We start from the raw sequence: 57,671 nt of genomic DNA, 5'->3' as shown, positions 1-57,671 counted from the left end.
ATATTCATATTGCCAAAAATTCATGGACATGTCGTAAGGATCCATTTTCTAATTTTAGACCTGGATTCGAGATAAGGACTTATAGAAGATGCCATCGAATTTTAATGTTTCATTGTTTTGATGCTGAAGAATTACCTCATTCTCCATACCTCACAAAATCGCTTGAAGTTTTTTACAATCATGATTTAAAACTTCTGGGAAATAATAGTTCTGTTAATGGTTTTTCATTTTTAGTGAAGGCAAGACAAAACGGTCATTTATGGGATGCTGTTAATAATTGTTATAAAACAAAATTTTTGCCCGAAATAGAAATCAATTATCAGAATCATGCATGGAACACTGAAATAAAAAGTGTCTCAAATAAAAATATAAAAAATGCACCTTCCGGTCTGGCTGATAAAAGTTATTTATGGATTGACTTATACAGCGAAGGTATTTCTGGTATATTAACTGAAAAAGCAGGTGGCTGGTTCTATAAATCGAATTTAGGAAATGGTGCTTTTTCTAATGCGAAATCAATTGTTTCAAAGCCATCATTTTCCGGTTTAAATTCAGGTAAAATTGCTATTCAGGAATTAGAGGGAAACGGCATTAAATATTTGGTAGCACTTGAAAATGAACCAAAGGGATTCTTTAAACTCACAGAAGAGGAAGATTGGGAACCCATGAAAAATTTTGATAATTTGCCCAATGTAAACTTTTTTGATCCAAACACTCGTCCGATAGATTTAAATGGAGACGGATTAACAGATTTGTTGTTTACCGAAGAGGATAAGTTTCGCTGCTATCCGGGTTTGGGTGAAAAAGGGTTTAAAACTTCGCAGACAATTTTTAAAGAAATTGATGAAGAAAAAGGGCCGGCAATTGTTTTTTCAGACAAAGAACAATGCATTTTTCTGGCTGATATGAGCGGAGATGGCCTAACCGATATTGTGAGAATCAGAAATAAAGAAATTTGTTATTGGCCCAATCTTGGTTATGGATATTTTGGAGGAAAAGTAATTATGGATAATGCGCCTCTTCTTGACTATTCAGATTCTTTTAATCCAAGTTATCTGCGACTTGCTGATATTGATGGTTCCGGGACTACAGATTTGATTTATCTTGGAAAGAACGATTTTCGTGTTTGGATGAATCTTAACGGAAATGAATGGACACAAAGCCCCCAGATTATTCAATCTTTTCCTGAAATACATGATTTATCAGATGTTTCGATTCTTGATTTTCTAGGTTCAGGTACAGCTTGTATTGTATATTCATCGCCAATAAACAATCAGCCTTTACAATATATAGATTTAATGCAAAGTAAAAAGCCGGGACTTTTTATCGGTTACCATAATAATTGCGGAAAAGAATCTTATATAGAATATAAATCTTCAACTTTCTTTTATTTAGAAGACAAAAAAGCCGGCAATAAATGGATTACCAAATTGCCATTTCCTGTTCATTGTATTTCAAAAGTCCGCACAGAGGATAAGATTCGGGAAACTGTTTTTGTTTCATCCTATAAATATCGTCATGGTTATTTTGATTATGAAGAGAGAGAATTTAGGGGTTTTGCAAGAGTAGAACAGTTGGATACCGAAGATTTTTCTCAATTTAAACTTAACGATGCCAAAAATGTAGTGGATGAAGTTTTACATCAGCCTCCGGTAAGAACCGTTTCATGGTTTCATACTGGTGCTTTAGTAAGAAACAAAAAAATCCTGCACCAGTGCGAAAGCGAATATTTTAAAAATGATCTTTTTGATGAATATGATATTCCGGAACCACAAATGCCGGATGGACTTTCTAATGAAGAATTAAAAGAAGCATATCGTGCCTGCAAGGGGATGCCATTGCGGAATGAAGTTTATGGTGATGACAATACAAATAAAAGTTTATTTCCATACACCGCTTCACAATCTACTCTCGAAATAAGATTAATTCAGCCAAAAGGAGAGAATAAATATGCCTGTTTTTTGATAGTTCCCTCAGAAACAATTTCTTATACTTATGATCGAAATCCTGCTGACCCACGTGTTTCACAATCATTTGTGTTAGAAACAGATGAACTTGGAAATCTAAAAAAATCCTGCTCCGTTATTCATCCCAGGGTTGCAAGACCTACAGGTACTGATGCAATTGTGGATAAAGTTTGGGAAGAACAAAATAAAAGACATATTTCTTATGAAGAATCATTTTTTACTAATGATATTTTTGAGGAAGATGTTTACAGGATTCGTGTCGGTTATGAATCCAAAGAATATGAAATTAACGGAATCAATCTTCCAATTAATTTTTTCTACACTAAGGCTTTCATAAAAACTGAAATTGCCGCCACAACCGAAATTTTGTTTGAAGAAGATTTTACTGCCATTCCGCAAAAAAGATTATGTGGCCATAGTCGTGCTTATTTTTATAAGGACGATTTGACAGGATCTCTTCCTTTAGGCAAATTATCAAAATTAGGAATTTCATATAAATCTAACCAGCTTGTTTTTACTAAAAATTTAGTATCAAAATATTATGGAACTAAAGTCATCAATCAAATGCTTTTGGACGCCAAATATGTTCACAGCGAAGGCGATGATCATTGGTGGTCACAGCAGGGAGATGTGATTTTTCCTCCAAATCCAAAAGATAAATTTTACATAGCTATTGGCGCCAGGGATATTTATGGGAATGAAAGTTTTGTTGAATATGATAAATATCTTTTTTTGATAATCAAAAGTACAGATGCGATTTTAAACAGCATTATGGCAAAAAATGATTATCGAACGCTTTCTACGATTTTAATGACAGATTCAAATTTGAATAGATCTGCGGTTGAAACAGATGAATTGGGCATAGTAATAAAATCGGCAATAATGGGAAAAGCAGGCAGTACTGACGGAGATACCCTTGAAGACCCAACCACAAGAATGGAATATAATTTTTTTAATTGGAAAAATAATAAAAAACCTAATTATATTCATGCTTTTGCTCGAGAAAAACACGGACCTACCAATACTAAATGGCAGGAAAGTTATGCTTATTTTGATGCAGAAGGTTCTATTATTATGTCTAAAAGACAAGCTAAGCCAGGTAAAGCCAAACTATGGAATCCCACTACAAAAAGCACAGATGAAGTTGATGCAGATCCCCGATGGATTGCTAATGGCAGAACTATTTGTAATAATAAAGGCAAGCCTGTAAAACAATATGATCCTTATTTTAGTACCACTTTTGAGTATGAAAGTGAAGATGCTTTGGTAGAAACTGGCGTGAGTCCAATTGTATATTACGATGCTGTGGGAAGAAATTTAAAAACCGAATTTCCTAATGGAACCTTTGTTAAAGCCGAATTTAATGCATGGTTTTCGAAAACGTATGATGTAAATGATACCATAAAAGATAGCCAGTGGTATATAGACAGAGGAAGTCCTGATCCACTATTGATTACTGAACCAACAAATCCTGAAACAAGAGCAGCTTGGCTGGCAGCAAAACATCATGACACACCAAGTATTGTTTTTGCAGATTCTGTAGGCGGAACTACTTATGCAATTATGGATAATGGCAACGGAAGAAAAACATCCATTTTTACTGAAACAGATTCAGGTGGAAGATTTTCAAAAATCTATGACCAATTAGACAGGTGTGTTACCGAAAGTTATATGAATATCTCAGGCGAGGCAGTTTACACAAAAACTGCAGAAAAAGGGGAACGATGGGTTTTTACCGATGTTATGGGAAGAACAGTAAAAGCCTGGGAGAATAATCTTGAATTATATTCGACTTATGATAAGATACACAGAACAGTTTCTTCATTTATAAAAGATGGCTCAAATGAAACATTGTTTGGACATGTAGTCTATGGAGATTCATTTCCTGATGCTGACGCAAAAGCACAAAACCTAAAGGGACAAATGTATCAGATGTATGATCAGGGTGGTGTTATAACTATTAAAGATATCGATTTCAAAGGAAATGCAAGTCGGGCAGATCGAAAATTAACTAAAGAATACAAGCAAAATATTAATTGGAAAATACTGGATGGATTAAATAACATTACGGATATTGAAAATGCAGCAGCTCCTTGTTTAGAAGATGAAATTTTTATTTCTCTGGCGGAAGTTGATGCTCTTAATCGCCCAATTACAACCACTTTACCCGATAAAACTATAATAGAACCCAAATATGATATTGGTAATTCGTTAGAATCATTAAAAGTAAAAATAAGAGGAAAAGGCAGTTTTGTAACTTTTTTGGATAGCCAGGAATATGATGCCAAAGGACAGCGAAAATTTGTGAAATACGGCAATGGGACTATTACTAATTATTTTTATGATCCAAAAAACTTTCAACTCATAAATTTAATTACAAAATTAAGCAATACAGTAAATGATAGTCAAAGTATTCAAAACCTGAAATATACTTTTGACCCGATTGGCAACATGGTACAACTGCGAGACGATGCACAACAAACTCATTTTTTTAAAAATGCAGTAGTTAATCCTGAAAGTAAATATGAGTATGATGCGCTTTATCAGTTAATAAAAGCTGGCGGAAGAGAACACGCAGGTATTGGAGGAGATAATCAGCGAAATGATATTGATTTACCAGTTGTCAAGCAATTACCACATCAAAATAATATAACAGCTGTTCGTAACTATAATGAAGAATATGAATATGATGATTGCGGAAATATAAAATTATTAAAACATACGGCTTTGGGAGCAAATTGGTCTACGCGTTATAAATATCAATATGAAGATGATCCTAATAATCGAACCAATAGATTAAAAGGAACCAATTTACCAGGAGATGTCAGCGGAATTTTTTCTGCAACATATAAGTATGATTCTAATGGCAATATGACTTCGATGCCCCATTTATCTATTGATGATAGTATGAAGTGGAATTTCATGGAACAATTAAAAGAAGTAAATCTTGGCGGAGGAGGTAAAGCTTATTACAGTTACAGCATGTCAGGTGATCGCATTAGGAAAGTAATAGAACGCCCTGGAGGAAAAAAGTTAGAACGTATTTATTTAGGACTTGTTGAAATTTACCGGGAAAGACAAAACAATGCCGATCCTGATTTAGAACGTTATACATTGCATATTTCGGATAATACGGCTAAAATAGCACAAGTAGATACTAAAACGATAGATAAAAATAATCAGGATTCCTTTAATTCATTAAACGAAAATGTCATTAGATACCAGTATACGAACCATTTAGGATCCGCCAGCTTAGAAACTGATGAAAAAGCAAACATAATTTCGTATGAAGAATACCATCCCTATGGAACTTCGGCTTACAGGATTTGTAAATCATCTGCAAATTTCAGTTTAAAAAGATATCGATTTACTGGGAAGGAACGTGATGACGAAACAGGATTTTATTATTTTGGAGCAAGATATTATGCTGCATGGCTAGGAAGATGGACAAGTAGCGACCCGGGTGGTTTTGTAAGTGGATTTAATTTATACAGATATTGCTCAAATAGTCCAATAATACGAATTGATTCCGATGGAATGCAAGACCATAGTGGTTGTACTTTTGGCATACCAATGTCAGACGGATCAATGATTTTAGGTTGGGACTGTAGAGAAAGAGTTCCTGGTCCGGTACAATCACCACCACCACCACCGTCACCACCACCTCCAACCCCGACACCACCAAGACCAAGGTCTCGACCGAGACCAAGAGCAACAGCTCCAGCACCAGCAGCTGAAGCATCACCGGCGGCTCCACCTGTAGAGGCAGCAGCACCAACACCAGCAGCACCAGCAGAAACCACTACTTCCCCGGGAAGCATTGCTGATTCTAATGGAGGAGCATTAATTCGTAATAATCCTCAAGGAGAAACACTTGCTGTACCTGACACTATAGATACTGCCAAAATCGCCAGAATAAGAGAAGGAGTAAGACAAGGACAAGTAGGAAGAAATACAGGTCCTGCAAATCCTACACGAGCCAGAAGATCTGCTCAGGTTCAGGTAGAGGCATTAAGAGAATTTAGATTGAGACGACCAATGCCAAGCCCCGGAATGGCAGCAGGTCACAGAATTGATATGCAGTATGATCTAACCAACAGAATGGGAAATCACTGGAGAGATTATATCTGGGAAAACGGTGCAGGAAATACAAGTGACGGTTTTGCAGGATGGAATAGATTACGAAGATATCCTCAAGGGGTACCAGTTGGAGGAGTAGCAAGACAAAGTCAGATAGGACGTTTTACCAATAGTCCGGGATTTAGAACAGCAATGCGTGGTGCGGGTGCTGGATTTGCAGCATTAGGTACCGGACTTTCAGTTTATGGCTTATATAATGATATTCAGGAAGGAGATGTACCAATGGGTATTGGAGATACTTTTGGGATAGCAGGAGGGGGACTTGAACTTTATGCGTTTGGGGCATCGAGTACTCTTTTTGGTGCAGCTCCTACAGCAACTGTTGGAAGCGTAACTGTTGGAAGTGTAGGAGGTATGAGTGTAGCTGCTCTACCATTAGGAATTGCTCTTAGCGGAGTTGCAGTTGGTGTTACTTCAGGGGTCAGCGGTTACAGAGCTTATCAAAGACACGATACTCCGGGAACTGTGGCAGGAGCTGTAGGAGTTGTAGCGGGAACTTCACTTGCAGCAGGCGGGACAATTGCTTTATTAAGTGCAGGAGGTGTAGCAATGGCTCCGGCTTTAGTTGCCGCAGCACCAGTATTAATTGCAGTTGGAGCAGTTTTAGCAATAGGTGTAGGAGTATTCCATGCGGGAAGATACTTTAACTGCTGGTAAATAATTTTTAAATTAAAGTATCTGAAAACAATAAAAAAAATAAATAATAAATGATCCCATAAAACGAAGTTTAACAATTAAACAATAATATCATGCCAGTATTTAAATTACCTCAAGATTTTAAAGCAGATAGCAAAACGCATATTGCTAACTTGCATACGGTGTTAAATAAACTTAAAATACCTGTAGCTGAAACTGCAGTTGCCGAAAAGAAAATGGACTCGACGACAATTGATGCCATTAAAAAAATTCAAAAGGAGTTTAAACTTCCTGCTAATGGTAAACTGGATGAGAAAACTTTATCAACGGTAAATTTAAAACTGCATGATACCTATATCACTGATAATAAATACCGTACAGCGAACCTGCATTTAATTTTTGATAAACTTAATATTGAAGTAAATCCGGAAGAAAAACAAAAACGGATTTCAGGAGAAACAACCCGAAATGCTATTAAGGCTTTTCAAAAAAAGGAAGGATTACCTGTTGACGGAAGATTATCTGAAGAGGTAATTACAAAAATGCAGGATCGGGTTGTCGCCAATAAATTTTATTCTCCTGCAAAAAATCAAAGAGGTGTTTTGCACAAAATGCTTCTAAAAGTCAATGATATTTCTAAACTTGATATTCAGATTGATGAGAAGGAAATCAGAAGCAAAGAGTTAGGTGATACTTCCGTTAAGGTAATCAGGGCTTTTCAGGAAAAATACAGGCTTCATCCAACCGGAATCGTAGATAAAGCAACACTTGATAAAATGCAGAGTGTAACGACAAGCAGAGGTGTCTTTGTAAAAAAAATAAAAGCTGCACCAGTTGATCAGCTTAAGACGGTTACTAAAGAATTGCGTCTTAACACTACATCTGCAAAAGTTGCTGAACTTCAAAAAAACCTTTCCTTCCTTGGATTCAAAATTGCCGAAAAAGAATTTAAAACACAATTGTTTGGAAAAACGACCACCAGAGCCCTTAAATCATTACAAAAAGAAAAAGGGATTGCAATTACCGGACATTATGATAAGGCAACAATTAAAATTATAAATGACAAGGTTCTTGCAGCCAATCCAAAGGCTGTTTCAACACACAGGTACCGCATTAAAGGATCTGTACGAAATTCGCTTTGGGATCGTAAAAATGACATGGTCATTAAAGTTTTTGAGCTCCAACTTGATGTTGAAAGCGCTAAGCCAATAGCTGCCAAAAAGGTTTTCCTGAACGGTTTTTTTGATATTGTTTATGATGCGCCAATCAATACAATAAATGGAAAGACAGATAATTTTCATATTGTAGTAAAATTATATACCAACGCAGATCAGGTGAATCCTGTTGGTATCCAAAAACATTATAATGTAAACGTAATTCACTGGGTAAATTTTACTGAAAGTATTGACGAAAACGGAAAATCAAATTATAACGGAAAATATTTAGGAATCTCTGCTTATGAAGCAACTGCAGCATTTTTGACCAAAGCGATTCAGGGAAAACCAATTAGTATCTTAAAAGAAACGGATTCTGATAAAATGATTTCACAAATTAGTCGGCAAACGGGTATAAATACAGATGAAATTATGCGTCAGGTTTTGTCTAATCTGGTAGCTGAATCAGTAAACATCCCGGAGCTTTCTGCAGAACTTTTTTATACCTTCATCGCACAAAATCTCCCTCCTGATCTGCCTGGCGATTTACTAAGAGGATCCAGTAACTGGGAAACGATTGCACAATTAACAGAACTTACGGCATCCGGAATTGCTTTTCTGGATGATTCGGTACAAATTCAGGCTATAGAAAATGCTGTTTTGCAAAATCTGGTTACCCAACAAATAAAACTCAAAAAAGATCAAATCATTGAATCTTTAGAAAAACTGAAAATCCATTTTACCCTTGAAAAACCTATTTTGATTGGTAACGGAAATTTAAAAACCCTGCTTCAAACTTCAACTATTGCAGCTAAAAATTATGATCTGGTTGCTAAAACATTTGTCAATAACAAAGGGATAAACAATGATTTCTGGACTGAAATAAAAATGTTCGATACCCAAATTGGTGCAACAGCAATCAATGATTTTGTGACTACTGTAGAAGCGGCTAATATTTCTAAAAACCATACACCAACATTTCAATTTTTAAAGGAAAATACTGGGTCAGGAAAAAAATTCAATCAGATAAGCGATGTCGCCAAATTAGATCAAAACGGTATTATTTCCTTAATAAACGATAATGGAAAAAAAATTCCGGATAACATGCCTGGCGATACTGTAAAAGAAAAAATTGAAAATTTTGCTGCTGCTATAAAATCCCGAAGTGAATTTTTGTATCCTGCAGTATCATTACTAGCAACTACAAAAAGGCTAAATCAAAATGCAATTCCGAATATTGACCAAGTTGAAAAATTTATAGATGAACAAAAAGAACTGGATTTTACGGGTCAGAATTTAGATAAATATATTAATGATAAAGGACTCTCAATAGATAAGATTACCAGGGATTCTATTAAGGTTGTGCAGCGTATTCATAAATTAACAAATAATTCAGCAGCAGGATCTGTTTTAATTGATCAAAAGTTACATAGTTCGATGCAAATTTATTTTATGGGTAAAGAGCGCATCACCAATATGATGTCTGCAAAAGGAGTTGATGATAAACAAATTTTTCGTTTATATGAAGCATCCAAAATGCAGTACATGACAATTTTGGCCCGCATTACAGATTTCAGAAAAGAATTTTACAAAGATTTACCTGCGGCTATTATTCCGCATACTTACACTGCACCTGAAATTCAGGCCGCATTAGGTATTCCTGATCTTGAAATTTTGTTTGGATCACTTGATTTTTGCGAATGTGATCATTGTAAATCACTTTATGGTCCGGCAGCATACTTAACGGATATGCTGAGGTTTTTAAAAGAACATTCGGCTACAAATCCTTCAAAAACAGTAAAAGATATTTTATTTGACCGAAGACCTGATTTGGGTAATATCAAACTTAATTGCGCCAATACAGATACACCGCTTCCTTATATAGATTTGGTGAATGAAATTTTAGAAAATAATTTAATCGGAAATAAAAATTTTATTTATCAAACGACGCTTTCTCAGAAAGAGTTAAGAGCTACGCCTGAGAATATCCAGATTGGTGCTTACAAAAAAATTGCCGGAGAAGATTTTCCAATGACAAATTCGTTTAATCTATGGCAGGAAGAAGCAAGAACTTACCTGAATTATTTACGGGTGCCACGTTTTGAATTAATGGAAGTCACTCAAAATAAAGTGAATCCTGCAGCTAAAAATCCAGATGATACGGCTATAGCAGCTGAATTTTTTAATTTGTCCTGGAATGATAAAGACATAATCACTACTACAAGAGCAACTGCTGCTAAACAAAATAAATATTGGGGATTAGATACCAGCCAAAGCAAAGTAAATGTTTCGTTATTTATGAAACGAAGCAAACTGAGCTATTATGAGGTTTTAGAATTACTAATGGTTCGGTTTGTTAATAATCCCGGAGCAAGTAAAAGCACCATAGAAAGAACCTTGGATACCTGTGATACCGCGCAGCAAACCATCAACAAAATGACACTGGCCAAATTTGATTTAATGAACCGGTTTATTCGTTTATGGAGAAAATCAGGATGGAAAATGTGGGAGCTGGATTTGTTTTTGCGTAATGCAAAAATTGGTAAAAGTAAAATTGATGACGCTGCACTTGTTCAACTGAAATTAGTCAAGCAATTACAGGATAAACTAAAATTAAATACAGAAACTATTCTGGCCTTTTATGGAGATATTAATAGAGAAATCAGAATTACACCAGAAAAGCAGGATGTGATTATTCAGCCACAATATAATACTCTTTTTCAAAATATTGCCGTAACAAATCCTATAGATATAAAGTTTAAGGCAATAGGTAATTTAACAGATAAAATGCAGCCTGTTGATGCTTCACTGCCGTTTAATTTCATAAATCTGGATAATAGTATATTGTTTATTTCACCTGTTCCAGCACCTTATACACCTGTACCAACAATACTTTCGGCATTAGCCTTAAATCAAAAAGATTTTGATGCGATAGTATCCAAAACAAATAATAAACTTTCTATCGCTTCTCTGTCAGTTTTATTTCGATATGTTTATCTCGCTAAAGGATTAAAAATATCCGTAAGTGATTTGGTTTCATTCTTAGGAATTACGAATGTTACCGATCCTTTTCTTGATCCGGAAACTACAATGGCCAGTATAGATAATCTTATGAAAATAAAATCTTCTGGGCTTTCATTATTGGAATTGGATTATATACTGAATTACAAACCAGATTCATCCGTAGGATTAAGAGAGGAATCCACCGCTCAGCTAATAGACGGCCTAAGAAGGATTTTAGAAGACAGCCGTATTAAAATCAGTTTTTTAAATACTTTAAAAGCTTTTAATGCTGATGATTTGGCGCCTTTAAATGGTATCCCTTTTATGAATTTATTTTCACCAATTCAAAGTTTACTCATAGGTTCGAAAGTAGATTTATCAGGAAATAATAGTAGTCCTGATGAAATTAAATTTATTACTGACTTTAGCAAATCAAAGTTGCTACTTCCTGACGCAACTCCAAATCCTGATGCTGCTGCTAATAAAACAGCTTTGATTGCCAATATTAAAAAAGCACAATTAAGTGCAACTGAACTTTTGGCGAATGCTATCATACAAAAACAAAATCAGATTAAGTCGCATATTGCGTCTTCTTTTAGCATTACCACAGAACAGGCAAATGTACTGCTGACAAACATAAAAATTGATGCTTCGGCAAATTTAATTAGTAAGTTAGAAAATGAAAATTTGATTGCATTAAGCGGATCCGGTACTTATGAAGATATTACCAGAGTAAATTTTGAAGAACATTTTAAAATTTACACATTGCTGCATAAGTCCGCAATATTGGTTTCCAAACTAAAATTGGATACAGAAAATTTAAACTATTTTATTACTAATTATGCTGCGCTAAAAACCATTAACTTCTCCATTTTACCAGTAAGTGCAGTTGTTGCACCAAATCAATTTAATGAATGGTTGAATCTCTATTTGTTTTTAAATTTTAAATCTAAGTTTCCTGAACCGGAAAATATTTCAATCAGAAGTATTTTAAATCTTGCAAAAGATCCAACAAAATCGAATGCATTAATCAAAAAAGAAATTTCAGGTCTTACAAAATGGGATGATGGTGATCCGGAAACTAAAAACCTAAGCAGTTTTGAAACTGGATTAGGGATTAGACATACTGCAGCAAATTTAGATTATACTAATGCTTTAACTTATAATCGATTAAGTGAATGTTTTCATCAGATGAAGCTAATTGGAACTGATGCTAAAACGATGTTAAGCTGGAGAATTATTGGAGACAACACTGTTTCCGATGCTCTTGTTGCAGAACAAACCCGAAAAGCAATCAAATCTAAATATGAACAAGATGACTGGTTAAGTAAAATAACCCCATTGCATGATGATATTAGAGAGAAGAGACGAAAAGCACTAGTCGATTATCACATTGAATATTCGCAGCGTACAAGCGGAAACTTAACTTTTGGATCTGCAACAATGATAAATCCTAATTGGGAAGATTCTAATTCATTGTTTAAATATTTTTTGATTGATGTTGAAATGACATCCTGCCAACTCACTTCGAGAATTAAGCAGGCACTTAGCTCCGTACAATTTTTTGTACAGCGCTGTTTTCTTAATTTGGAGAATAAGTATGTCATCGTAACTCAAAATGAAAAAGAGGATGTTTCGTCTCCAAATGCCTGGTCACAATGGAAATGGATGAAAAACTACAGACTTTGGGAAGCCAATCGCAAGATTTTCTTTTATCCTGAAAACTGGCTTGAACCCGAATTACGAGATGATAAATCCCCATTTTTTAAGGATCTTGAAAACGATCTGATGCAAAATGAGGCTACAAAAGAAAATGTTGAAAATGCATTTTTGAATTATCTGCATAAAGTAGATGAAGTTTCGCATCTCGAAGTTTGTGGTCTATACCATCAAATGGAAGATTTAAATCCTGATGAGGTGGGTTATGAAACCAACATTGTTCATGTTATTGGCCGTACAAAAGCAATGCCCGGTATGTATTATTACCGTACTTATGATATGAATTACAGTACCTGGTCTTCCTGGGATAAAATTGAAGTTGATATTACCGGTGATCATGTTGTACCAGTAGTGTATAACAGGAGATTGCATTTATTCTGGCTCCAGTTTATGGATAAACCGATGAAAGTCAAAAAAGTTCCCGCTGCGCAGCCTTCAAACGGACCAACAGATACTCCTGAACCACTGAAAGTATTAGAAATACAATTAGGATGGTGTATTAAAAAAACAGGAGGCTGGACTACTAAAAAAATATCAAAACAAAAGTTAATCCATCCATGGGAACGTCCACATTTTTCATATAATTTAAAACCCTATTATCTTTCTAAATTTAATGAATTATATCTTGATATTTATTTATCAACTTCAAAAGAGTTTAATAATACGGCATTTTACGATCCAAATAAATCGTATAATCCTACATCCGATTCACCTACAACATTAAATCCGACCCGTCTCACTAAAAATGATTTTAATGAAACTTTAATGCCCTGGCACTCTTCTTCTTTTATTTTTAATGGAGAAATAAAAGATATAAAGCTAAAAGGTTTATTGGGTTCATATACTGATGCTTCCGGAAAATTAATTGCAGGTATTGATTCTTACGATTATGTAAATCAAAATTTTAGTTCTGAAGGTAATGCTATAAAAGAGCTGGAACCACTTGAATTTGGTCCACGTCTGCATTTGCCAACCGGTATGCGTTTTAATAATAATGTGTTAACAAATAATTCTACAAATAATTCTAATTTAGGGATACTTGAAGCAGCCCAACCAATAAACTTACTTACAAAAGCATCAAGTCCTTTTCAGTTGGTTATCTCACAACAGGATTTGCAGCTAGATATGATGTACCAAAATCATCCTGTTTTCTATCAGGATAATCAAAGAGCTTTTTTTGTTAAGCCAGAGTGGGAAACACGGTTAAATAGCTATGGACATATTGTTTCTAAAAACCGAAAATATCGTTTCCTGCCTTTTTACCATCCCTACACAATGTTATTTATCCGTGAGTTTAATCGGGGTGGAATTGACGGATTATTAAATAGAAAAATCCAAACACAGCCACAAAATTTCTCTCCAAAAAACACTTTTAATTTTAGCAGTTACGGACCGGGAAGTTCAACTTTAACAGATTCTTCAGCTCAGACAGATAAAGTTGATTTTTCTTTTGGTGGTGCCTATTCCGTTTACAACTGGGAGCTATTTTTTCATGCTCCTTTAATGGTAGCCTGCAAATTAATGCAAAACCAGAAGTTTGAAGAAGCAATGAGTTGGTTTCACTATATATTTAATCCAACTAATATTGAAGGTACGGCTTCACCACAGCGTTACTGGATCACGAAACCTTTTCATGAATATAATTCGGCTGAATACCGCAAACAACGAATTGAATCAATTTTATCCAATTTAAATCTTAATGAAAATAGTGAACAGTTAAAAGCATGGCGAAACAATCCGTTTAGTCCTCATGTTATTGCACGCTACAGACCAGTTGCCTATCAAAAAAATGTGGTGATGAAATATTTGGATAATTTGATTGCCTGGGGAGATATGCTATTTAAAAGAGATACGATTGAAAGTATTAATGAAGCATCCTTGCTATACATGCTGGCTTATGAAATTTTAGGAGATCGTCCGCAAAAAGTGCCTACGGTAAAACATCAGGAATTTACTTTTAATGAGTTAGAAGGCAAACTGGATGAATATGGAAATGCCCGTGTTGATGTAATAATTGAAGATACCTTATTGCCGATAAAAGTAGTACAGTCACAGTCCGGATCACCATCAATACCAAAAATTGATATGTTCTATTTCTGTATTCCCAACAATGAATTTATTACAAAATATTGGGATCTTGTTGAAGATCGTTTATATAAAATAAGACATTGCATGAATATTTCAGGTATTGTGAGACAACTGCCTCTTTTTGAACCGCCTATTGATCCCGCTATATTGGTAAAAGCTGCCGCAGCAGGAATAGATTTAAATAGTGTTTTGAATGATTTAGTGGCGCCAACACCTTACTATCGTTTTAGGGTTGTAGTGCAAAAGGCTATTGATATTTGTAATGATGTACGAATTCTTGGTGAAAAATTATTAGTTGTATTAGAGAAAAAAGATTCTGAAGAACTTTCATTAATACGATCTCAACAGGAAATCCAGTTGTTGGAATCAGTAACGGAAATTCGTAAAAAGCAAATTGATGAAGCTGTTGAAAGCATTGGAAGTTTGAATAAATCGAAAGAATCTTCAGAACAAAAGAAAATCTATTATGAGTCAATTCCAAGAATGAATGATTGGGAAACCGGTGGTGTTATTGCTCATGGAGTAGGAATAGTAGCTGAAGTTGTTTCTACAGTTTCGCATGCAATTGCTGCCGGAGCATCTGCAGTACCTCAATTTAAGGCAGGTGCTTCAGGATTTGGAGGTTCTCCTACTATGACTCTGGAAGTTGGAGGTGAGCAGGTAAGCAATGTAGCTGCACAAATTGCAGCAATTTCAAGTGGTATTGGCACAATTAGTCATTCGATAGGAAGTTTGCTTGAAGCTCAGGGAGGATATACCCGAAGGGATCAGGAAAATAAGCAGCAAGCATTACTGTCTGAAAAAGAAATTGATCAAATTCAATTTCAAATTAATTCTGCAGAAATCAGACAGGAAATTGCAGAAAAAGAACTCGAAAACCATGAAATTCAAATCGACAATTCAAAAGTAATTGACGATTATATGCGCAATAAATATACTAACCAACAATTGTATAATTGGACAGTTACCCAAATTTCAACTGTTTATTTTCAGGCCTATCAATTGGCTTTCGATATGGCAAAAAAAGCAGAAAAATGTTTTGCTTACGAATTAGGTATTACAGATTCTAATATTGTTCAGTTTGGTTATTGGGACAGTCTTAAAAAAGGACTTTTGTCAGGAGATAAATTAATTAATGATTTACGAAGACTGGAAGCAGAATATATCAATCAAAACAAACGTGAATTTGAGATAACCAAACACATTTCCCTGGCACAAATTGCTCCTTTGGCACTTTTAACCTTGAAGCAAACAGGTATATGCACGGTTATATTGCCAGAATGGATTTTTGATATGGATTATCCAGGACACTATATGCGTCGAATTAAGAACGTTTCAATTAGTCTTCCATGCATTGTAGGACCCTATACAAGCGTCAATTGTACCTTATCCTTATTACGTAACGAAACCCGTATGGATGCCACAAATGGAGGAACTTATGCAAAAGTCGATGAGAATGATCTCCGGTTCAAAACAATGTTTGGCTCAATTTCTTCTATTGCCACCAGTCATGCGCAAAATGATAATGGTATGTTTGAACTGAATTTTAATGATGATCGATATTTGCCTTTTGAAGGAGCAGGAGTTATTAGCGACTGGCAGATAAGTTTGCCAAAAGAAAATAATTATTTTGATTTTGATTCTCTTTCCGATGCTATTATCCATATTAATTATACTTCGAGAAATGGTGGAGGACAACTTGCTGCCGGAGCGAATGCAGATTTACAAGACCGGCTTCCGAATGAAACGGCTAAATTGTTTAGTTTGAAACATGAATTTGCAACGGAATGGTACAAATTCCTGAATCCTTTGAATGGTGCCGACCAGGAACTTATTTTTACCTTAAAGCCGGAACATTTTCCGTTTTTTATTCGCAATAAACTGAATACAATTCAGATAAAGAAAATAGATATTTTTGTAGCAACTAAAGATGAAAGTATTACAAATTATGTAAGTAATATAAAAGTTACAAGTGGTGCAGTAATAAATACTATTCCGATTGATCCGGATTTAAATTTCGACGGAATTCCGCACACATCACGAAATTTAAGTGTAAATGCTTTAGGGAATGTTTCATTGAAAATAAAAACGGTTGCAGCAACGGATTTTAAAAATTTGACAGAAGACGAAATAGACGATGTTTATGTTGTCTTTAAATTAGGTATATAAGATGAAGATTCAAAATACTATAGATAAAATTATTGCGTATGCAATTTATGTTACGGAGCCGGAAGAAATTATTCTTTTTGGCTCCATGGCAAATGATACTGCTAATGTTTACAGTGATGTTGATATGCTAATTATTTCGGATAGTGATAAAAAGGAATGTGTTTCTAAAATAAGAAATTTTGTGTTTCAGCTTTCATTAAAAACAGATGTATTAATTTTTTCAAGAGAAGAGTTTGAAAAACAAATAAGCTTACCAGTTTCGTTCTTAAAAGCAGTCCAAAAGTCCGGAAAAATTGTCTATAAAAAAAATAATAAAAAAAGTCAATAAAAATTTGTTTAATTGATTAACATTTAGTACTTTAACTACTCGGAGTTACTTAAGGGTGAATTATTGATGTAAAATAGTTGAAAGACAAATTAAGGTACATTATAAAAAGGACATCGAGTTTAAAGTTGAGCAAGCCATCGGAGTGAACTTCGCGGGCTTTTTCTTTTTTATATAACTTCCAATTCTATTCTTAGAAGTATTTTTTGATAATTACAGAAGATTAAATTGCTAATTTTAAATTAGTTATAACCATTCTTTCGCATCTGCAATAACTTTTATCTGACTATAATACCTCCAAAATCAATATTTAATCCCTTCTTGATTATTACTATTATGTTGCTGATATTGATTTTTTGAAATTACAATCTTATTTCCTATTTTCGTTTTACTAAATATCAGACTTCTGCTTTAAAATAACCTGAAGTTAAGCTAGTTATCAATCTTAATCTGGCCATTGCTTTAATATCAGAAAATAATAAAATGAAAAATGTACCAACACTTTACGAATGGGCAGGTGAAATGAATACTTTTGAAAATCTGTTTAGAAATTTTTATCACAAGGTTTTAAAAGATGATTTATTAGCAGATGTTTTTAAAGATATGTCACCTGAACATGTTAAACATGTTGCTCATTTTGTAGCAGAAGTATTTGGCGGTGAAAAGCTCTACACTACTGAAAATAATGGCAGCCATTCTTTAATGATTGGTAAACATATTGGTAAAATGCTAACAGAAGAAAAGCGCCAGCGTTGGGTACAGCTGTTGATTCAGACAGCAGATGAGATAGGCTTAAAAAGCGATCCGGAATTTCGTTCTGCATTTGTTGGCTATATTGAATGGGGTACACGACTTGCAGTTATAAATTCACAATTAACAGAAAATCCAATGCATACAAATGAACCAATGCCTAAATGGGGTTGGGGTGAAACCGGAGGACCGTATAACCCAAACGAAAAATTAAATTGAAGTATTACAATTTAACCTCATGCTGTAGTGCTGTTTTTTGTATTTGCAATAAATAAACCCTCAAAAAAGGCAAATACTATTATTCATATTGAAAATATCTTCGATTTGAATCCTACGATGACCTGCTTAGTTTTTTTTGTTCCTGTAAAAAAAAACTGACCTATCCATTTTAATCAGTTCCTATAACTACTTTGAAGAAAAAGGTGTAAAGGCAAATTCATGAACTTTTACTAACCTATACATATGCCCGGAATTATTATGGAGGACATGAGTCTTTGACCAATTACAGTTCAAAGATTTGATTTATTTCTGTTGTAGTTATGATATGCCTACTTAAATAAAATTCCAAACAGGTCAACAGTAATATAGTAAATCTGTATAAAAAAAGTTAAGATTCTGTTTAGTTTTATTAATATTGTTTTATATAGGATTAAATAAGAATCAATTATAAATTTGATTTTAAAATAAAGTTGGTTAAATGTCAGAATGTAAATGAAAAATATCAAATATATACTTCTATGCTGCTTTGGGCTAATAAATTGTTTGTTTTCTCAGGATAAATTTGAAAACTACCAATTTAGAAGCATACAGGAAACAACTTCAAAAAGAGCTATTTCTTCTATTATTCAGGATAACAATGGTTTTATCTGGATAGGTACAAATGGTGCAGGTCTATATCGATATGATGGAGTAAATTATTTTGGATATAAGCATGATAAAAAACCAGAGTCAGTAAACAGTAACTTTATCTATACAACTTTTATTGATTCTGGAAATAACTTGTGGGTTGGTACAGATGAAGGTTTGTGTTTATACAATAGGGATTTGGATAATTTTACGAGAATCAATATCCAGGATGCAATTGTAAAAGGTTATGAGCAGCCCATCACTGTAAAAACAATTATTGAAGATAATAATGGCAACCTCATATTAGGGGCTTATGGTTTTGGGATGTTTAAACTTAAGATAAAAACCTTAAAAGCTACATTAGTTCATTCAAAGATCCTGGAAAAACCCAATTTTTTAATAAAATGTTCGGTAAAGAATAAACAGGGAATTATTTATTTAGGAACTAGTTACGGCCTTTTAGAAATTGATCTGAGTGGAAAAGTGAAGCAGGTTTATAAAGACAAGTTTAAAAGATTGCCTTTGTTAGATGATATAGAAAACCTTGTTATTGATAAATTTGGATATTTATGGCTGGGAACTACTGAAAACGGACTGATAAAAATTAAACCTGAAACGGATAACTATCAATTTGAGAATTTTTTTATTACTAAAAATAAAATTTTATCCATTATACAAAGCAGTAAGGATTATATACTTTGTGGTACTGAAAATGATGGACTGTTAGTTGTAAATTATAAGGGAGAAGTACTGCAAAAATATTTACACAGTAAGTACAATAATTTCAGTTTAAAATCTAATTCCGTTTGGTCGTTATACGAAGACAAGGAAAAAAGACTGTGGTTAGGCTATTTCAACAAAGGACTTGGTGTATTTGATAAACCGGCTAACAAATTTAATTCACTTGAGTCACTTGTGAATAATGATAATTCTTTGCAGACCAGTTATGTAACTTCAGTTATAAAAGATAAAAAAGGCAATCTGTTAATAAGTAATGAAGGAGGAGGACTTGATATTTATAATCTTTCAGATAAAAGTTATATCCATGTTAACAAAAATAACCAAAACTATTACTCAGGACTTGACGCAGTTGATATCCAGACTATATTTATAGACAGTAAGCAAAATATCTGGATAGGCAGCTGGGATCGTGGCATATACTTTTTGAAAAATGGGACTACCAGATTCATAAACTACAATACGACAAATGCATCAGGATTAAAATCGAATCGGATATTTAGTTTTTCTGAAGATTCAAAAGGCCGAATCTGGATTGGAACTTTCATAAAAGGGCTTCACTATTTTGACTATATGAACAACACATTTGTTCATTGTAACACTCAGCCGTTTGTGGAAAACGCCTTAGATGAAGCTTTTATCCGTAAAGTTTTTGTAGATTCTGATAATATTTTATGGGTAGGAACTATCTTAGGATTATATCAGGTAAGCCTAAATACCGACTCTCGTTTTAAAGTGATAAATATGAGGAATGAAATGTTCAGTGATAAGACGAAGTATAACAGTATCCAGACTATTTTATCAATTTATGAATCAAATGATAAAAAAATATGGATAGGGACAGATGGTGAAGGACTATTTAGTTACAATAAAAAAAATAAGGTTTTTTCTAATTACGATGATTTTCCGGGTTTTGAAGAAAAATCAATCCGGGCGATAATTTCTGATAATAATGGATCTTTATGGATAGGCGGTGGATCAGGATTAACAAAACTCGATTTTAAAAACAAACAAAGCACAAATTTTAATAAGGACGATGGTCTTATTGACAATGATTTTAATAATAATGCTGTCTTTAAAGATGGAAATGGCGAACTGTATTTTGGTGGTTATGAGGGAGTAAACTATTTTAATCCGAAAGAGATAAAAAAAGCAGAAAAAGCGCCAAAGTTATATTTCAGTGATTTCAAATTATTCAATAAATCAGTAAAACCAAATGAAGAATCTTCGCCTTTAACAAAAGTAATTTCTCAGACAAAAGAAATTATTCTCAATCATTCGCAATCCGTTTTTACGATCGAATATGTAGGGATAAACTACAATTATTCTAAAAAAAATAAATATGCCTATTATCTTGAAGGTTTTGAAAAGGATTGGAATTATGTAGGGAATAACAGAACAGCGACTTATACAAATCTTGAACCCGGAAATTATGTTTTTAAAGTAAAATCGGCTAATGCAGATGGTTCCTGGAGCAATGTTCAGTTAGAATTAAAAATAAAAATCCTGCCTCCATGGTGGAAAACTATCTGGGCGTATTTAATATACGCATCTATTTTAGTTTTCCTGATTATTTATCTCAATAAGATTTACCAAAATCGTTTTAAAGCCAGGCAGGCTATAATTTTAGAAAGAGAAAAAACAATTCAGTTAGAGAAATTAAATAATAAGAAATTACAGTTTTTTACTAATATTTCGCATGAATTTAGAACACCGCTAACCCTGATTATTAATCCTCTTGAAGATATTTTAAGAAGTAAAAATGTATCCCGCGAAGTCCATAATAAATTAAAAATCGTACACAAAAGCTCAGACAGGCTTTCAAGGCTTATCAATGAGCTTATGGATTTTAATAAATTGGAGTTTAATAAAGTTTTCCTTCAGGTTAAAAAAATTGAAGTTATCGCATTTGTCAATGAAATTATAGGCTATTTTGATGAGGAAGCAGCTGCAAGAAACATAACTATTGATTTTGAATCTTCACTTGAAGAGCTTGAAGATTGGTTAGATCCCAAGATGCTTGAAAAAATAATATTTAATATCATTTCAAATGCTTTCAAATTTACCCCCGATGATGGCTTTATTGCTATTTCTGTAGATAAATTAGATGAGGATAATTCTTTAACAATGGATGGCAATAAAGTTCCATCCTTTTCAATAACAATTACAGATACCGGTTCAGGAATTCAAAAAGAGGATTTGAAAAGAATTTTTGATAGATTTTATCAGGTCGATAACCTTAATAAAGATTACTACGGAAGCACAGGAATTGGCTTAGAGGTGGTAAAAGACTTTGTGGAGCTGCATAAGGGAAAGATTGAGGTTGAAAGTAAACCGGAAAAGGGAACAAAATTCATGGTAAAATTTCCTTTAGGCAAATCTTTTTATAATGAAAAAGAAATACTTGATCAGGTTTTTGAAATAGAAAAAAATAAAAATAAATTCTTATTCGAATCCAATAAAAATCAAACAGATGAAGAAGAAGATATTCCTAATGAACCAACAAAAGAGATTGCAGAAGATACTAAAAAAGAATACACCGTTCTGATTGTGGAGGATAATCTTGAATTAAGAAATTATCTAAAAAATGAACTAAGTAAATTATATAAAGTCCTTACAGCGGAAAACGGTAAAAAAGGTTACGAACTTGCTATTCAGAAATTACCAGACATCATAATTACAGATGTTATTATGCCTGTAATGGACGGTTTGCAATTGTGCAAAAATATAAAAGGAGATTTAAAAACAAGTCATATTCCGCTATTAATGCTCTCTGCAAAAGCAATGGTAAATGACAGGCTTGAAGGAATAGATTCTGGCGCTGATATGTATTTGAGCAAACCATTTGAATTAGATATTTTAAAATCAAGTCTGGCACAGCTCATTAAAAGCAGACAAATAATGTTTAAGAAATTTTATACAGGTATAACAAAAGATGGGAAAGAAAAAACAACATCTTTAGACAATGATTTCATTCAAAAAATTCTTCATTTTATTAATGAAAACCTGAGTGAATCTGACTTAAGTGTAGAGTTGCTCTCTACCAAAGTTTTCCTGAGCAGGAGTCAATTGTACCGTAAAATAAAAACACTAACAGGTGTATCAGTAAATGAGTTTATTAGAAACGTACGATTAGAAAAAGCAAAGCAATTACTTAAGCAAGGCAATAAAAATGTTAATATTAATGAGATTAGTTATAAAGTTGGATTTACGTCACCTTCGTATTTCGCCAAATGCTATAAAATTAAATACGGATACCTTCCTACTCAGGAAGTAACAGCAAAGGAATAGATAATAGAGGATAAACATAAACAGCTATTATAGTAATTTTAGAAAGCCCCGATTTAAAAAACCGGGGCTTTTTTTATCAGAATAGTATCTGAAAATTTTTGTTTTTAAACTCTATGGCACTTGTGTCTTTAATAAAATTACTACAGTATTTTTTTATAAAATATATTTTTTAAGCCAATTTTTTGGCAATGCTTCATTAATAGTTTTGATGGTTGAAGTAAGTTTTTCATTAATACAAGAGGCTGGTATGCTGTTTTTACATCAAATGATGCATGATTTGCTTCATCTGTTCTACACTCGCACCCCTCTAGATTTTACTTTCGTTAAGAAATATTTAAGAAGTAGTTTCTCTTCATAACTCTAAACAATGAGACTGATAAAAACAACATTTTAAATGTTTACAAACTAAAAACACCTAATTATTTAACTTAAACTAACAACCAAATTTTATGCAGAAAAGAACATTAAAGAAACTATTGTGTTTAATAGTATGTATGTGGGGAAATTTTTTCTTTGCTCAGACTGTTAAAGGTAAAGTAACATCAGGGGGAACAAGCCTTCCAGGTGTTAGTGTAATAGTACAAGGAACAAAAAAAACAACTGTCACTGATTTTGACGGTAGTTTTGTCTTAAACAATGTAGAACCAAATGCTATATTGAACTTTAGTTATGTAGGATATAAAAATTTATCATTGCCTGCAATGCCGATAATGGAGGTTGTAATGGTAAATGACCTCGAAAAATTAAATGAGGTTGTTGTGATCGGATACGGAACTTCAAAAAGAAAAGATATAAATGGGGCAGTTTCTTCTATTAAAGCTTCTGAAATTCAGGACAAGCCGTTTACTTCTATCGATCAGGCCCTTGTAGGTAAAGCGGCAGGTGTAAACGTTACTCAAAATTCTGGTACTCCGGGAGGCGGAATTTCTGTTCAAATTAGAGGAATTACTTCTATAAATGGTAACGAACCTTTATATGTTATTGACGGAACACCTGTTTTTGCGGATAAAAACAATGATTCCTTTTCATTCAGCGCATTAGGCGGAGGAAACGGACAAACGAAAAACTCTGCCCTGTCTGGTCTGAACATTTCTGATATTGAAACTATTGATATCTTAAAAGATGCATCGGCAACTGCAATATATGGTGCAAATGGTGCCAATGGTGTCGTTTTGATTACAACTAAAAAAGGAAAAAAAGGAAAATCAACATTTGCATATGAAACCTATTTAGGTGTTCAGGAAATAATAAATACTGTTGACGTATTAAATTTACCAGAATATGCAAAGTATCAAACAAAAATTTTCTCACTGAATGGTGAATCTATTCCCTATCAATATCAAAAACCTGACTTATTAGGTAAAGGAACAGACTGGCAAAAAGAACTTTTTAGATCTGCTACGGTTTATAATCACCAGTTATCATTTTCCGGTGAAAAAGAAGGAACAAGATATTACACTTCTTTAAATTACTTTAATCAGGAAGGAGTTGTTGTAAATTCTGATTTCAACAGATTGTCACTGCGTTTAAATGTAGATTCTAATGTTAAATCATGGTTAAAAATCGGAAACAATATGTCTGTAAGCCACTCTTCTCAACAAGTGGTAAGAAATGATGACCGAGGTGGTTTAGTTATGAATACCTTAAGACAATCTCCTGAATTACCGGTTAGAGCTGCAGATGGTTCATATGCAGGGCCCACTTCTGGATTGGGTTCTTCGGCAAATGAAGCGACCAACCCAATTGCATTGGCTGAATACAATAATGCTACTACAGAAAGATTTAAAATTAATGGTAATTTATTTGCTGATTTTACTTTGATCAAGGGATTAGTTTTCAGATCTGAATTAGGCTATGATCTAAATTTTGCAAAAAGCAGTGTTTTTGTCCCAAAATATACTCTAGGAACAGTAAATGAGCTTTTAAACAAATCATTCAAGCAACAGGATCAAAGCTATTATTGGAATATTAAAAATTATTTGACTTATAATAAAACGATAAACGAAAATCACAACTTTACTTTTTTATTAGGTCAGGAATCACAGGAAAGCCGATATGAATATTTAAGCGGTTACAGAACGGGTGAGTTTTTAAATAAAGATTTTACCAACTTGAATATAGGTGATATTGATACAGCTCTAAACGGAAATGGTTCTGGCAGATGGTCTATGGCCTCTTACATTTCTAGATTAAATTATAGCTTTTCAGACAAATACTCTTTTTCAGCTTCTTTAAGAGCAGATGCATCGTCAAACTTCGGTCCTAATAATAAATGGGGTTATTTTCCGTCATTTTCAGGAGGATGGACTGTTAGTAACGAAAAGTTTTTTGAGCCTTTATCAAATACTGTAAATTACTTAAAATTTAGAGCAGGGTATGGGGCAGTAGGAAATCAAAATATTCCGGCAAACAGATACGACACCAATCTGTCACTGCTTTCTTCACCATTTGGAGGCGTGGCTCCAACTATTGATAATTTAGCAAATCCAGATGTCAAATGGGAGTCTCTTAAGTCATTTAATGCCGGTTTCGAATTAGGATTGCTGAATAATCGTGTAAAAATAGATTTTGATTATTACATTAAGAATTCTTCAGATTTCCTAACCAAACAAGTCAATGACGAGTCTAATCAAAGTGCTCAGAATTATTTTATAAATGTAGGAGAAATCATAACTAAAGGTGCGGAGTTTACATTAAACACAAAAAATATTATTACAGAAAATTTTTCATGGGACAGCACCATTATTTTATCAAAATACAACAATGAGCTAACCAAATTTCAAGGAGAAGGAAAATCTTTATTAGGAAAAGTACAATTTGACTTTTATACCGTTACTAAAACGACAGAAGGACAACCCATAGGACAATTTTACGGATATGTTACCGATGGTTTATTTAAAAATGCTGGTGAATTAGCAGCAGGACCAATTCAGGAAACCGGAACCGGAATCGGAGATATTCGTTTTAAGGATCTTAATAGCGATGGAAAGATTGATGCTAAAGACCAAACAGCCATAGGAAGTGCAATTCCTGATTTTACTTATGCCTTTACGAATAATTTCAAATACAAAAACTTTAGTTTATCTATTGCTTTAACAGGAAGTCAGGGCAGTGAAATCTACAACTTTACGCGTCATTATACAGATGGAATTTATCCTGGATTTGGCGATCGATTTGGAAATGTTAGTACTCAGGTTTTAAATGCTTTCGAAACTGGAGTAAACGAAAACACCAATGTACCAAGAATTACACTTAATGATCCAAACGCAAATGGTAGAATTTCGAACCGATTTGTTGAAGATGGTTCTTATTTGAGAATTCAAAATATTTCTTTGAGCTATGATTTACCAAGTAAAATATTCAAGGAGTCTATCATTTCTAAAGTCAGATTGTATGCTAATGTTCAAAATTTATACACGTTTACCAAATATTCAGGATTTGACCCTGCTCTGGGAAATTTAGATCAGAATATTACATTAAGCGGTATTGATTTAGGAAGATACCCTGTACCAAGAACAATTTCTGCAGGTCTGAATTTAGAATTCTAAAACTTAAAAAACACTTTTAACTTAATGATTTATAGTCATTAACATAAAATAATAGTTATGAAAAAACTTTTTAAACTTTTTATGATGGGAATGCTGATACCATTGCTGTCTTTATTTTCCTGTTCAGATGAATTTTTGGACGCACCATCAGAAAATCAATTAACACCAAACGATTTACCAGAAGGCGTTACAGCCTTTGACGGAATTGCCGAGAGTTTGTATTTTAAACCGTGGTTTACTTTTAATGATAAATTTCTGATTGCCGTTGGAGATATGTATGCCGGTAACGCTTTTACATTTGACGGGGCTTATTCACAATTCTTAAATGCACAGGTAACTTCACAAAACCCAATCTTAACAGAAGGATATGTTTCGTTATTTTCCGTTATTGACCAATCTAATAATCTGATGAAATTAGTTGAAGACAGAAAAAGTGAATTACCTGAAGACTCTTATAAAAAATCGATAGCAATATCAAGATTCATGAGAGCAAATGCATATTTCTATTTGGTGAGAACTTTTGGAGCTGTTCCTATTGTTGCAAAGGCAGGTTCAGCACCACAACCAAAAAGAAATTTAATTTCTGATGTTTATAAATTTATTAAGCAGGATTTAGAATATGCCATCGAAAATCTTCCGGAAACTTCAAAAAAGAAAGGATATGTAAATAAAACTGTAGCTATGGGTATTCTCGCAAAAGTGCATCTAACACTAAATGAATATTCAGAATGTGCCAGTTTGACCGGGGAAATTATGGGAAAACAATATTCTCTAATTCAGGAATACGGAAACATGTTCAGCAGTCCGGAAAACAACAATAGCAGAGAAAGTATGTTTGCCCTGCAATGGAAAGCTATTGCTACAGAATGGGGAACACAAAATACCAATCAGGCTTATATTGTTCCTGCAACCAGCGGTATAACCGGAGGCGGTGATGGCTGGGGAGTTTATTTGCCTTCTATCTCTCTGCAAGCCGGATTTGAACCTCAGGATAAAAGAAAAAAACACACGATCATGACTGATGGTGATTTTTATCCTGAATTGTTAAAAAATTCTGATGGCTTTACGTATAAAAAGATCCTTTCTTCTACAGGAGCTAATTTCAGAAAATATGTTGTAGGCTCAGCTGCAGAAAGAAATGATGTGTTTTTTATGAAGACTTCACAAAACACCATAATCCTCAGATATTCTGATATATTGTTAATGCATGCCGAAGCTATTTTGGCCGGATCAAGCTCAACTACTTCTGTTTCTGCGCTTACTGCCTTTAACGAAGTAAGAACAAGAGCCGGATTGCCAAATAAAACAGTACTTACAAGAGACGAATTATTTAAGGAAAGAAGAATTGAATTTGCCCTTGAAGGACAATATTTCTTCGATTTAAAACGACGCGGTATCACTGAAGCTACAGCAATTATTTCTAATCAGGAAGTTGGTTTTTATTCTGATGATGCCAGAACAGAGTTGATTTCCAATAAAATAACTCCGGGAAGCAATTATTTTGAGTTGCCACTGCCTCAGTCTGCAATTGATACCAATCCATCATTATTGGAAGCACCGGTTCCTTTTAACTTTAATTAATTTATACTATGATCAATAAAATTAAATATAGAATTCTAATTCTTTTGGCTCTGACCTTTTTTACAGCTTGCCAAAATGATGATGCGGCCACTACAAACGTAGCTGCAATGGTTGCAGAACCCGGAGATTTACTAAATCAGGCCTTTCCTCTGAATAAAGTCAGAGTTGAAGGTGAAGGTTTGACAGGATTAAAAAAGATTACGCTGGACAACAAAATCGATATCGGCTTTAATTCTAATTACAATTCTGATAAAGCTTTTATTTTTACTATTCCTTTTGATGATAAACTAGGAAGCAGATTTGGCGTTCAGCCTATCACATTTGTTACCGCAAATGGTTCGGTAACTAAAAATATTGAGATTTTACAACCTGTTCCCACGATTACAAAAACAACTCCTGCTCTAGCAACTCCAGGATTTCCGCTGGAGATTGAAGGAACGTGGTTTTATAATATTTCTGGGATAACTTTAGCAGGAAAAGCAGTCAGCTATTCTGTAAAATCATCTTCTTCAATTATTATTGGCATACCAATAGATGCTGTTGTTGGATCAGAGCTGGAAATTACTACACCAGGAGGTGCCGCAAAAAAAGTAATTGCACTTCCAACTCCAGAAATTGTCGTTCTTGTATCTGATTTTGATGGTAACGGCGTAAGAAAAGATTGGTTCTCTTATGGTGATGTTGCTGCTTTTAATGCAAATACTGCCGGTGGTCCATCAGGCAATTATGCAACCTTTACCTGGTCAGGTTCGACTGCAAATGGTTACAACGGAAGCAGCGCCGGAGGAGGAACAAGTTTTCTAAGTGCAACTAATACAGATGCAGCAAAAACTTATATCGATATTGATATAAGTGCAAATGTTACAGGTGCGCAATTTGCTATTCAGTTAAACACTATAGACAACATCAACTACGCTTATAACTTTAAAGTTACAGATGTGAACTGGACAACCAAAACAATTTCAATAGCCGATTTTAAAGATGATTATGGTTATGGTGCAAACTCAGCAATTACATTGGATGCTTCTAAAATAAATGAAATAAAAATTGGCGTTATTCAAAATGATACACCTAATCCGAGTATCATAAAATTTGATAATATTAAAATTCGCTACCAGTAATGAATGGTTTGCATTTTAATTTTTAAACTTCAGAAAAAGGTTGCCATGCCAAAGCAGCCTTTTTAGAAGTTAACATTCAAAAATAATATCACTTAAACTATAATACGGCGTATTCCACTTAAGATGAGAATATTCTATAATAAAATAAACAGTATGAAAATTAAATTTTTATTAATGCTGACCTGCTTAGTTGTTTTTTTTAACGCCTGTTCAAAAGACGATAATGAAGCTGCTGTCGCTTTAGAAACACCAATTGCTAACGCACCAAAAGATGTTAATGATAGCGGTTTCAAAGCCAAATGGAATTATGTTTCCAATTCAAAAAGCTATCTTTTGGATGTTTCTACCACTGAAAATTTTGAAACATTTGTAACTAATTACAATTCAAAAGAAGTAACTGATTTAAATGAAGTTGTAGTTGGGTTAACAGGCGGAACACAATATTATTACAGAGTAAGAGCCAAAACTGATACAGAAATTTCAGGTTATTCAAATGTTATTAGTGTTGTAACAACCGGTACAAGTAACATTCCTGAAGATCCTGCTTTTTTAAAAATAAAAGCGAATAAATTAGCAAATCCATTTTTTGTAGGTATGGCGGTTAAGGCCTCGCAGCTAACTAATGGAAGTGGTTATGATATCATTTTGAAAAATGAATTTAGCAGTATTTCCGCTGAATACGAAATGAAAATGGACCCAATTTCTACGGCAAGTGGTGTATACAACTGGACTGCCGCTGATAAAATTGTGGCTTATGGAAACACCAACGGTATCAATGTTCACGGTCATGCTTTGGTATGGCATAATGCAGTTCCACAATGGTTAAAAGATTTTTCTGGTACTGATGCTGAATTTAAGGCAGAAGTAAAAAAGTACATTACTGATGTGGTTACCCATTATGCAGGAAAAGTAAAATCGTGGGATGTTGTTAATGAAGCAGCAGATGACAATAGCGGTAACATGAGAAATACGATTTTTCTTCAAAGAATGGGGCCTAATTATATAAAAGATTGTTTTCAATGGGCCAGGGATGCAGCAAATGCGGCAGGTGACACAAATTTGTTATTGTTTTATAATGATTATGCAACATCTACCAATATCCCCAAACAAAATAAAGTTTTTAGCATTGTAGATGATTTAAAAGCCAGTAATCTTATTAACGGACTTGGCTTTCAGATGCATAACACGTATTTAAGCCCCACCAAAGCTCAAATTGAAACTGATTTTAATAAAGCTGTGGCAAAAGGTTTAAAAATTCATGTTTCGGAGTTAGATATCCAAGTCAATCCAACTAATGATATTTCTACTTTTACAAATGAAAGAAGGCTGGCTCAAAAAGAGAAATACAAGGAAATGGTAAAGATTTATAATGCGCTACCTCCAGCAAATAAATACGCTTTAACCATTTGGGGGATGAAGGATAATGAATCGTGGATTCCGTATAGTACAGATCTGAACCACGTTGGAAATGACTGGCCTTTATTGTATGATGCAAATTTTGTTATCAAAAGTTCACACACAGGATTCCTGGAAGGCTTAGATTAAATTTTAAAACAAATTACTTTACTGCAACTATTAACCAAAAAACAGAATTATGAAAAAATTAAGTTTATTATCATTGACACTAACATATGTATTAGGATTTGCATCCTGCTCAGATAGTGCGGCTCCTGTATTAGATGAGCAGGTGTCAAGTGCAGGCGTAAATAAAAGTACGGGTAAAAGTGCCGCAGCACCCTGGGTGAAACAATTTGAAGATACATTCAATGTAGGTTCTAATCTTTCACAGTGGACAAAAGAACAACGAGCAGATTATAATTCCTGGTATTGTGATTATAATAGTTCTGTGCCTACAACACAATGGAGAGATGGAAAACAATGTCTAGAGATCAAAACAACCAAATTAAGCACATACAAATATCAATCTGGTTTCATTACTTCTCATTACCAATACAAACCAGAAAACAATACAGAGTATATGCTTTCTGCTAATATTAAATTAATAGCGATGGATGGTGGAAACTACAAATCTTTTACAGATACGTATGGGGCCTGGCCGGCATTTTGGTCTGTACAGCAAAACGCATGGCCAACCAAAGGAGAAATCGATATTCTGGAAGGATATTCTTTTGCACCTAATGCAAGCCGGTATACTTCAAATATTTTTTATGGAACTTCTTCCGGAAACAACTCATTAGGAAACGCTGCCGAAAGAAACTATCCTTCTAATTTTAATCTAAATGGAAATAACGGATGGCACTTATATGAATCCTTCTGGAAAATGAAAAACAATATTGTAACAGTAACCATAAAGGTTGACAATGTAACAGTTGCAGAATACACTAACAATAGTGTAAACAATCTTAATTTTAATAATTTTGGAACACATTCGATTATTTTCAATATGAATGTGGGATCTAAAGATTCTAATTTTATAAACCCTAATAAAATTAACTTATTTTCAGCTGTAATGATATGGGTAGATGATGTAACCGTTTATAAAAGACCAATTTAATTAATAAGCGAAAGAAACAGCATTCGCAAAATTATAAATATGTATATTTTAAATAAAAAAGATGGTTCAAATTCTGTACCTTCTACTAAAACAAAAGCTTCAGAAATATCTGGAGCTTTTTTTGTGATATATTTTAAATTTGAGAGGTTTCTGTTGCATTTGATAACTACTTTTTATCTTTGAAATTTTAAACGTACAAAAATAAATACCAAAGGCCATAGCTATCTAAAATCTAGTATTCTTAGACAGTGTTTTAAACAATATTTACCTTGGTTACATGACGTTGAAGATACACAAAGCTTAGGATTTTAAAGCTTTGAATCGGCAAGGCAAATAATCGGAATTGACATGTTTTGAAATTGTTGTTTACTTTCCAATACAGAAATTAACAGCCCAGTACTTACTGGTATATTCAGATTATGAGGTACAAGGCGAGTACCAATCTGAACAAAATAAAACAAACTAAAAACAGGCAAACTTTTATCCAATATTTCAAATGAAAATAACATTATGTTAATCTGCTAAATCATTTTTTCGAGAACACATCAACCCAGTGGTTAAAGCAATTTATAAAAAAAAAACAGACTATTAATTAATTATATTTTTGGAGATTATTTTGAATATTTTGTTGCACAATATTCAATTGTGAGTGAATCTAATTTGGAAACTCTTTTTTCAATTAGTTTTTTCATTCAAAATGAATAGGTTTCTATTTTTATGATAAAAAGATACTAATTCAAAAAGTTTACATTTCATTTTTTGTTCCAGTTTCTGCACTATCTATGAAAAGAAACTGTAAAATATGTCTATACATTTGATTAATAAGTCCATCTTAAAAAGATGCATTAGATTTAATTTTATTTTCAATTCAAGATTCTTTTTATAGCACATTGAACTTCAATGAATAAAATTGTTATTTATACCAACAGATTTCTTGTTTGTTGGGATATTAATAAAAAAATAATATTCCTTGTTTTTTGTTTAGACTAAAAAGGAAGATAATTTAATAGATGTACAACTAATATGGAAAGAGAGAATTTTAAAATTAAAAATGGTAACCCCTTAAAAACAGTAGCCCTTTTTTTTGTGCTGTTATTTTTACTAGTAGCCAAAGGATATTGTCAAAATGGGGAAAATACAAAAAGTTCCATAGCTGTGTTAGAAAGGCTTATTGGTAGTCGTGCGAAAGATTTCGATTTATATATTATTGAAAATAAAGATCAGATTGGTTCAGGCTCGTTTGAGGTGGAAACAACAGGAAACAGAATAAAAATTAAAGGAACATCGAATGCGTCAATTTGTTATGGGGCTTATATCTTTCTTAGAGATATTGGGTCTGTTTTAGTAAGTTGGGAAGGAAACAGAATTAATCTTCCTAAAGTGTGGCCTAAATACTCAAAAAAACGAACCACACCATTTCAATACAGGGAGTATTTAAATGCCTGTACATTTGGTTATACCACACCATGGTGGGATTGGAAGCGTTGGGAAAAAGAAATTGACTGGATGGCAATGCACGGAATCAATCTTCCTACAGCAATGGAAGGTCAGGAAGCTGCATGGCAGGAATTATGGAAAGAATATGGTTTAACAAATAATCAATTAGAAGCGCATTTTACAGGACCAGCTTTTTTGCCATGGCAGCGTATGGGAAACATCAACAGTCTTGAAGGCCCTTTGCCTCAGGAATGGTTTACTAAAAAAGAAGCACTTCAAAAGAAAATCTTAGAAAGGATGAGAGCATTAGACATGCATCCTGTTGTACCCGCTTTTAGTGGTTATGTACCAAAAGCTTTTGCAGAAAAACATCCAGAAGCTAAAATAAGCGAATTAAAATCGTGGTCTGGAGGCGGTTTTGCAAGTACTTTTCTGTTGGACTCTAAAGATCCTTTATTTAAAGAAATAGGAAAGCGTTTTATTGAAATTTACACCAAAATGTACGGGAAGTCTAATTTCTATTTAGCAGATTCTTTTAACGAAATTACCCCTCCGGTTTCTGAAAACAATAAATATGAAGAACTATCCAATTATGGAAACGCTATTTATGAAACTATTAATGAAGCAGCACCCGGTGCAGTATGGGTAATGCAGGGATGGCTTTTTGGAGACAATAAAGAATTTTGGACAAAAGAAGCTACAAGTGCATTTTTAAGCAAAGTGCCCAATGACAGATTAATGGTTCAGGATTATGCCAATGACAGATATAAAGTTTGGGAAAATCAGGAAGCCTTTTATGGTAAACAATGGACTTATGGTTATGTGCATAACTATGGAGGATCGAATCCCGTCTATGGAGATTTGAATTTCTATAAAAATGAATTGACGAGTTTGCTTAAAAATCCAAATAAAGGAAATTTGGTGGGTTATGGAGCAATGCCAGAAGGACTAAATAATAATTCGATTGTTTATGAATACATTTATGATCTTCCGTGGAGCCAAGGTGAACAGCCTGTAAACGATTGGCTAACGAAATATTTAAATGCCAGATACGGACAAACAACTTCTAAATCTGTTTTTCGTGCATGGGAATTATTATTAGGATCTGTTTACAATATTAAATACTGGCAAACACGCTGGTGGAATGATAGGGCTGGAGCGTATTTGTTATTTAAACGCCCAACAGCAACAATTACAGAATTTAAAGGAAATCCTGGAGATAAGAAAAAATTGAAAGAAGCTTTAGATATTTTAACTAAGGAAGCTAAAAAGTATGATAAAAAGAATCTTATTCAGTACGATTTAATCGATGCTTCAAGACATTATTATTCACTTTGTATTGATGAAAATTTGATCGAATGTGTAAAAGCTTATCAGCAAAAAGACCTTTTAAAAGGAGATCAATTGTTTAAAAAGATAGAAAAACAAGCTTTAGACATCGATAATCTGATGTCAGGGCAACCATTGAACACTCTCAATCAATGGGTAAAATCGGCTTCAGATTACGGAAGTTCACCAGAAGTGTCTAAGTTGTACATAAAAAATGCAAAAACATTAATTGCACTTTGGGGCGGAGAAGGTCATTTGAACGATTATGCTTCAAGATCTTGGCAGGGAATGTATAAAGGCTTTTACTGGCCAAGATGGAAAATGTTTTTAGAAGCTCTAAAAAAAGCAGCAGTTAATAATATTTCATTTGATGAAACGAAGGAAAGAGAATCAATTAAAAATTGGGAAATTAAATGGTGTGATAATAAAGAAATACAGTAGTATATTATTAATTTATAAATAGATTACAAATAATGTTAAAAAGTAAAATAGACAAAGCAACAGGCTTCGAAAAACGATTTGAAAATATTAATACAGTAGTTTTCGAAAATTCTAACGAAGCTTCAAAAGCTGTTGCTCAACAAATTGCAGTTTTAATTCAATCAAAACAAAAAGAAAACAAACCCTGTATTTTAGGCCTTGCAACAGGTTCGTCTCCTAAAGGATTGTATGCAGAATTGGTACGTCTTCATAAAGAAGAAGGTTTGAGTTTTAAAAACGTAATCAGTTTTAATTTGGATGAATATTATCCAATGGAACCAAACTCAATTAATAGTTATGTCCGTTTTATGAAAGAATTGCTGTTTGATCATATTGATATTTTACCTGAAAATGCTCACGTTCCAGACGGACTTTTAAGTAAAGAACAAATTGCGGATTATTGTCACGATTATGAAGCCAAAATTGAAGTTTTAGGCGGGATTGATTTGCAGATTTTAGGAATTGGAGGAAACGGACATATTGGTTTTAATGAGTCTGGTTCGCTTCAAAACTCTAAAACTCGTTTGGTCGCTTTAGATCATATTACCAGAGTTGCAGCGAGTAAAGACTTTTTTGGTTTAAATAATACGCCAAGAACAGCAATCACGCTTGGAGTAAAGAAAATCATGGAAGCCAAACAAGTTATATTGATGGCTTGGGGAGAAGGAAAAGCAAATGTTATCAAGAAATCTGCAGAAGATGAAGTAACGAATCAGATTCCGGCTTCATATTTACAGGAACACAACAATGCTGTTTTTGTCTTGGACAAAGAAGCTTCTTCAAAACTAACCAGAGTCAACAGACCTTGGTTGGTTGAAAAAGTAACCTGGACTGATAAATTGACCCGTAAAGCAGTTTTAGGTTTGGCATTAGATCTTAAAAAACCGATTTTGATGCTTACCGATGCCGATTATATCGAAAACGGAATGAGCGATTTATTGGCAGATTCTGGCCCAGCTTACGACATCAATATTAAGATTTTTAATAAATTACAAAATACAATTACAGGCTGGCCGGGCGGGAAACCAAATGCAGACGATGCTAACCGTCCTGAAAGAGCAGAACCGGCAAAAAAACGTGTGTTGATTTTTAGTCCTCACCCAGATGATGATATCATTAGTATGGGAGGAACATTTATGCGTCTGCAAGAGCAGGGTCATGAAGTGCATGTAGCGTACCAGACATCCGGAAATATCGCTGTCGCCGATGATGAGGCGTTGCGTTTTGCAAGTTTTGTGATTGATTATAATGAAAAATTCAGAATCAAAAGCCCTGAGGCTGATGCGATTTACGAAAAAGCGGTTACATTCTTAAAAAATAAAAAGAACAGTGAAATCGATATTCCAGAAGTTCGTTTTATAAAAGGATTAATCAGAAAAGGCGAGGCGAGAGCAACAAGCCATTTTGTTGGATTAACAGACAATCAGATTCATTTTTTGGAATTGCCATTTTATGAAACAGGAACCATTGAGAAAAAACCAATCGGGCAGGAAGATATTCAATTGACAGTAGATTTGATTGAAAAAATTAAGCCACACCAAATTTATGCAGCGGGAGATTTAGCAGATCCACACGGAACGCATAAGGTTTGTCTGGATGCGATTTTTGAAGCGGTAAAAATTTTAAAACCAAAATCATTTATGGATGATTGCTGGTTATGGTTGTACCGTGGTGCCTGGCAGGAATGGGGAATTGACGAAGTCGAAATGGCTGTACCAATGAGCCCGGATCAGGTTTTAGCAAAACGTCACGGAATTTTCAAACACCAATCTCAAAAAGACGGTGTTGTTTTTCAGGGAACAGATGCCAGAGAATTTTGGCAGAGAGCCGAAGACAGAAACCACGAAACAGCAGCTTTGTATCAACAATTAGGTTTAGCAACTTATGCAGCGATGGAAGCTTTCGTGAGATGGAAGTTTTAAGAAGATTTTTAGTATAATACAGAGATATAAATATTCTTTTAAGCCTTGCTATCATTGATTTTGCTGGAATCATCCATGTTTATGAACAACTTGTCCATTTCTTAACATTTTTTTACGATTAATTTCGTCTTCAACTATTAACCATATAACTAATAAAACATGGAAAAACTTAAACTCTTATTGTTGGCCTTTTTTCTAGGCCTATCCATTAATTCATGGGCACAAAAAACAGAAGTGTCCGGTGTCATTTTAGATGACAAGAATTTACCTCTTCCTGCGGCTAATATTCTTGAAAAAGGTACTACTAAAAGTGTAGTCACAGATTTTGACGGTAAATTCAAATTGACTGTTTCCAATCCTAATGCGGTGCTTCTTGTATCCTTTCTTGGATTTACAGATCAGACTGTCAAATTAGACGGAGCAAAAACAAATTTGACAATTAGACTGGCTTCTGCTACTAACGCTTTAGAACAAGTGGTAGTGGTAGGTTACGGAAAAGGATCCCGTAAAAATCTTACCACATCTATAACTTCTATTAAAAGTGACGAATTAAATAGAGGAGCTATAAGTGATGTTGGGCAATTGTTGCAAGGTAAGGTTTCAGGACTTAATATTTCATCAAGCGGAGATCCTACAAGATCAGCTTCAGTAGTTTTACGTGGAGTTTCGACATTAAACAGTTCTCAAGGTCCATTTTATGTTGTAGATGGTGTTCCGGGAGTTGATATTTCGATAATTTCGCCTGATGATATTGCAACTATTGATGTATTAAAAGATGCTGCAGCAACTGCAATTTATGGTAATCGTGCCGCAAATGGTGTAATAATGGTTACTACAAAAAAAGGAAGTAAAGACAAAACCCAAATAGCATACAACGGTTATGTGGGATGGGAAGAAGTTTCGAATCAACTTGACATGATGAATGCTAGTCAGCTGAGAGCATTTACTACCAAAAACAATCTGAACTTTACTCCTGAAAATGACAAGGGGGCCAATACAAACTGGCAGAAAGAAATTTTAAGATCAGAAAAAGCAAAATCAAGCAGCCATAACTTATCTATGAGTGGTGGTAGTGAACATGGAAATTATACAGCAAGCATTACTTCTCTTAATAAAGAAGGGGTTCTTTTGAAAAGTGATTTTTCTCGTGTTATAGCCCGATTATCAGTTGAACAATTTGCTTTTGATGATAAAGTTAAATTTGGCTTGAATGTGACGAACTCTAGTAGTAAATATATAAATGTTCCACAACGAAATACGGTACTTTTGCAGGCAGCAAGTTATCTTCCGGTTTCTCCGGTAAGAAATGCAGACGGATCTTTTTTCGAAAACTTTGTTAGTACCGGATATTTTAATCCTGTAGCATTGATTGATCACGGAACAGACGAAACAAAAACAAATAATCTTGTAGGTAACCTTACTGCAGAAGTAAAACTTCCTTTTGGATTTACGTATAACTTAAACATCGCACACCAAAAGCTAACTGCATCACATGGTGAGTTTTATGATAGTTATTATTCGAAATATAATAGTGCCAATTTCTACAATAATCCAGATCCACCTCTAAATAAAATATTAATCAATTTTGGTGTGAACGGTTCTGCATTGAGAAATACGTATGAAAACACCAATAATATTATTGAGAGTTTCTTAACCTGGGACAAAACATTGGGAGTTCATAAAATAAAAGCTGTTTTAGGATATTCATGGCAGGAAAATACATTGGGAGACGGATTTCAGGCAACAGCTACAAATTTTCCCGTAGATAATGTAGGATATAATAATCTTGCTTTAAGTAATTATACATCGGTAAATGGGTATGTTGTAAATTTTGGAGATAACAAAGCCTATCAAAAAACACGTTTAATTGGTGAATTTGCCCGTTTAAACTATAATTATCAGGACAAATACCTTTTGCAAGGAACCATTAGAAGAGATGGAGGTTCTGTATTTGGAGCAAATAACCGTTGGGGATACTTCCCATCTGTGGGAGCTGCATGGAGAGTTGACAAAGAAAACTTTATGCAGGATCAAAAACTTTTTAGTGACTTAAAATTCCGTGGAAGTTATGGAGTTACAGGAAACTCTTCAGGATTTAATGCGTACACAGCTCAGTTTATCTCTGGAAGTCTAGGAACTTTTTATTCCAACGGTCAACAAATAGGTGCTTATGGTCCTAATCAGGCAGCTAACCCGGATTTGAAATGGGAAAAAACGGCTACCGCAAATATTGGAGTTGATTTTGCCTTATTAAACGGAAAAATAACAGGTTCTGTTGATTTGTATGAAAAGAAAACAACTGACATGATTTTTAATTATGCTGTAAATCCTGTGCTTGTACCAGTAGGAACAATTGTAGCAAACGGAGGAATAATGTCTAATAAAGGTATTGAGGTAAGTTTAGGTGCAACTCCTGTTAAAACAGCCAATTTTACATGGTCAACCAATTTGAATTTTGCAAGTAATAAAAATGAGATTGTTAAATTAACGAATCCGTTTTTTATTGGGGGTGATTCAATACGAAGAGTACAGCCTGACAGCGGAGGACAAACCGGAAGTACTTTACAAATATTTAAAGAAGGAAAACCTCTTGGCCAATTCTTTACACTTTTATATGCAGGAAAAAACTCAGCTGGTGTTTCGCAATATGTTGCTAAAGATGGTAGCTTAACTACAACTCCATTAATTGGTGTTGATTATCATTATGCAGGAAGTGCACAGCCAAAAGTATTATTAGGCTGGGGAAATAATTTTCAATACAAGAAATTCGATTTGAGTATTTTCTTCAGAGGGGTTTTTGGTAATAAAATCTTCAACGCTACACGTGCTGATTTATTCAGACCAAGTACAGCAATGACTACTAATATTTTAGTTGATGCAGGAGATGAATCTCCAAACGACCTTAATGCTTACAAATATTCTTCACGTTTCATAGAAGATGGAAGCTATCTTAGATTAGATAATATGACTTTGGGCTATAATTTTGGCAAAGTGAGTAAATTTATCCAAAGTGTGCGTCTGTATCAAACAATAAATAATTTGTTTGTTATTACCAAATATTCAGGAATTGATCCGGAAATAGAACAAGGGGGAACAGCACCTGGTGTAGATTCTAATAACTTCTATCCAAAAACCAGAACTTTTATGTTTGGTTTAAACGTGATATTCTAAAAATTAAATTATAAAAATTATGAAAAATATATTCAAATATTTAGGACTTCCAGTACTTTTGGTTGGTTTATTCTGGTCTTGCGAAGATCTGGATGTGCCTATTACTACGCAACTTACACCAGATGTGTTTCCTCAAAATTCAACACAGTACATTCAGACTGCCGGACCTGTTTATTCCGCTTTCCGGGGTGAATTTTCATTTGCCTGGTGGTGGACGCAATCATTATCCACAGATGAATCTATTATGCCTTCCAGAGGAGGTAACTGGTTTGATAACAGAAACTATATTTCGATGCATTATCATGACTGGACTCCAGATAATGGTATTATAGGAAGTCTTTGGGACTGGTCATCTAAAGTTATAGGGACGAGCAATCAGGCTGTTTCAATTTTAAATAAGGCAATGCCGGAAGGAACAGAGAAAGCAACACTTATTTCAGAATTAAAAACAATGCGTGCTATTTCTTATTTCATGTTGATGGACAGTTATGGAGCAGTACCATTAGATACTGTTTATGGAGATTTCAGTGCTCATACTAAATCAAGCAGAACAGAAGTTTTCAATTTTATTGAAAAAGAATTAATGAAAGCCATTCCTAATTTAAATGCAGCTTCCGGAATCACAACTTACGGAAGACCCAACAAGCAGACTGCAAACGCACTGCTTGCAAAATTATATTTAAATGCGCAGGTTTATACAGGAACGGAACGTTATAATGATTGTATTGCAGCCTGTGATCAGGTAATAGGTTCAGGATTATATAACATTGAGCCAAGGGCTACTTATCTTCAGATGTTTTATCCAACTAATGGTCCGGCAATGAAAGAATTTATTTTTGCCGTTCCTTACGATGCTTCAGCTGTTACAGTTGGTTACAACGGACAGATGTATCATTCACGTTATGATGTCCCACGTTCCGAAAGAGCTAAATTTGGCCTTGCTTTTACGCCAAGCGCACCGAGAAGTACGATACCTGAATTTTATGCTAATTTTAATGATCCTAATGACATTCGTAATAATCAATGGTTAACTGGTTTACAGTTTATGAATGATGGTGTTACACCGGTAATGGTTACGACAACAAAAAAAGGTTATGACCAATTTTATACGGGTGCTGATGGAAGTGCAGCTTACACCTATCAGGTAAATTTAACACCAGATATTATTCTTCGCCAAAGTACAGAATTATTTGACTTAGGAAATGATGAAATTGCATGGAATATGGGATACAGAAATATTAAATTTTTTCCTGATAAGACTTCAACTAACCGAAATCAAAATAATGATGTACCATTTTTACGTTATTCGGATGTAATTTTGATGAAAGCAGAAGCTATTCTTCGTGGAGGTAATGAAACGTTAGGACAAACTGCTGTTTCGCTTACCAATATGGTTCGTTCAAACCGTACAACATCTGCAGCATGGACAAGTGTAACTTTAGAAGATCTTTACAAAGAGAGAAGCCGTGAATTTGCTCAGGAAGCATGGCATAGAAACGATATGATCCGTTTTGGTAAATATGAAGGACAATGGGGATACAAAACCAATGCCGATACTTATCGTCGTGTTTTCCCAATTCCAACAAATGCAAGGGTTTTAAATCCAGCGTTAACTCAAAATGATGGATATCCTCAATAAAATAAATGTATTAAAATAAGTGTAGTTAGTTTGATTTAAAGGGAGAGGAATTTTTTCTTCTCCCTTTTTATTAAGAGGTTATTTTAAAAGATCCGGAAAACTGCACATTTTACTTTTTACTATAGAAACTTTTTACCCCACTGTAATAAGAATCTAATGCAAAAAAACACTTAAAATATGAGTGCATTATGCAAACCTATTATTGATTGAATTTTCCTGAGAATTGCACAAAAATATATTCTCAGGTAATTCTTCAATAATGATTTTAAAATTAATCGGTTATTAAAATCATTCAGTATAAAATAAATAAGTTGTTCTGGTAATAGAAAGACGATAAATGAAATTAAATAAATTTTATAAAATTGGGCGTATCGGAATAAGTTTGATTCTTGTTTTCTTAGTGTCATGCAAAGTTCAAAAAAATATTTCTGCCAACAACAAACAGGCAGCAGATATGGTTTATCCTTTGCTGGACACTGAAAATTCAAGATGGTTTTTCTTTTCTTCCGCAAGCCGTCCATTCGGAATGGTAAATTTAAGTCCCGATACCCAGATTAATGGTGATTGGGGAGGAGGTTATAAATATAGCACAGACACAATAAAAGGCTTTAGTCATATTCATGAATGGCAATTGTCCGGTGTCTCTGTAATGCCTGTTACGCTTGCATCAAAAAACAAACAAAATATTTTTACCGATTTTTATTCTAAATTCAGTCATCAGACAGAAAAAATAAAACCGGGTTATCATTCTGTAAAGTTAGACAGATATCAGATAACCGCAGAATTAACAAGCACACAAAGAGTCGGTTTTCATAGATATACGTTTCCAAATTCTGCTGAAAAAGCAATCCTGTTTAATTTAAATACGATTTTAGGTCCTTGTAATAATACCAACGGAAAATTAGAAAAAAACAATGCTTATGAACTCTCAGGGTCATTAGTTTTAAGTACCAATTTTAGACGTCCTAAACCCTTAACCGTTTTTTTTAAAATTAAATTTAATGAGCCTATTACCTCGATAGAGCGAAATACCACTACAGGCAATTATTTGGTCAATTTTGGAAAATCAAATAAAAAAATACTAATGAAAGCTGGAATTTCTTATACTTCGGTTGAAAATGCTTCCATTAATATTGAAAAAGAATTACCAAAGTGGGATTTTGATAAGGTAGTTACCGACTCAAGAAATGAATGGAATAATTTACTAAGCAGAATTAAAATAGAAGGCGGAACTGAAACCGATCAAAGACGATTTTATACGGATCTTTGGCACGCTTTGCAGGGACGAAAAATGATTAGTGATGCAAATGGTGCATATCCTGATAATACGGGAGAAACATTCAGGATTGGACAATTGCCTTTAGACGTAAACGGAAAACCAAAATTCAATCATTACAATTCAGATGCTTTTTGGGGAGCACAATGGACAATAAATACACTCTGGGGACTTGCATATCCTGAAATAATGGAAGAATTTGTACATTCGTTGATGCAGTATTATAAAGACAGCGGTATGATTCCGCGCGGACCTTCCGGAGGAAATGATACCTATGTCATGACAGGTGCATCAACTACACCTTTTATTGTTACAGCAATTCAAAAAGGAATTGTAAAAGAGGATTTAGAATCGATTTACATTGCCCTTAAAAAGAATCACATGATCAATGGTATCATGGGAAAAGCAGGATATGAACATAATACAGATAGCGGAGGAGGATTAAAATATTATATGGATAAGGGATATGTTCCGTACCCGCTTCCGGATGGAGATTTTGGAAGTCATCAGGATGGTGCGAGCCAGACTTTAGAATATGCTTATCAGGATTGGACTCTGGCACAACTGGCCAATAAATTAGGTCATAAAGAAGATTACAATTATTTTATAAACCGCTCTAAAAACTATCAAAATGTTTTTGATAAAATAACCGGCTGGATGCGTCCAAAAAATGTAGAAGGAAAATGGCGTGAAAATTTTGATCCGTATGAATATGAAAATGGATTTATAGAATCCAATGCAGCACAATCAACATGGTTTGTGCCGCATGATATTGAAGGCTTGGCTGATTTAATGGGAGGAAAAGAAAAGGCAATTGCAAAATTAAATACTCAATTTGAAGCCGCTAAAAAATTAAATTATACCTCTGGTACATCGCATGATGCAGAATTACACCCAGAGTCTAGTAGAATTCCCGTAAATTTTGGAAATCAGCCTTCTATGCAGACTTCAAATATTTTCGCAGTTTTAGGAAGACCAGATTTAACACAGTATTGGACCAGAAATGTAGTAAAAGAAACCTTCAGCGGATTATCTCCGGCAACGGGTTATAACGGAGATGAAGATCAAGGATTAATGGGAAGTTTGAATGTATTACTTAAGATAGGTTTATTTCAAATGAAGGGAGGAACAGACAAAGATGCCGTTTATCAAATAGGAAGTCCCGCATTCAATAAAATCTCAATTGATTTAAATCCGAAATATTACACAGGTAAAACATTTGTAATTAAAGCAGAGAATAACAACACTCAAAATGTTTACATAAAAGAGATAAAGTACAACAATAAAGCAGTACAAAATTTTAGCCTTTCGCACCAAGATATTACTAATGGAGGCCAGCTAATTTTAGAAATGTCGGATAAACCAAATCCTTAATATTTGAATTGCAAAAACATTAAAAAAGACACAAAGCCAAATAGTAAAGAAATAATACAAAAATGAAAGTACCAGTCAAGTTTATCATTCTTTTTGGGATATCATCGTTATTTATTAGTACAAAAGTTAATGCCCAAAAGCAAGTTCATACTTATGTAGATCCAATGATTGGTTCAGAAGGTGTGGGAAGAGTTTTTATTGGCCCATCCTGTCCGTACGGTATGGTAAAACCAAGCCCCGATTGTACAGTAAGTCCAAACAGCGGTTGGCTTCCAATGCCGAAAGAAGTAACGGGATTCAGCCAGGTTCATGTGAGCGGAACAGGCGGCGGACCCAAATACGGAAACATTCAGATAATGCCTTTTTCAGGAACTTTAGATAAAGTAGACCAAACGTCATTTAGAGCTGAAGAAAATGTAAAACTGGGCTATTATGAAACTGTTTTTAAAGAAAATCAGATAAAGACAGAAATTACAACGGGCCAGAAAGTTTCTTTTTACCGCATCACGTATCCAAAAAATAAATCTAAAGAATTAAAAATTGACCCAGGATTTTTTCTTGGAGAAGATAAAATTCCAGATGCAAGAGAAGCGCAGCAGTTTGTAGGTTCTCAAATCGAAATTGTTTCAGACACAGAAGTCAGGGGTTACAGCAGAATAAGAGGCGGATGGAATAACGGACGCGCATACACGGTTTATTTCTGGGCAGTCTTTGACCAGCCGATTGAAAAAGCTGTGACTTTTAAAGACGGAAAATTTTATACGGACCAATCAGCACAATTTGATTCAGGAAAAAAAACAGCAGCTTTACTTTCTTTTGGAAATACGGGAAAAGAAGAATTAAATGTCAAAATTGGAATCTCTTTTTTAAGTGAATTAAAAGCAAAGAACAACATAGAAATTGAAATTCCGCATTGGGATTTTAATACCGTTTTAGCCACTTTAGAAAATAAATGGGAAGATTTATTAAGCAGAATTAAATTATCTGATGATACTTCATCCGATTATAAAAAAATGTTCTACACAGGTTTGTATCACACCATGATTATGCCTGTAGACCGAACTGGTGAAAATCCTTTATGGACAGACAATGCACCATATTACGATGATTTTTATACCATTTGGGATACATTTAGAACATCAAGCCCATTAATAACAATTATAGATTCGAAACGTAAAGTTGAAATTATTAACGCGATGCTGAATATTTACAGGCGCGAAGGTTTTCTACCCGAAGGAAGAAGCGGTAATGACAACGGAAGAACACAGGGCGGTTCTAATGCTGAGGTTGTTTTAGCAGATGCTTTTGTAAAAAACTTAAAAGGCATCGATTACGAATTTGCTTTAGAGGCCATGCTGAAAGACGCAACCGTTGCGCCTGGAGGAAATGAAGAAAAAGAGGGAAGGGGCGGACTGATGGATTATCTGAAATTAGGATACGTTCCATACGGTACAGACCGGGCAGGAAACCGAACAATTGATTATTCGTATAACGATTATAATATTGCAATCGTTGCCAAAGGTTTAGGAAAAACAGCAATATACAATCAATACATTAAACAAGCCGACAGCTGGCAGAATCTATGGCGTTCTGATTATGAAAATAATGGAGCAAAAGGCTTTATTATGCCAAAAGACAAAGACGGAAAATGGCTGGATGATGTTGTGTTTGGAGAATCAAAAATCCAGAAACCTACTTTTAAATATACGCCTGTAATTATCGAATCGCCTTGGTATGTCTGCCATTGGTGCGTATTTTTTTACGAAGGAAATTCTTGGGAATATTCTTTGAGTATTCCGCATGACGTTCCCGAATTGGTTCGTAAATCGGGTGGTGAAAAAGCTTTTGAAACCAGATTAAATACCTTTTTTGATACCGATTTGTATAATGTTGCCAATGAACCTTCATTTTTAACGCCCTGCTTGTATCACTGGATTGGAAAACCATCTTTAAGCAGTGACAGAATTAGAAAAATTATTAAAAATAATTTTAATACTTCAAGAGAAGGATTGCCGGGCAACGACGATTCTGGTGCTATGTCTTCATGGCTGTCGTTCCATATGATGGGATTATACCCAAATGCCGGGCAGCCGTATTATTTGTTGAATACACCGTTGATTAAAGAAACCATTTTAAAGTTAGAAAACGGGAAGTCTTTTAAGATTACTTCAAATAAAATGAGTGATAAAAACAAATACATAAGAACCGCTTTATTAAACGGAAAACCCTATAACAAAGCATGGATTTTACATGATGATATTGCAAACGGAGGAGAATTAATTTTTGAAATGGATTCAAAGCCTTCCGCTTGGGGAACGACAATTTTACCACCAACAAAATAAAATATGCAGCAGATGAAAAATACAATTTTAGTCATTCTTTTTTGTGCGATAAGTCAAATGGGAATATCTCAAAACTACGTTCCATCAATTAAAAACAATACCGAATTAAATTACATCTGCAAGTTGCATGGTCAAACAAGAACGTTGCAATTAAAAGCTAAAATAGTCAGCGACACTCTCCACTTGAATCTCGACACAAGAGGTGTAAAAAGCACTATTATAACACTGCCGGAAGCATTAAAAAACGGCAACGCACTAAGTTATAACCAAGGCGAATATTCGAATATTTTGAAATTGAAACCGAATGAAACTTTTTTTATGATTTCGAGATCTGCATATCAGGATCTGGTAAAAAACAACCGGTTTATCTATAACAACACTACTTATGTTTTAAACAAAAGTCAAGATGAAAATAACTTTCTCATAGAAGGAAAACCAGTTGAAACAGTACCTGTAATTGCAGAGATTGACCAAACCGAAATGTGGATCGTAAAAAATCAGGAATTTCCTTTAATCTTTAAAATAACTAAAAACCCGTTAGGCATCAATTGGACACTGATAAAAATAACAGATAAGTAATTCTTATAGTTTAAACTTAAGAAGTACATCAGAAGCTATAACATAGAGAGGTCTGAGTACAATGGAAAGCATGTATATATAAGAGGATTTACTCCCTTTTAGCGCAAAATGATAATTTCTTGATAATATCACAGATTTGTGCGTGCATTTTTAAAAGGTTCTTTTAATTTTACGAGAATTAAACTAATCTATAATAATTGTACTTATGAAATTATCACTTATAACTGCTCTGCTATTTTGCTGTATTTGTTTTGGACAAAATAACACCGACACAAGTTTGTATATGAAGTCTGAAAAAATAACGTATTTAACGGACATCGGATCAGAATCCGGAGATTTATACAAAACAATCGGGCATCACGGACCTGCAGTAGAAAACGAATGGATGGCATTGAGAATCTATTTTAGTGATAAGGCTGCAATCGATGTATATTCTAAGGCAAAACCAGGTTTAGAGCTAAAAAAAGCACAATGGTACCCTACCCCGGAACAGCAAAAAGAAGGATGGGGAGCTGATTATTATAAAGTAGCGGCAACTAGTGGTTTAGGAGGTGTAAAGCTTTGGGACGGAGAAAAAGTAGTTCCATTAAATCCGGTAACGAACCGTTTGGCACGTGTTGGTAAAACAGATACCACTTCGTGGATGGAAATGATTTCCAAGGGAGTGCCTTACAAAGGAAAAAATGTAGATATTTTAATTCGCGTTACCGTATTTTCCGGAAAAAGAGAAGCTAAAGTGGAGGCATTAAGTTTAAATGGAGAAAAAGTACAATTTGTTACAGGAGTCAATTATTTTAAAGATTTCCAAACTAAAAAAGGAGCTAACTACATTGCAGTATGGGGGAAACACCCTGAAGATGTAGCTGCTGAAATTGTAGAAATTGGTGCTGCCATACTGTACAATCCTAAGGATTATGTAAAAACGGATGACGATGGAACTCAGTATTTGCTAATCTCTAAACCAACTAAACATTTAGAAACAAAAATTATATCTTCAAGTGCCAGAGAACAGGAGCTGAATACTTTGGATAAATTAGAAGCTTACATAAAAAAGTAAGATTATCTGAATTTTATACCAAATAAGAACAGTTTTAGTTGGATAGGCGTTTGTTGATTTTAAAAAAAATAAAATGTCAAAAATTAAACTAAAACTGTTTTTTATTGCCTTGTTTTTAAGCCTTTTTTCAATTGGTTTTAAATGTCAGGCACAAAAAATAACCCAGTCTCAAAAAGAATTTCTAATCACCGATTATGCTTCAAAAGCAGATGGGAAAACCCTTAACACGATCGCTATCCAAAAAGCAATTGATGATGCTTTTAAAAATAAAGGAGGCCGTGTAGTTTTTCCTAAAGGCAGATTTTTATCCGGAAGTATTATTTTAAAAAGTAATGTAACCTTATTTTTTGAAGAAGGAGCCGTATTGCTGGGCAGTACAAATCCGAAAGATTACATAAATATGGCTTTTGAAGGAAGACCGGATTCTCCAAAAAAAGATGACAATTCGCAAATGGCTTTAATTTTAGCACATAAAGCAAATAACATTGCACTTAAAGGAAAAGGTACAATTGATGGGCAGGGATTACAACTGGCTTTAAATATTGACAGCCTGCATCATGCCGGTAGTACTGTAGATCCAAAATATACTCTTCGCAGGAATAGGCCAAATGAAACCATGAGACCAAAATTATTCCGCTTTTCTCAATGTAATACAGTTGTAGTAGAAGGCTTAAAGGCAGGAGAATCGTCCTGTTGGGGATTATCATTTGAATTATGTACCAATCTAACCCTCAACAACCTAACTATAGTAAATCGTTCTTATTGGAACAACGACGGAATAGATATTACAGATTGTAAAAATGTTAAAGTTATCAATTGCGATATAAATGCTGCGGATGATGGTATTTGTTTAAAATCATATTATCCGGGAAATTATAATGATTCCGTTTATATAGCCAATTGCACCATAAGATCCAGTGCTTCTGCAATAAAATTTGGGACAGCCTCTTTTGGAGGGTTCAAAAATATCATTATTAAAGATATAAAAGTCTATGATACATTTCGTTCAGCAATTGCCATCGAATCTGTTGATGGTGCTGTTATAGAAAATATTGATGTTTCAAACATACTTGCCGTAAATACCGGAAATGCGATTTTTATCCGTTTAGGAAACAGAAGCGGTGACAAACCCGGAAGCATAAAAAATGTTAGTATCAAAAACATAAAAGTGCAGGTTCCGTTTGACCGACCAGACAGTAATTATGATTTAAGAGGACCGGAAGTAGATTTTTTCCATAATCCATTTCCGTCTTCAATAGTGGGTTTAAAAGGTTATGCTGTTGAAAATGTGGTTCTTGAAAATATTGAGATCAATTATCCGGGAAGAGCTTCAAAAGGAATGGCTTATGTTCCACTAAACCGATTGGCTCAGGTACCGGAAACTGCAAAGGACTATCCTGAATTTTCTATGTTTGGCGAACTGCCGGCTTATGGTTTTTACATAAGGCACGTTAACGGAATAATTTTTAAAAACATCAAACTGACACTGGATGATTCCGACTTCAGACCTGCATTTGTATTTGATGATGCTCAAAATGTAAAAATGGATAAAATTGTTTTCCCTATAGAAAAGCACAAACAAATTATCTTTAAGGATGTAATTTTATCCCTATTGGAAGATCAGTTGTTAGAACATAAAATGGATATTAAGTAAATTATATGTTAAGGATATCCGGAATCATATTGCTGTTACTTTCTTTATATGCCTGTAAAACCAAACAGTCAGAAAAAAAGAATGCGGTACAAATTGCTTTTATTGCCGATGTTCATTTGCAGGATATTTTTGCGAAATTTCAGGATAATGACTATCAGGGAATTCAAAATCCGGTAAGCGGCGAATATGCCAATATCCGGACTATGAATTCACAATTACATTCGACCCGAATTTTCAACGAGAATTATTTTGCTTTTTTAGAAGCCTTAAATGACATTGCAAAAAGAGGCATCAAACAAGTTGTGCTTCCGGGTGATTTTAGCGATGACGGACAGCCGGTTCATGTACGCGGATTGAGGAGAATATTAGATCAGTACTCCAAAAAATACGGCATGTCATTTTTTGTAATAACCGGAAATCATGATGTTGTAAGACCATTTGCACAGGATGCCGCTAAAACTGATTTTTTAGGAAAAGAGGGCAAAGAACAAATTATCAGCAGTTCTGAAAATAATGTGACTCAACATGAAAATCAATTAAAACCCATCATCACATCCGATATCAAAAACTGGGGATATAAGGAAACGTTACAGGAAATGTCCGGTTTTGGATTTTTTCCAAAGAAAAATGATTTGTATTGGGAAACTCCTTTTTCCAGTTATGATTATGAAGGCTATGATTTTGATGAAGCCCTGAAAGAATCGACATTAGAAAAAAGAACCTATCAGGTTAAAAACACAAATCTAGTTCTGCCGGATGCCAGTTATCTGGTTGAACCGGTAAGAGGTTTATGGCTTTTGGCAATAGATGCTAATGCCTATGTTCCCAATCAAAAATTATCAGGCTTACCAAACGATCCGCATGATTTTTCGGGAGCAAATATTGGGTATAATAATGTACTGATTTACAAAAAACATTTGATAGAATGGGTGAAGAAAGTTTCGGCAGAAGCGAGAAAAAAAGGAAAAATCTTGATTGCCTTCAGCCATTATCCTATGGTTGATTTTAATGATAATGCATCTGTGGAATTAAAACTGCTGTTTGGCGCTGATAAAATGCAATTGCAGAGAGTTCCCAACGAAGAGGTCGCTGAACAATTTGCAGATGCGGGAATTCAGATTCATTTTGGCGGACACATGCACATAAACGATACAGGAATCCGGAAAACCGCAAAAGGAAACACTTTGTTTAATATTCAGACGCCCTCTCTGGCAGCTTATTTGCCGGCTTATAAAATACTGACTATCCATTCAAATGATCAAATTGAAGTTGAAACTGTAGTGATTGGAAAGGTTTCTAAATTCGACAGCCTGTTTCCTTTTTATAATCAGGAATATACCCATCTGCAAAATAGTAAAAGTCAGGAAATCTGGAACAAAGATATACTAAGAGCCAGGGATTATAAAGATTTTACAGAATGGCATTTAAAAGAATTAGTCCGTCTGCGGTTTTTGCCTGAAGATTTTCCGGTCGCATTTTTAAAAGCTATTGTACATCTTTCCGGCACAGATTTATTATATATAAATAAAAACAATAAAGAAGTTGAAGCAAATATGTCTGCTGAGTTTTTTACGAAAAAAGATTTTGATACATGGACAGGTTTTGATATGATATTTGATTTTTACCGCTTAAAAAATGCAGACGAACTGGCCAAACCTGAAATAGGAACCGCAAGGCTCAAGCAATACCAAATAGTTTGTGAACAGTTAGAAAAATCAAATGATGCGCAATTCGTTTTATGGTCAAGGATATTTTTGAAAACTATGAACAGCCAGCCTGCAGATCATTTTAAAATTAATTTAAAAACGAATCAGATTAACAGAATTACCCCTTAAAGAACTTCATCGCTTATTGGGGCAAAAAATAGTACATTGCATTTATAATTCATTTTTATGAAACAGAATCCTTTTATATTATCCCTTTGTTTAGTCATTTTTTATTATTCTCATTCGCAGAATATAAAATTCACGCATTATAATGACAATAACGGCTTATCTCATAATTCGGTTCGGCATATTGTGCAGGATAAAAAAGGTTTCATGTGGTTTGGAACGTTCTCCGGATTAAATCGTTTTGATGGTTATCAATTCAAAAATTACATGAGTTCTACTCCTGGAAAGAATAAATTGTATAATGACGACATAACCGCCCTAAAGTTGGATGAAGAATCCAATCACTTATGGATTGGTACTCGAAAAGGATTGACGCTTTTCAAAATGGACACGCATACATTCACCACTTTTTTTCATAAAAAAGAGGATCCAAACAGTCTGCCTGATGATGAGGTGAGATCAGTTTATGTAGACAAGTTTAAAAGAGTGTGGGTGGGTACCAAAACAAAAGGAGTGTATTTATTCTCTTTGAATGAAAATCGATTCGAAAAAATTCAGCTTAAAGGTTTTGATTATGTAAAAGAAATTTTTGAAGATAAAAAAGGCAATGTCTGGGTTGGAAGTTATGAAAAATCAGCTGTAGCAAAAATTACTATGGATGCAAAAGGAGTAATTGTACAAATTAACAATTATACACTTTCTGTTCCGTATTCCAGCATAAAAAATCCATACATCAACTTTATTTATGAAGATGCCAAATCGGATATTTTTGTCGGAACCCGTGAAGGTTTATACAAATTAGATAAAACAACGAATCAATTTGTCAATTTACACATAGAAAACAAGCAGATTAGAGGAGCTTTAGGTCCGTATTTTTTATCGGTTGCCCATGCTCCCGATGGTAAATATTGGGTGGGAACTTTAGGCGGATTACTGGTTTGTGATCAATTAGAAGACATTCAAAAAGGAAGTTATAAATGGTATTATTCTATTTTATCAGATGATACTTCGCTTGTAGATAATTTAATTTCAGCACTATATTTTGATGCTGCAGGAGTTTTATGGATTGGAACAGAAGATGGATTGGATAAGTACGATCCTTATGAAAATCAGTTTACTTTAAATAAAGATATATCCCGTTCTATTGGTAATCAGGCGCCGCGCATTAGAGGTTTTGCTAAAACGTATGACGAAAAGGTAATTGTAGCAACCTATCATAACGGACTTTTTATTTCTACTGCAAAAGGCTCAACACCTTTACACAATACAGGAAAAGACATTGCCAGCATTTATTCTGATGATGGGAATATTTTTTACTGCGGTCTTTGGGATGGCGGTATATTAGTCTATAACTACCGGACAAATACATCCAGAGAAATACAGGCGGGATTTGAAAAATCGCCCGTTTTTGCTTTTATGAAGATTGATGACGATGCTATGATTGTTGGTTCTTTTGGAGAAGGTGCGGTGATTTTGAATACTAAAACTTTGCAAGTAGAGAAATCAAATGGTAAATTTTTACCCGATTTTCAAATAAATGCGATTGATAGAGATGCTAAAAAAAATGTTTGGTTTGCGACTGAAACCGGAGTTGTAAAATACAACATTCCTTCTGGAAAAATAGAAACCTTTTCGTCGCTTTTTATCAAAGAAAAAGGCGTGCCTCATGACGAAAATGTCAGCGATGTTTTAGTAGATGTGAAAGGTAAGATTTGGGCATCAACACGTTCTGGACTTTGTTTATACAATGAAAAAAAGAATGAATTTGAACCTGTAAAAAAGCTTAAAGAGCTTTCCGGTAAATGGATAACTGATATTTTGTCTGATATAAATGGAAATTTATGGTTGAATATCAACAACAATAATATTGCTTTTGTTAAATCGAATCTGAGAGATATCAGTATTTATCATGTAAATAGTGGTAACAGATTGGATGTTTTTAGTTCGAGCGGCTTTTTTTATTTTAATAATTCTAATATTTTTCTGGGAGGTAAAAATGGTATTATTTCTTTTTCGCCTCCAGCAATGAAAAAAAATAAATGGTCGCCATTGCCTGTTGTTTCCGAATTTAAAATTCAGAATGAAGAAGTATTTCCGGAAATGGAAATCAATGGAGAAATTCCGCTTTTAAAAGATTTAAATTATGGAAGTGAAATAGAACTTACGCATAAAAACCGTAATTTTTCAATTCAGTTTTCTGCTCCGTCTTTTGCTAACGAAAAGTTGAATAAGTTTCAATATATTTTAGAAGGGTTTGATAAACAATGGATTACGACTACTAGTACTTCTAGAACAGTGCAGTACACCAATCTTTACCCTGGTAATTATGTATTTAAAATCAGATCAAGCAACAGCGACGGATATTGGAGTAAAACGGTTTCGTATAAAATAAAAATCCTACCGCCTTTCTGGCTGACACCAACGTCGTTTTTATTGTTTTTTGCTCTTTTATTTGGAGTATTTTATTTAATTAGAAAAGAAATAAAAAACCGTATTCGTTTAAAACAAGAATTGCTTACAGAGAAAGTAAACAGAGAGCATGACGTTAAGTTAAACAATGAAAAATTACGTTTTTTTACGAATATTTCGCATGAATTAAGAACGCCGTTAACACTCATTTTAGGACCGGCAAAACAGTTGTTAGATGAAAGCAGTAATGCAACCGATTATGAAAAAAGCAGATACAATCTGATTTATCAAAACGCAAGCAGATTACTTAATTTGGTCAATCAGGTATTAGATTTTAGAAAAGCACAATCGGGCGAATTAAAATTAAAAGTGACTAAAACAGATGTATTGGTTTACTCTAAAAATATTTTTGATTCCTTTAAGGAAATGGCTTATAATAAAAAGATTAAGCTCAGCTTTATTACTGAGGATGATGAAATAAACGGCTGGCTTGACAATGATAAGTACGATAAAATTTTGTACAACCTCTTGTCAAATGCCTTAAAATTTACCAATAAAAACGGTAATGTCGATTTGTATATCAGGCTGAAAGATAAAGTTGAAGATATTTTGGTGATCGAAGTAAGCGATGACGGAATTGGTATTCCGTTAAAAAGTCAGGATAAAATCTTCAAACGTTTTTATCAGGCTACAAATAGTAAGGCAAATAATACAGGATCTGGTATTGGTTTATCACTGGTAAAATCTTTAGTCGCAATTCACAAAGGAATTATTGCCGTTGAGAGTACACCAGGAAAAGGAAGTATATTTAGAGTCGAAATTCCAATTGACCGTACATCTTACGAGCATAAAGAAGTGTTTGAATATGCACTTAAAAATGACAATCTAAGTATGCTTATTCCAGAAAAAGCAGCAAAGAAAATCATTCAAAACACAGATCTTAAAGAGAAAATATTAGTAATTGAAGATAATAGTGAACTTAGAAAATATCTAGTTGATTATTTATCTGATTATTACAAAGTCTATGATGCCGAAAATGGTGAGGAAGGTTTGAAAATCTGCCGTCAAATTAAACCTATTTTATGCGTTACCGATGTCATGATGCCTGTAATGGATGGAATTGAATTTTGCCGTGAACTTAAAAACGATGAATTCATTAGCCATATTCCGGTTGTAATGTTAACCGCACTTGCCGAAAATACCGATAAAGTAAAAGGTTATGATATCGGTGCAGATGGCTATCTGGTGAAACCTTTTGAACCTTTATTGCTAAAAACGGTTATCGAAAATATTACAAAATCGAGATTAGAACTCAAACAGAAATTCTCTGGAGAAGTAGAGGGTAAAATAAGTATGCTGACGCATTCTCCAATTGATGAAGAATTTATGCAAAAGGTAACCAATTTAATCAATGATAATTTAGGTGAATTAGATCTTTCTACAGATTTTCTTTGTGATAAATTAGGCGTAAGTTCTTCAAAATTATATAGAAAAATCAAAGAATTGACAGATTTGGCTCCAAATGAATTTATTAGAACTATTCGTTTAAAAAAATCGGCGGAACTGCTCAAATCTAAAAAGTACAATGTTTCAGAAGTAACCAATCTTATCGGCTTTAATGACCCTTTATATTTCAGCCGATGCTTTAAAAAACAATTTGGTTTTCCGCCAAGTAAGCTGATTAATTAGTTTTTATACGTTTATTAAAAGGGTTTTTTCTTTCGCCACTAATTGCACGAATCTACACGAATTATTTTGACGACCATAGCCCAATGTTTGAACCTTGTGCTATGGTTGAATAGGATACTAAATTAAATAAAAACAGCTTTAATGAAAAGTAAAAAACCTACAAAAATCCTGCGAAAATCAAAATTATCCATGTTTTTGATGTATTAATCCATTTTGAACGGTATAGGTAATTCTATTTTTGTATTAATAACTTTTAACTTTTGAGCATTATGAAAAAGCATATAGATACAGACAATCCTTTGAATAATTTAGATGAATGGGAAGATGATTTGTTATTGCGATATCCTGATCCTTCAGAGAGTGCACCAGAAAAACAAAAAGAAGAATTTAGAAATTATGTCGATTCAGAAAGAGTAGAAACCGTTAAGGAGTTTTATAGAATAAATCATACATATCAAACCTATGATTTTGTAACCAGTAAAGAACAGGAGTTTCTACAATTTAATAAAAAAGAAATGTCAATCTGGGAAGCTGTTGATTTTTTGAACACACTTGTAGACGACAGCGACCCGGATATTGACTTAGATCAAACACAGCATCTTTTGCAGACTTCTGAAGCCATTAGAGCAGACGGTCATCCAGATTGGTTTGTTTTAACGGGTTTTATTCATGATTTAGGTAAAATTTTATGTTTGTTTGGAGAGCCGCAATGGGCAGTTGTGGGCGATACATTTCCAGTGGGCTGTGCGTATTCAGATAAAATTGTTTATTCAGAATTTTTTAAAGAAAATCCAGATTACACCGACGAAAGATTCAATACAAAATTCGGAGTTTATACAGAAAACTGCGGACTGGATAACGTAAAAATGAGCTGGGGTCATGATGAATATTTATACCAGATTATGAAAGATTATCTTCCGGATCCGGCTTTATACATGATTCGTTATCATTCCTTTTATTCACAGCATAAAGAAAATGCTTATGCTCATTTGATGAATCAAAAAGACATAGAAATGTTTGACTGGGTAAGAAAATTTAATCCGTACGATTTATACACCAAAGCTCCGGTTAAGCCAGATGTAAAAGCATTGCTTCCGTATTACAAAGAATTAGTGGCTAAATATTTACCAGAGAAATTGAAGTTTTAAAAAAGTTATATAAACACATAGAAACATAGATTTTCTTTTGAGCATAAAAAGATTATTAAAAGAAACTAGTTTCTCACACATAGTTATGTGTTTTTGTAATAAGTGAAACGCCTTTTGAGAAAAAACCAAACTATGTTTCCATGTATTAGAAAAATAATTGCCAGCTATCTTAACCAAAAATAAATGCAGAAAATCAAAAACAAAATACTTTTACTAAGCCTTCTGATGCTTTGCGGTATTGCTGTTTCGGCGCAGGAAAAAGATCGTAACGATTGGGAAAATCCACTTGTATTTCAGATTAACAGAGAACCGGCTCGCGCTGCTTTTCTTCCTTATGCAGATGAAACTTCTGCAATAAGGGATCAATATGAAAATTCACCTTGGTATTTTTCGCTAAACGGTAAATGGAAATTTTCCTGGTCGCCAACGCCAGACCAGCGTCCAAAGGATTTTTATAAAACGGATTTCAGTACTTTACATTGGAACGAACTTCAGGTGCCTTCCAATTGGGAATTGAACGGTTACGGAGTTCCAATTTATACCAATATTACGTATCCTTTCGAAAAAAATCCGCCGTTTATAAATCATTGGGACAATCCGGTTGGATCTTATAAAAAAGATTTTGTACTGCCAGAAAACTGGAAAAACCGACATGTTTTTCTTCATTTTGAAGCAGGTACATCTGCCATGTATATTTGGGTAAATGGTGAAAAAGTAGGCTATAGCGAAAACACCAAAAGTC

23 protein-coding genes (1 of these 23 running past the window's edge) are annotated in these 57,671 nt (G+C 34.0%); all 23 read left to right on the top strand.

The features are described 5' to 3' along the window. Positions 1 to 6,764 carry the 3' portion of a SpvB/TcaC N-terminal domain-containing protein gene (locus ABI657_RS00115; protein ID WP_348095195.1) on the top strand. Its footprint begins 889 nt before the window's first position, so the window shows 6,764 of its 7,653 coding nt (coding positions 890–7,653); its start codon lies beyond the left edge, outside the window; the stop codon is at positions 6,762 to 6,764. Positions 6,765 to 6,856: 92 nt separating this feature from the next. Continuing rightward, positions 6,857 to 16,876 (top strand): neuraminidase-like domain-containing protein, encoded by a 10,020-nt coding sequence (locus ABI657_RS00110; RefSeq protein WP_348095194.1) that lies wholly within the window; start codon positions 6,857 to 6,859, stop codon positions 16,874 to 16,876. Position 16,877: 1 nt separating this feature from the next. Further along, positions 16,878 to 17,204, top strand: a complete 327-nt coding sequence (locus ABI657_RS00105) for a nucleotidyltransferase domain-containing protein (protein ID WP_348095193.1) — start codon at positions 16,878 to 16,880, stop codon at positions 17,202 to 17,204. A gap of 480 nt (positions 17,205 to 17,684) precedes the next feature. Continuing rightward, a complete protein-coding gene (locus ABI657_RS00100) occupies positions 17,685 to 18,170 on the top strand; it encodes a group II truncated hemoglobin (protein WP_348095192.1) in 486 nt (161 codons plus the stop codon). A 492-nt stretch (positions 18,171 to 18,662) separates the two neighbouring features. After that, positions 18,663 to 22,826, top strand: coding sequence for a two-component regulator propeller domain-containing protein (locus tag ABI657_RS00095; RefSeq protein ID WP_348095191.1), 4,164 nt, complete (start codon positions 18,663 to 18,665; stop codon positions 22,824 to 22,826). Between the two features lie 449 nt (positions 22,827 to 23,275). Then, positions 23,276 to 26,374: a TonB-dependent receptor gene (locus tag ABI657_RS00090; protein WP_348095190.1), complete on the top strand. Its 3,099-nt coding sequence runs from the start codon at positions 23,276 to 23,278 to the stop codon at positions 26,372 to 26,374. A 57-nt stretch (positions 26,375 to 26,431) separates the two neighbouring features. Further along, the gene (locus ABI657_RS00085) at positions 26,432 to 27,955 is read left to right on the top strand and encodes a RagB/SusD family nutrient uptake outer membrane protein (protein WP_348095189.1); all 1,524 of its coding nucleotides are present in this window, start codon (positions 26,432 to 26,434) and stop codon (positions 27,953 to 27,955) included. Between the two features lie 8 nt (positions 27,956 to 27,963). After that, a complete protein-coding gene (locus ABI657_RS00080; RefSeq protein WP_348095188.1) occupies positions 27,964 to 29,076 on the top strand; it encodes a hypothetical protein in 1,113 nt (370 codons plus the stop codon). Positions 29,077 to 29,229: 153 nt separating this feature from the next. Then, entirely contained in the window at positions 29,230 to 30,621 is a 1,392-nt protein-coding gene (locus tag ABI657_RS00075; protein WP_348095187.1) for an endo-1,4-beta-xylanase, read from the top strand. 49 nt (positions 30,622 to 30,670) lie between these two features. Continuing rightward, complete coding sequence (locus ABI657_RS00070; protein WP_348095186.1) at positions 30,671 to 31,591, top strand: glycoside hydrolase; 921 nt, start codon at positions 30,671 to 30,673, stop codon at positions 31,589 to 31,591. 1,023 nt (positions 31,592 to 32,614) lie between these two features. Next, positions 32,615 to 34,798: an alpha-N-acetylglucosaminidase gene (locus tag ABI657_RS00065; protein WP_348095185.1), complete on the top strand. Its 2,184-nt coding sequence runs from the start codon at positions 32,615 to 32,617 to the stop codon at positions 34,796 to 34,798. 32 nt (positions 34,799 to 34,830) lie between these two features. Then, positions 34,831 to 36,759: a glucosamine-6-phosphate deaminase gene (nagB, locus tag ABI657_RS00060; protein WP_348095184.1), complete on the top strand. Its 1,929-nt coding sequence runs from the start codon at positions 34,831 to 34,833 to the stop codon at positions 36,757 to 36,759. Between the two features lie 159 nt (positions 36,760 to 36,918). Next, on the top strand, positions 36,919 to 39,930 hold the full coding sequence (locus ABI657_RS00055; RefSeq protein ID WP_348095183.1) for a TonB-dependent receptor: 3,012 nt from the start codon (positions 36,919 to 36,921) through the stop codon (positions 39,928 to 39,930). Positions 39,931 to 39,949: 19 nt separating this feature from the next. Continuing rightward, a complete protein-coding gene (locus ABI657_RS00050; RefSeq protein WP_348095182.1) occupies positions 39,950 to 41,569 on the top strand; it encodes a RagB/SusD family nutrient uptake outer membrane protein in 1,620 nt (539 codons plus the stop codon). Positions 41,570 to 41,906: 337 nt separating this feature from the next. Beyond that, positions 41,907 to 44,219 (top strand): GH92 family glycosyl hydrolase, encoded by a 2,313-nt coding sequence (locus tag ABI657_RS00045; RefSeq protein WP_348095181.1) that lies wholly within the window; start codon positions 41,907 to 41,909, stop codon positions 44,217 to 44,219. A gap of 62 nt (positions 44,220 to 44,281) precedes the next feature. Next, positions 44,282 to 46,561: a GH92 family glycosyl hydrolase gene (locus ABI657_RS00040; RefSeq protein WP_348095180.1), complete on the top strand. Its 2,280-nt coding sequence runs from the start codon at positions 44,282 to 44,284 to the stop codon at positions 46,559 to 46,561. A 12-nt stretch (positions 46,562 to 46,573) separates the two neighbouring features. Continuing rightward, entirely contained in the window at positions 46,574 to 47,140 is a 567-nt protein-coding gene (locus tag ABI657_RS00035; protein ID WP_348095179.1) for a hypothetical protein, read from the top strand. A 283-nt stretch (positions 47,141 to 47,423) separates the two neighbouring features. Then, positions 47,424 to 48,197 (top strand): DUF4861 family protein, encoded by a 774-nt coding sequence (locus tag ABI657_RS00030; protein ID WP_348095178.1) that lies wholly within the window; start codon positions 47,424 to 47,426, stop codon positions 48,195 to 48,197. 73 nt (positions 48,198 to 48,270) lie between these two features. Further along, positions 48,271 to 49,851, top strand: a complete 1,581-nt coding sequence (locus ABI657_RS00025; protein ID WP_348095177.1) for a glycosyl hydrolase family 28 protein — start codon at positions 48,271 to 48,273, stop codon at positions 49,849 to 49,851. A gap of 5 nt (positions 49,852 to 49,856) precedes the next feature. After that, entirely contained in the window at positions 49,857 to 51,686 is a 1,830-nt protein-coding gene (locus ABI657_RS00020) for a metallophosphoesterase (protein WP_348095176.1), read from the top strand. Between the two features lie 57 nt (positions 51,687 to 51,743). After that, complete coding sequence (locus ABI657_RS00015) at positions 51,744 to 55,781, top strand: two-component regulator propeller domain-containing protein (protein WP_348095175.1); 4,038 nt, start codon at positions 51,744 to 51,746, stop codon at positions 55,779 to 55,781. A gap of 269 nt (positions 55,782 to 56,050) precedes the next feature. Further along, positions 56,051 to 56,929, top strand: a complete 879-nt coding sequence (locus ABI657_RS00010; protein WP_348095174.1) for an inositol oxygenase family protein — start codon at positions 56,051 to 56,053, stop codon at positions 56,927 to 56,929. A 183-nt stretch (positions 56,930 to 57,112) separates the two neighbouring features. Then, positions 57,113 to 57,671, top strand: a 559-nt coding sequence (locus ABI657_RS00005) for a sugar-binding domain-containing protein (RefSeq protein WP_348095173.1), incomplete at its 3' end; no start/stop codon positions are given.

The organism is Flavobacterium sp. (assembly GCF_039930565.1).
GTDB lineage: Bacteria > Bacteroidota > Bacteroidia > Flavobacteriales > Flavobacteriaceae > Flavobacterium.
The sequence above is the reverse complement of the archived record's forward strand: the minus strand, read 5'-3'. Positions and strand labels throughout refer to the sequence as shown.

Bases quoted from the DNA above. Each gene is read 5' to 3' on its own strand.
- ABI657_RS00110 (WP_348095194.1), top strand. From the start codon at position 6,857: ATGCCAGTATTTAAATTACCTCAAGATTTTAAAGCAGATAGCAAAACG.
- ABI657_RS00105 (WP_348095193.1), top strand. From the start codon at position 16,878: ATGAAGATTCAAAATACTATAGATAAAATTATTGCGTATGCAATTTAT.
- ABI657_RS00100 (WP_348095192.1), top strand. From the start codon at position 17,685: ATGAAAAATGTACCAACACTTTACGAATGGGCAGGTGAAATGAATACT.
- ABI657_RS00095 (WP_348095191.1), top strand. From the start codon at position 18,663: ATGAAAAATATCAAATATATACTTCTATGCTGCTTTGGGCTAATAAAT.
- ABI657_RS00090 (WP_348095190.1), top strand. From the start codon at position 23,276: ATGCAGAAAAGAACATTAAAGAAACTATTGTGTTTAATAGTATGTATG.
- ABI657_RS00085 (WP_348095189.1), top strand. From the start codon at position 26,432: ATGAAAAAACTTTTTAAACTTTTTATGATGGGAATGCTGATACCATTG.
- ABI657_RS00080 (WP_348095188.1), top strand. From the start codon at position 27,964: ATGATCAATAAAATTAAATATAGAATTCTAATTCTTTTGGCTCTGACC.
- ABI657_RS00075 (WP_348095187.1), top strand. From the start codon at position 29,230: ATGAAAATTAAATTTTTATTAATGCTGACCTGCTTAGTTGTTTTTTTT.
- ABI657_RS00070 (WP_348095186.1), top strand. From the start codon at position 30,671: ATGAAAAAATTAAGTTTATTATCATTGACACTAACATATGTATTAGGA.
- ABI657_RS00065 (WP_348095185.1), top strand. From the start codon at position 32,615: ATGGAAAGAGAGAATTTTAAAATTAAAAATGGTAACCCCTTAAAAACA.
- nagB (WP_348095184.1), top strand. From the start codon at position 34,831: ATGTTAAAAAGTAAAATAGACAAAGCAACAGGCTTCGAAAAACGATTT.
- ABI657_RS00055 (WP_348095183.1), top strand. From the start codon at position 36,919: ATGGAAAAACTTAAACTCTTATTGTTGGCCTTTTTTCTAGGCCTATCC.
- ABI657_RS00050 (WP_348095182.1), top strand. From the start codon at position 39,950: ATGAAAAATATATTCAAATATTTAGGACTTCCAGTACTTTTGGTTGGT.
- ABI657_RS00045 (WP_348095181.1), top strand. From the start codon at position 41,907: ATGAAATTAAATAAATTTTATAAAATTGGGCGTATCGGAATAAGTTTG.
- ABI657_RS00040 (WP_348095180.1), top strand. From the start codon at position 44,282: ATGAAAGTACCAGTCAAGTTTATCATTCTTTTTGGGATATCATCGTTA.
- ABI657_RS00035 (WP_348095179.1), top strand. From the start codon at position 46,574: ATGAAAAATACAATTTTAGTCATTCTTTTTTGTGCGATAAGTCAAATG.
- ABI657_RS00030 (WP_348095178.1), top strand. From the start codon at position 47,424: ATGAAGTCTGAAAAAATAACGTATTTAACGGACATCGGATCAGAATCC.
- ABI657_RS00025 (WP_348095177.1), top strand. From the start codon at position 48,271: ATGTCAAAAATTAAACTAAAACTGTTTTTTATTGCCTTGTTTTTAAGC.
- ABI657_RS00020 (WP_348095176.1), top strand. From the start codon at position 49,857: ATGTTAAGGATATCCGGAATCATATTGCTGTTACTTTCTTTATATGCC.
- ABI657_RS00015 (WP_348095175.1), top strand. From the start codon at position 51,744: ATGAAACAGAATCCTTTTATATTATCCCTTTGTTTAGTCATTTTTTAT.
- ABI657_RS00010 (WP_348095174.1), top strand. From the start codon at position 56,051: ATGAAAAAGCATATAGATACAGACAATCCTTTGAATAATTTAGATGAA.